Annotated in this window: 50 protein-coding genes (1 of these 50 only partly in view); 29 read left to right on the top strand and 21 right to left on the bottom strand. The window is 72.7% G+C overall.

The features are described 5' to 3' along the window. From GCL84_RS01385 to GCL84_RS01365, 5 genes are all read right to left on the bottom strand, one after another. A protein-coding gene (locus GCL84_RS01385; RefSeq protein ID WP_156753471.1) for a cysteine dioxygenase crosses the window boundary here: on the bottom strand, window positions 1-452 show its 5' portion. The gene continues 94 nt to the left of window position 1, outside the view; only the first 452 of its 546 coding nucleotides appear in the window; its start codon is at window positions 450-452; the stop codon falls past the left edge of the window. A gap of 225 nt (window positions 453-677) precedes the next feature. Continuing rightward, window positions 678-1931: a glycosyltransferase family 4 protein gene (locus tag GCL84_RS01380; protein WP_156753470.1), complete on the bottom strand. Its 1254-nt coding sequence runs from the start codon at window positions 1929-1931 to the stop codon at window positions 678-680. Window positions 1932-1965: 34 nt separating this feature from the next. After that, complete coding sequence (locus GCL84_RS01375; protein ID WP_156753469.1) at window positions 1966-3483, bottom strand: 1,4-alpha-glucan branching protein domain-containing protein; 1518 nt, start codon at window positions 3481-3483, stop codon at window positions 1966-1968. Continuing rightward, the gene (locus GCL84_RS01370) at window positions 3480-4238 is read right to left on the bottom strand and encodes a class I SAM-dependent methyltransferase (RefSeq protein WP_156753468.1); all 759 of its coding nucleotides are present in this window, start codon (window positions 4236-4238) and stop codon (window positions 3480-3482) included. The genes GCL84_RS01375 and GCL84_RS01370 overlap by 4 nt, the downstream gene beginning before the upstream one ends. A 46-nt stretch (window positions 4239-4284) precedes the next feature. Further along, window positions 4285-5121, bottom strand: coding sequence for an SAM-dependent methyltransferase (locus GCL84_RS01365; protein WP_156753467.1), 837 nt, complete (start codon window positions 5119-5121; stop codon window positions 4285-4287). Between the two features lie 126 nt (window positions 5122-5247). On the opposite strand from GCL84_RS01365, the gene GCL84_RS01360 reads away from it, so the two are divergent. Further along, entirely contained in the window at window positions 5248-6105 is an 858-nt protein-coding gene (locus tag GCL84_RS01360) for a helix-turn-helix domain-containing protein (RefSeq protein ID WP_197522941.1), read from the top strand. A gap of 189 nt (window positions 6106-6294) precedes the next feature. Further along, window positions 6295-6888: a DUF397 domain-containing protein gene (locus tag GCL84_RS30525; RefSeq protein WP_268891315.1), complete on the top strand. Its 594-nt coding sequence runs from the start codon at window positions 6295-6297 to the stop codon at window positions 6886-6888. 45 nt (window positions 6889-6933) lie between these two features. Here the strand turns inward: GCL84_RS30525 and GCL84_RS01345 are convergent, their stop codons facing one another. Then, window positions 6934-7770, bottom strand: a complete 837-nt coding sequence (locus GCL84_RS01345; RefSeq protein ID WP_156753465.1) for a DegV family protein — start codon at window positions 7768-7770, stop codon at window positions 6934-6936. Window positions 7771-8017: 247 nt separating this feature from the next. Between GCL84_RS01345 and GCL84_RS01340 the strand changes: the two genes are divergently transcribed. From GCL84_RS01340 to GCL84_RS01280, 13 genes are all read left to right on the top strand, one after another. After that, complete coding sequence (locus GCL84_RS01340) at window positions 8018-8803, top strand: electron transfer flavoprotein subunit beta/FixA family protein (RefSeq protein ID WP_156753464.1); 786 nt, start codon at window positions 8018-8020, stop codon at window positions 8801-8803. A 29-nt stretch (window positions 8804-8832) separates the two neighbouring features. After that, complete coding sequence (locus GCL84_RS01335) at window positions 8833-9801, top strand: electron transfer flavoprotein subunit alpha/FixB family protein (protein ID WP_156753463.1); 969 nt, start codon at window positions 8833-8835, stop codon at window positions 9799-9801. A gap of 147 nt (window positions 9802-9948) precedes the next feature. Next, window positions 9949-10704, top strand: a complete 756-nt coding sequence (locus tag GCL84_RS01330) for a GNAT family N-acetyltransferase (protein WP_156753462.1) — start codon at window positions 9949-9951, stop codon at window positions 10702-10704. Further along, entirely contained in the window at window positions 10701-11564 is an 864-nt protein-coding gene (locus GCL84_RS01325) for a lysophospholipid acyltransferase family protein (protein WP_156753461.1), read from the top strand. Before GCL84_RS01330 ends, GCL84_RS01325 begins: the two co-directional genes overlap by 4 nt. A gap of 67 nt (window positions 11565-11631) precedes the next feature. Next, on the top strand, window positions 11632-12987 hold the full coding sequence (locus GCL84_RS01320; RefSeq protein WP_235925913.1) for an MFS transporter: 1356 nt from the start codon (window positions 11632-11634) through the stop codon (window positions 12985-12987). 48 nt (window positions 12988-13035) lie between these two features. Continuing rightward, window positions 13036-14259, top strand: a complete 1224-nt coding sequence (locus tag GCL84_RS01315; protein WP_156753460.1) for a cysteine desulfurase family protein — start codon at window positions 13036-13038, stop codon at window positions 14257-14259. 1 nt (window position 14260) lies between these two features. Then, a complete protein-coding gene (gene mnmA, locus GCL84_RS01310; RefSeq protein ID WP_156753459.1) occupies window positions 14261-15349 on the top strand; it encodes a tRNA 2-thiouridine(34) synthase MnmA in 1089 nt (362 codons plus the stop codon). Between the two features lie 353 nt (window positions 15350-15702). Continuing rightward, complete coding sequence (locus tag GCL84_RS01305) at window positions 15703-17379, top strand: S8 family peptidase (protein WP_156753458.1); 1677 nt, start codon at window positions 15703-15705, stop codon at window positions 17377-17379. A gap of 672 nt (window positions 17380-18051) precedes the next feature. Further along, a complete protein-coding gene (locus GCL84_RS30520; RefSeq protein ID WP_156753457.1) occupies window positions 18052-20658 on the top strand; it encodes a CHAT domain-containing protein in 2607 nt (868 codons plus the stop codon). A 123-nt stretch (window positions 20659-20781) separates the two neighbouring features. Continuing rightward, window positions 20782-22569, top strand: coding sequence for an AMP-dependent synthetase/ligase (locus GCL84_RS01295; RefSeq protein WP_156753456.1), 1788 nt, complete (start codon window positions 20782-20784; stop codon window positions 22567-22569). 231 nt (window positions 22570-22800) lie between these two features. Beyond that, window positions 22801-23781 carry an efflux RND transporter periplasmic adaptor subunit gene (locus GCL84_RS01290; RefSeq protein WP_197522940.1) on the top strand — a complete coding sequence of 327 codons (981 nt, stop codon included), beginning with the start codon at window positions 22801-22803 and terminating at the stop codon, window positions 23779-23781. 3 nt (window positions 23782-23784) lie between these two features. Next, window positions 23785-24483 (top strand): ABC transporter ATP-binding protein, encoded by a 699-nt coding sequence (locus GCL84_RS01285; protein ID WP_156753455.1) that lies wholly within the window; start codon window positions 23785-23787, stop codon window positions 24481-24483. Then, a complete protein-coding gene (locus GCL84_RS01280; protein ID WP_156753454.1) occupies window positions 24483-25802 on the top strand; it encodes an ABC transporter permease in 1320 nt (439 codons plus the stop codon). The genes GCL84_RS01285 and GCL84_RS01280 overlap by 1 nt, the downstream gene beginning before the upstream one ends. 117 nt (window positions 25803-25919) lie before the next feature. On the opposite strand, the gene GCL84_RS01275 is transcribed toward GCL84_RS01280, so the two are convergent. From GCL84_RS01275 to GCL84_RS01260, 4 genes are all read right to left on the bottom strand, one after another. Further along, window positions 25920-27134, bottom strand: a complete 1215-nt coding sequence (locus GCL84_RS01275) for an ABC transporter permease (RefSeq protein WP_156753453.1) — start codon at window positions 27132-27134, stop codon at window positions 25920-25922. Between the two features lie 3 nt (window positions 27135-27137). Further along, window positions 27138-27437, bottom strand: coding sequence for an ATP-binding cassette domain-containing protein (locus GCL84_RS30515; RefSeq protein WP_156753452.1), 300 nt, complete (start codon window positions 27435-27437; stop codon window positions 27138-27140). Further along, window positions 27404-27697, bottom strand: a complete 294-nt coding sequence (locus tag GCL84_RS30895; protein WP_407924348.1) for an ATP-binding cassette domain-containing protein — start codon at window positions 27695-27697, stop codon at window positions 27404-27406. The genes GCL84_RS30515 and GCL84_RS30895 overlap by 34 nt, the downstream gene beginning before the upstream one ends. 139 nt (window positions 27698-27836) lie before the next feature. Then, entirely contained in the window at window positions 27837-28871 is a 1035-nt protein-coding gene (locus GCL84_RS01260) for a uroporphyrinogen decarboxylase/cobalamine-independent methonine synthase family protein (protein ID WP_156753450.1), read from the bottom strand. 81 nt (window positions 28872-28952) lie between these two features. On the opposite strand from GCL84_RS01260, the gene GCL84_RS01255 reads away from it, so the two are divergent. Further along, window positions 28953-29831, top strand: a complete 879-nt coding sequence (locus tag GCL84_RS01255; protein WP_156753449.1) for a pyridoxal-phosphate dependent enzyme — start codon at window positions 28953-28955, stop codon at window positions 29829-29831. A gap of 978 nt (window positions 29832-30809) precedes the next feature. On the opposite strand, the gene GCL84_RS01250 is transcribed toward GCL84_RS01255, so the two are convergent. From GCL84_RS01250 to GCL84_RS01240, 3 genes are read right to left on the bottom strand one after another with little or no spacing between them, the layout of a single operon-like run. After that, window positions 30810-31556 carry a succinate dehydrogenase/fumarate reductase iron-sulfur subunit gene (locus GCL84_RS01250; RefSeq protein ID WP_156753448.1) on the bottom strand — a complete coding sequence of 249 codons (747 nt, stop codon included), beginning with the start codon at window positions 31554-31556 and terminating at the stop codon, window positions 30810-30812. After that, complete coding sequence (locus GCL84_RS01245) at window positions 31553-33478, bottom strand: fumarate reductase/succinate dehydrogenase flavoprotein subunit (protein ID WP_156753447.1); 1926 nt, start codon at window positions 33476-33478, stop codon at window positions 31553-31555. Before GCL84_RS01245 ends, GCL84_RS01250 begins: the two co-directional genes overlap by 4 nt. Window positions 33479-33482: 4 nt before the next feature. After that, window positions 33483-34199, bottom strand: a complete 717-nt coding sequence (locus GCL84_RS01240; RefSeq protein ID WP_156753446.1) for a succinate dehydrogenase cytochrome b subunit — start codon at window positions 34197-34199, stop codon at window positions 33483-33485. 81 nt (window positions 34200-34280) lie between these two features. On the opposite strand from GCL84_RS01240, the gene GCL84_RS01235 reads away from it, so the two are divergent. The 3 genes from GCL84_RS01235 to ligA are packed head-to-tail and all read left to right on the top strand — an operon-like array spanning window position 34281 to window position 38072. Beyond that, window positions 34281-35237 (top strand): LysR family transcriptional regulator, encoded by a 957-nt coding sequence (locus tag GCL84_RS01235; RefSeq protein ID WP_156753445.1) that lies wholly within the window; start codon window positions 34281-34283, stop codon window positions 35235-35237. After that, window positions 35234-35878 carry a hypothetical protein gene (locus GCL84_RS01230; protein WP_156753444.1) on the top strand — a complete coding sequence of 215 codons (645 nt, stop codon included), beginning with the start codon at window positions 35234-35236 and terminating at the stop codon, window positions 35876-35878. Before GCL84_RS01235 ends, GCL84_RS01230 begins: the two co-directional genes overlap by 4 nt. A gap of 40 nt (window positions 35879-35918) precedes the next feature. After that, window positions 35919-38072, top strand: a complete 2154-nt coding sequence (gene ligA / locus GCL84_RS01225; protein WP_156753443.1) for an NAD-dependent DNA ligase LigA — start codon at window positions 35919-35921, stop codon at window positions 38070-38072. Between the two features lie 158 nt (window positions 38073-38230). Here ligA and GCL84_RS01220 read toward each other — a convergent pair whose 3' ends face one another. Beyond that, complete coding sequence (locus tag GCL84_RS01220; protein ID WP_156753442.1) at window positions 38231-38884, bottom strand: ACT domain-containing protein; 654 nt, start codon at window positions 38882-38884, stop codon at window positions 38231-38233. A gap of 250 nt (window positions 38885-39134) precedes the next feature. On the opposite strand from GCL84_RS01220, the gene gatC reads away from it, so the two are divergent. The 4 genes from gatC to gatB are packed head-to-tail and all read left to right on the top strand — an operon-like array spanning window position 39135 to window position 42638. Further along, window positions 39135-39434, top strand: a complete 300-nt coding sequence (gene gatC, locus GCL84_RS01215; protein WP_156753441.1) for an Asp-tRNA(Asn)/Glu-tRNA(Gln) amidotransferase subunit GatC — start codon at window positions 39135-39137, stop codon at window positions 39432-39434. After that, window positions 39431-40942, top strand: coding sequence for an Asp-tRNA(Asn)/Glu-tRNA(Gln) amidotransferase subunit GatA (gatA, locus tag GCL84_RS01210; RefSeq protein ID WP_156753440.1), 1512 nt, complete (start codon window positions 39431-39433; stop codon window positions 40940-40942). The genes gatC and gatA overlap by 4 nt, the downstream gene beginning before the upstream one ends. Further along, window positions 40942-41136, top strand: a complete 195-nt coding sequence (locus GCL84_RS01205; protein ID WP_156753439.1) for a hypothetical protein — start codon at window positions 40942-40944, stop codon at window positions 41134-41136. The genes gatA and GCL84_RS01205 overlap by 1 nt, the downstream gene beginning before the upstream one ends. Beyond that, a complete protein-coding gene (gene gatB / locus GCL84_RS01200; RefSeq protein WP_156753438.1) occupies window positions 41133-42638 on the top strand; it encodes an Asp-tRNA(Asn)/Glu-tRNA(Gln) amidotransferase subunit GatB in 1506 nt (501 codons plus the stop codon). Before GCL84_RS01205 ends, gatB begins: the two co-directional genes overlap by 4 nt. A 254-nt stretch (window positions 42639-42892) precedes the next feature. Here gatB and GCL84_RS01195 read toward each other — a convergent pair whose 3' ends face one another. Both GCL84_RS01195 and GCL84_RS01190 read right to left on the bottom strand, forming a co-directional pair. Next, window positions 42893-44074 (bottom strand): PQQ-dependent sugar dehydrogenase, encoded by a 1182-nt coding sequence (locus GCL84_RS01195; RefSeq protein ID WP_235925912.1) that lies wholly within the window; start codon window positions 44072-44074, stop codon window positions 42893-42895. 20 nt (window positions 44075-44094) lie between these two features. Then, on the bottom strand, window positions 44095-45015 hold the full coding sequence (locus GCL84_RS01190; RefSeq protein ID WP_235925911.1) for an alpha/beta fold hydrolase: 921 nt from the start codon (window positions 45013-45015) through the stop codon (window positions 44095-44097). Between the two features lie 45 nt (window positions 45016-45060). On the opposite strand from GCL84_RS01190, the gene GCL84_RS01185 reads away from it, so the two are divergent. Then, window positions 45061-45972, top strand: a complete 912-nt coding sequence (locus tag GCL84_RS01185; RefSeq protein ID WP_407924347.1) for a 2-hydroxyacid dehydrogenase — start codon at window positions 45061-45063, stop codon at window positions 45970-45972. 97 nt (window positions 45973-46069) lie between these two features. Here GCL84_RS01185 and GCL84_RS01180 read toward each other — a convergent pair whose 3' ends face one another. After that, the gene (locus GCL84_RS01180; protein ID WP_156753434.1) at window positions 46070-46378 is read right to left on the bottom strand and encodes a hypothetical protein; all 309 of its coding nucleotides are present in this window, start codon (window positions 46376-46378) and stop codon (window positions 46070-46072) included. Between the two features lie 51 nt (window positions 46379-46429). Next, window positions 46430-47230, bottom strand: coding sequence for a hypothetical protein (locus tag GCL84_RS01175; RefSeq protein ID WP_156753433.1), 801 nt, complete (start codon window positions 47228-47230; stop codon window positions 46430-46432). Between the two features lie 182 nt (window positions 47231-47412). Here GCL84_RS01175 and GCL84_RS01170 point away from each other — a divergent pair, with 182 nt between their 5' ends. Further along, window positions 47413-48072, top strand: a complete 660-nt coding sequence (locus GCL84_RS01170) for a DoxX family protein (RefSeq protein ID WP_235925910.1) — start codon at window positions 47413-47415, stop codon at window positions 48070-48072. 73 nt (window positions 48073-48145) lie between these two features. On the opposite strand, the gene ilvD is transcribed toward GCL84_RS01170, so the two are convergent. Beyond that, complete coding sequence (ilvD, locus tag GCL84_RS01165) at window positions 48146-49990, bottom strand: dihydroxy-acid dehydratase (RefSeq protein ID WP_156753432.1); 1845 nt, start codon at window positions 49988-49990, stop codon at window positions 48146-48148. Window positions 49991-50098: 108 nt separating this feature from the next. Then, a complete protein-coding gene (locus GCL84_RS01160) occupies window positions 50099-50593 on the bottom strand; it encodes a PH domain-containing protein (protein ID WP_156753431.1) in 495 nt (164 codons plus the stop codon). 299 nt (window positions 50594-50892) lie between these two features. Between GCL84_RS01160 and GCL84_RS01155 the strand changes: the two genes are divergently transcribed. Genes GCL84_RS01155 through ilvC form a run of 3 tightly spaced genes read left to right on the top strand, consistent with a single transcriptional unit; the run spans window position 50893 to window position 54289 of the window. Further along, on the top strand, window positions 50893-52719 hold the full coding sequence (locus GCL84_RS01155) for an acetolactate synthase large subunit (RefSeq protein ID WP_156753430.1): 1827 nt from the start codon (window positions 50893-50895) through the stop codon (window positions 52717-52719). Between the two features lie 6 nt (window positions 52720-52725). Beyond that, window positions 52726-53232, top strand: a complete 507-nt coding sequence (ilvN, locus tag GCL84_RS01150) for an acetolactate synthase small subunit (protein ID WP_156753429.1) — start codon at window positions 52726-52728, stop codon at window positions 53230-53232. Window positions 53233-53275: 43 nt separating this feature from the next. Then, on the top strand, window positions 53276-54289 hold the full coding sequence (gene ilvC / locus GCL84_RS01145; protein WP_156753428.1) for a ketol-acid reductoisomerase: 1014 nt from the start codon (window positions 53276-53278) through the stop codon (window positions 54287-54289). 152 nt (window positions 54290-54441) lie between these two features. On the opposite strand, the gene GCL84_RS01140 is transcribed toward ilvC, so the two are convergent. After that, window positions 54442-55164 (bottom strand): hypothetical protein, encoded by a 723-nt coding sequence (locus GCL84_RS01140; protein ID WP_156753427.1) that lies wholly within the window; start codon window positions 55162-55164, stop codon window positions 54442-54444. A 77-nt stretch (window positions 55165-55241) separates the two neighbouring features. Here GCL84_RS01140 and GCL84_RS01135 point away from each other — a divergent pair, with 77 nt between their 5' ends. Next, complete coding sequence (locus GCL84_RS01135) at window positions 55242-55517, top strand: DUF397 domain-containing protein (protein WP_156753426.1); 276 nt, start codon at window positions 55242-55244, stop codon at window positions 55515-55517. The last annotated feature ends 1267 nt before the right edge of the window (window positions 55518-56784 follow it).

Genomic DNA, 56784 nt, shown 5'->3' with positions numbered 1-56784 from the left:
GAGTAGGCGTGCACGCTGGCGGCGGGGGTGGTGCCGAGGTTCTGGACCTGGTGGGCGCGGCCCTGGCCGAAGCCGAGGGCGGCACCCGTCTTGTGCAGGCGGTGGCGGATGGGGCCCTGCGGGTAGCGGTAGGTCTCGGCCAGTTCGCCGAGCAGCACGGTGAACGAGCCCGACGCGCCGCCGTGGTCGTGTGGCCTGGTCCGCTGGCCGGGGAGCCAGGTCAGCAGCCACAGCTCCACCTCGTCGGTGAGCGCCAAGCGGGCCCACCAGCGCTTCGGTTCGGTGAACTCGGCCGCCTCCGTCAGCGGGGCGCGCAGCCGGGCGGCCACCGTCGAGGTGAGGGTGCGCAGGTCGGCGGGTGTCCACAGGGGGCTGCGGTCGCTGATCAGGTCGTGCAGCAGCGGGGTGTCGAGAGCGGGGTGGATCTCGTGGGTCCTGGCGGGGGTGGTCATGGGGTGTGGCGCTCCTGGGGTGTCCGTCGATGGCGGTCGGACACGGCACGCCCACTCGGCAGCGGTGGGCCTACCGTGTGGCGCTACAGCCGCACGAGGCCACCAGCAGCAGGTCGACTGCGCGGTCACTCCAGGAGAACAACATCGACCCGGTCATGGTGGCGATGGTGGCACGCCCGGGGGGAGACCCACCAGGCGTTCCACGGTCTGGTACCAGGACGCGTACTAGGCCGTGAACGCGTTGCCGGAGGCGATCTTGGGTCGGGGGAGCTCCTCGTGCGTCCCCGGTGCGGTCCTGGCGTAGACGGCCGCGGTCTGCTCGGCGATCAGGCCCCAGTCGAAGTCCTTGGGCAGGCGGGACTTGGCCTGGCGGGCGCGGCGCTTGGCCGCGGCCGGGTCGTCGAGGACGCGGCGGGCGGCCGTGACGATGGCGTCGACGTCGCCGGGGGGGAACGACAGGCCGGTGCGGTCCTGGACGACGACCTCGCCGAGTCCGCCCGCGGTGGAGGCCACCAGCGGCGCGCCCGCCGCCGCGGCCTCCAGGGCGACGATCCCGAACGGCTCGTACCGGCTGGGCAGCACCACCGCGTCGGCGGCGGCCAGGGTGGCGACCAGCTCCCGGTCGGACAGGTGGCCCGCGAACTCCACCGCCCGGCGGACCCGCAGCTTGCGCGCCAGCTCCAGCAGCGCCGCGGCCTGCGAGCCCTTGCCCGCGACCACCAGGCGCGTCCCCGGGTGCGTGCGCCGGATGAGGGGCAGCGCGGCGATCAGGTCGTGCACGCCCTTCTCCCACTCCAGGCGCCCGAAGAACAGCAGCAGCGGCGCCCCGTCGGGGCTGTGCAGCTCCCGCGCGGCGCGCACGGCCGCGGGGGAGACCCGCCAGCCCCGGGGCTCGATCCCGTTGTGGATCACCGAGATCCCCGCCGGGTCGACCTCGAACAGGTGGGCCACCTCGGCCCGCATGGCCGACGAGCAGGTGATCAGGGCGTCGGCGCGGTTGGCCAACCACCACTCGACCGAGTGAACCTGCTGGTTGAGCGGCTGGGAAAGCCACCCGCTGTGCCTGCCTGCCTCTGTCGCGTGAATGGTCGCGACCAGCGGCACGCCCGCAAAGGAAGCGAGCGCGATGGCCGGGTGGGTCACCAGCCAATCGTGGGCGTGCACGACGTCCGGCTTCCAGTCGTGCAGCATCGCCAGGCCTGCGCGGACCATCGCGTGGCCCATCGCCAGCGTCCAGGCGACGAGGTCCTGCTCGAAGACCAGGTGCGTGGGGTCCTCGGCGACGCGGACGACCCGCACCCCCGAGTCGAGCACGTCGGTGGTCGGGTGGGTGCCCGCGTCCGTGCCCGCCTCGTGCCTGCACAGCACCACGACCTCGTGGCCCTGCGCGGCGAGGTGCACCGCCAGCGCGTGCACGTGTCTGCCCAGGCCGCCGACGACCACCGGCGGGTACTCCCAGGACAGCATCAGCACGCGCATCTCGACGGTTACCTCCCCTTCGGGTCTGCCAACACTACTCGCCAGTAGCAAGGGGACGGGCGTCGAGTCCGCCGAACAGGCCGTCCTCGCGGCGCAGCTCGGCCGCCCGCTCGACGGCGCGCCGCCGTGCCCCGGAACGCAGCAGCGAGGCCAGTTCCGCGTAGCGGTCGCCGTGCACCTTGGCCCGGCGGCGGGCGTAGTCGGCGGCCGAGTCCTTGGTGACCATGAAGGCCCAGTCGCTCGACAGCGCAAGCATGGCCTCCCTGACCGCCTGGTCGAACACCGGGTCCCTGGTCTCCGGGCGCCAGCCGCGCACCAGGTCCAGCAGGTCCCGCTGCAATTCGGCCCCCGCGTGCACCAGGTCGGACACCTGCTCGCCGTCCCACACCCGCCAGTCCTTGCCCGATCCCCACGACGAGGCGGGCAGGTCCACCCGGCCGCCGGTGTACCCGGCCGCCAGCGCCCCGCCGAGCGTGGTCACGTCGACACCGCGTTCGGGCAGCAGCCGCAGCACGCGCTCGAGCCACGCGGGACCCTCGTGCCACCAGTGGCCATAGAGCTCTGTGTCATACGCGGCCACTACGAGCCCCGGACGACCGTGCTTGTCCTTGAGGTCACGCAGCCGCTCAACGACGGTGTCGACGAAGTCAACCGCATGGCGCTCAACGGCTTCAGCCGCAAGAGCCGCTTCGTAGGGCTTCTTGTCCTGCGGTGCCACCTGACGACCCGTCACCCGCGAGGGCTTGAGACCAGAGGGGTGGTCGTACGTGTGGAAGTCCCGGTAGGCGGCGTCACCCGGGTAGCCCGCCTTCGGGGACCAGACGCGGTAGGTGACCTCCAGGTCGCGCCCGAAGCAGTAGACGTCCGAGTCGCCCACGGTCCGGGCGAAAGCGGTGTCGCCGTGCAGCGCGGGGCCGTCGACGAGGAAGCGCTGAACGCCCGCCGCCGCGTAGCCGGTCTCCATCCCGGGCGCGTACCCGCATTCCGGCGCCCAGATCCCCGCCGGGCGGGTGCCGGTCCTGGCCTGGGTGTCGTCCAGGCCCGCGCGCAGGAAGAACTCGCGCAGCGCCGGGTCGAGCAGCGGCTGGAACGGGTGCGCCAGCGGGCCGCCGATCAGCTCGACGACCTGGTCGTCGACCAGCGGGCGCAGCACCGGGGAGAACCCGTGCCGCCAGCGCGCCTCGAACTCGGCCAACGCCCGGTTCGACGCCCGGAACTCGCTCGCGGCGACCTCGCGCAGCAGCGGGTCGCGGTGCTGCCAGCGGGTCGCGGCGTGCTGGGCGCGCAGGTTCCAGTCGCCCAGCCAGTCGTGCGCGGCGCGCAGCGCGTACGGGTCGTCGAGCTGGGCGGCCAGCACCGGCGTCACCCCGAGGGTGAGCACGTCGCGGCGGCCCTCCTCGGCGAACCGGTGCAGCATGTCGACCAGCGGGAGGTAGGAGTGCGCCCACGCCTGGTAGAGCCATTCCTCGCCGACCGGCCACGTGCCGTGGTGCGGCAGCCAGGGCAGGTGGCTGTGCAGGACGAGGGCGAACCCCCCGGTCGTGTCGCTCATGCCCGCGCGACCGCGACGAGGTCGAGGGAGGCGTCCACGTCCACGTCGGTGATCTCGAAATCAGCCGACTCCACCGACGCCACGGCCGCCAACAGCTCCTCCGGCCACTCCTCGCCGGAGACGGCCACCTCCAACTGCGCGTCGATGAACGACCCCCCGAACCGCTCGTCCAGCTCTCTGAGGCGCGGCCCGTGCCCCAGCCCGCCCAGGAACTCCACCGCGAACCCGGCGTCGCGCAGCAGCCCGCCCAACTCGTCCCCGGCCAGCTCCCGGGTGTGGAACGGGTTCAACGGCGTGTCCCGCCCCGGCGAGAACGTGATCCGGTTCGGCGTCGTCACGATGAGCACCCCACCCGGCCGCAGCACCCGGTGGCACTCGGCCAGGAACCCCTCCTGGTCCCACAGGTGCTCGATCACCTGCAGGTTCGCCACCACGTCCACGGCCCCGTCCTTGACCGGCAGCGCCGCCAGGTTCCCCCGCACCGCCCCGATCGCGGGGTACGCCCTGGCGACGTGCGCGGCGGTGATCTGGTCGTAGTCCAGCCCGATGACCCGCTTGGCGCCGGTGCGCGCCAGCAGGTCGGCGCCGTAACCCTCGCCGCAGCCCGCTTCCAGGACGATCGCGTCCTCGCAGTGGTGCGCGAGATCCAGGTACGCAGCCTCGTGCCGCCTGAACCAGTAGTTCTCACGCACGATCCCGGGGACGGTGCGCTCCCCGGTGAGCGGCAGCGGGTCGACGGTTCCAGGCTGTTCCATGGGCACGCCGGAAGACGGTAGTCGATGCGCTACTCGTCAGTAAGGGTCAGGGCTTGCGGGCCACGGCTCCCGCGACGCAGTGCTGGCTGTCGGCCAGGGGCTTGAGGCGGGGGCCGTCGGGCCACCAGTCGGCGGCGAGGACCAGGCCGGGGTCGATGAGGTCGAGGCCGGGGAGCATGTCGGCGATCTCGGCGCGGGTGCGGAAGCGGCCGGTGCTCATGTCGGCGAGGAGGATCTTCTCGATCTTCTTGGCGACCGGGGCGTAGCGGTCGTCCTCGGGGTCGAGGAAGTGGCTCAGGCCGACGATCGAGCCGGGGGCCAGGGCGTCGATGTAGGTCCGCATGATGTCGCGGGGGGCGCGGTCGCCGCCGTAGTGGTGGAAGGTCGCCATCTGGAACAGGGCGATGGGCTGGGAGAAGTCCAGGTGCTTGCGCACGACCTCGTCGGCGAGCACCTGCTCCGGCTCGAAGATGTCCTGGGCGGTGAAGTGGGTGCGGTCGTTCTCCTCGAGCAGCGCGCGGCCGTGCGCGATGACCACCGGGTCCTTGTCGATGTAGACGACGGTCGTGTCCGGGTTGACCCGTTGCGCCACCTGGTGGGTGTTCTCCGCGGTCGGCAGGCCCGAGCCCAGGTCGAGGAACTGGCGCACGCCGGTCTGCTGGGCGATGAACCGGGTGACCCGGATGAGGAAGTCGCGGCTGTCGAAGGCGATGTGCGCGGCCTCGGGCGCCGCGAGGTTGATCTTCCGCTGCATCTCGCGGTCGACCTCGTAGTTGTCCTTGCCGTTGAGGAAGGCGTCGTAGACGCGGGCGATGCTGGGCTTGGTGGTGTCGATGAAGGTCGGCAGCACCGTGCCGACGTTGCGGGGACCGTCGGAAGACATGGGTTCCTCACGGGGGTTCGTGTGGCGGGGACCAGTTCCGGGTGAAGAGGTACCCTCACTCTAAGGGCGTGCGTAGTACTCCTACTACGGCGGGCAGTGACCAATCCGGGCTCGGAAGGGGCAGGCGTGACCGAGGCGGGCGGTGGACCGACGGCCCGGCGCATCGTGCTGGGTTCCCAGCTCCGCAGGCTCCGCGAGCGCGCCGAGATCAGCCGCGTGGACGCCGGCTACCACATCCGCGGGTCGGAGTCGAAGATCAGCCGGATGGAGCTGGGCCGGGTCGGCTTCAAAGAGCGCGACATCGTCGACCTGCTCACCCTCTACGACGTGGTCGACCCGACCGAGCGCGAGCAGTTCCTCGACCTGGTCCGCCGCGCCAGCGAGCCGGGCTGGTGGCACCGCTACAGCGACCTGATGCCCGCCTGGTTCCAGGACTTCGTCGGCCTGGAGGAGGCCGCGGCCCGCATCCAGACCTTCGAGCTGCAGTTCGTCCCGGGCCTGCTGCAGACCGAGGACTACGCCCGCGCCGTGGTCAGCCAGGGCAGGCCCGACCTGGCCGACGCCGAGGCCGAGCGCCGCGTCGCGCTGCGCATGTCCCGGCAGAAGGTGCTGCACAGCCTCACCGCGCCCAAGCTGTGGGCGGTGGTCGACGAGTCGGTGCTGCACCGCCCGATCGGCGGCCCCGGCGTGCTGGGCGCCCAGATCGACCACCTGCTGGAGATGACCCGGCTGCCGAACGTGACGCTGCAGGTCGTGCCGTTCGCGCTGAGCGGGTACGCCGCCGAGGGCTCGTTCTCCATCCTGCGCTTCACCGAGGCGGAGCTGCCCGACCTGGTCTACATCGAGCACCTCGTCGGCGCCGTCTACCTCGACCGTCGCGACGAGGTCGAGCGCTACAGCCGCGCGGTCGACCGGTTGACCGTCGACGCCGAGACCCCGAGTCGGACCCGTGAGTTCCTGATCAAGCTCCGCGCCGAGATCTGAACTGATTTCTCGTCCACCCGCTGACATGGGGTGACTGCGCGCGGTTCGGGAAATACCCGCCTCGGTTACTCCGCCCGGGGGATGCGATGCACTAACACTTTCGTATGCACGTGCAGCTGCACCGGCGACGATCATGTTAACGTCGGCTTCGGCAAATGCACGTGCATATGCGAGAGGGGTCGGGGAACCATGACGGAGGTCCGGACCGGTATCGCGGCCGATCGACTCGTCGGGGTCCGATGGCGGAAGTCCTCGCGCAGCGGCGCCATCGGCAATTGCGTCGAACTCGCACCGCTCGCCGGCCAAGTCGCCATCCGGGACAGCAAGTCCCCCGGCGGCCCCGCTCTCGTGCTCCCCGCGAGCAGCCTGACCGCCCTGCTGCGCGCCACCCGCGCCGGGGGCCTGCGCAAGCAGACCACTGAGGACTACCTGCGCGCCCTCGTCGCTAGCGGCTACGAGTTCCTCCACCCCCGCGACACCGAGGGCAACATCACCGCCGTGGTCGGCGTCCGCGCCCACCACGACGTCGTCGACGTCATCCGGCTGCACGCCGAGGACGAGGCCATCGCCACCCGGGTCCCGGTGGACACCGAGGACGTCATGAACCCCACCACCGTCCTGTGGACCCGCACCGGCTGGGCCGTGGACGTCCTCCACGCCCTGTCGGGCCTCCCGGAGGACCACACCCCGGGCGTCACCGCGCGCGCGCTGTCGAGCGCGGGCCGCGGCTGCTGGGTCTCGACCGCCGCCGGCCGCGCCAAGTGGCTGTCCGCCTCGGCCTGAGCCCACTCGAACCCCGAAGGCCGCTGTGTCCCGCGCGTCGTCCGCTCAGGTGGGGGAGACGGTGACCGAGAGGGTGCCGGGTCCGGTGTGGACGGCGATGGCCGAGCTGGCCTCGGTCACCAGGTGCTCGCGCACGTGCGGGATGCGGGCCCTGAGCTCGCCCATGACGGACTCGGCCTCGGTCAGGGCGCCGACGTGCTCGACGGCGATGTCCACCACGCGGTCCCCGGCGTTGGCGACCGTGGTGTCGACCAGCTTGCGCAGCGCCCGGCCGGAGCCGAAGGCCCGGTCCAGGGGGGCGACCTGACCGTCCCGCATGGTCAGCAGGGGCTTGAGCGACAGGGCGGAGCCCACCAGGTGCGCCGCTGCTCCGATGCGGCCGCCGCGGCGGAGGTGGTCGAGGGTGTGCACGTGGACGAAGGTGGCGCTGCCCGCCAGCCGCCGCTTGACGGCCTCGACCACGCGGTGCGGGCTGCCCCCCGCCCCGGCGACGCGGGCGGCGCCGGTCACGGCGTAGCCCAGCGCCATGCCCATCAGGCGCGAGTCGATGACGTGGACGGGGGCGCGAAGCTGCGCGGCGGCCTGCCTGGCGTGCTCGACGGTCCGCGACTGCAGGGCGGAGATGTGGATGGACACCACCGCGTCGGCGCCGTCGTCGAAGGCGGCGCGGTAGGTCCAGTAGAGGGCGGCGGGGTCCGGCGGCTCGGTGGAGACCCCGCGGTCGGCGCGCATGGCCGCGACCACGGCCGTGGGGGGTACGCTGAGCTCGTCGGCCAGGTGGTCGCCGAGGCGGATGCGGATGGGGACCACACGGATGCCCCACTGGCGGGCGGTGTCAGGCGGCAGGGATGCGGTGGAATCCGTGATCACGGCGACCCTCATCGTCCGACCATAGCCCTTCTTTAGCCCTGGTCGCGCGGTCTTCGGTGAGCACCGTCACGTCGGCTGTGGGCAGTCGTGGTTGCGCGTTCGCTACTGGTGGGTAACATTGCGGTGGAACTAGGCCACCGAGCCGCCAGGCCGCAGGGCTCGGCAAGGCAGCCGAACCGCACATATTCATCTTACGGTGCGCTGTCCGCCCTGATCGGCGGCCCACGGTGCTTCGTCGCAGGGAGGTCGAACAAGACCAATGCCAAACATCGTCGTCCTGGTCAAGCAGGTGCCTGACACCTACTCGGAGCGCAAGCTCTCCGACTCCGACCACACGCTGGACCGTGACTCCGCCGACGCGGTGCTCGACGAGATCAACGAGCGCGCCGTCGAGGAGGCGCTGCTGATCAAGGAAGCGCAGGGCGGTGAGGTCACCGTCCTGTCCGTCGGCCCCGACCGCGCGACGGAGGCCATCCGCAAGGCGCTGTCGATGGGCGCGGACAAGGCGCTGCACGTCTCCGACGCCGCGCTGCACGGTTCCTGCGTCATCCAGACGTCCAAGGTCATCGCCGCCGCCATCGGCAAGGTCGACTCGGTCGACCTGGTCATCGCGGGCAACGAGGCCACCGACGGCCGTTCCGGCGCCGTCCCGGCGATCCTGGCCGAGCTGCTGGGCTACCCGCAGCTCACCCACGCCCGCAAGGTCGAGATCGACGGCTCCACCATCAAGGTGACCCGCGAGACCGACGAGGGCCTCACCCACCTCGAGGCCGGCCTCCCGGCCGTGGTCAGCGTCGGCGAGAAGATCAACGAGCCGCGCTACCCGTCCTTCAAGGGCATCATGGCCGCCAAGAAGAAGCCCGTCGAGACCCTCTCGGTCGCCGACCTGGGCATCGACGCGGGCGAGGTGGGCCTGGGCTCGGCCACCTCCAAGGTCGTCGAGGTCGCGCCGAAGCCCCCGCGCTCGGCGGGCCAGCGGGTCGAGGACGAGGGCGACGGCGGCAGCAAGATCGCCGAGTACCTCGTCGGCCAGAAGCTCATCTGAGAACAGCAGCGAAGGAGGGAATGACAACCATGTCCGAGGTCCTGGTACTCGTCGAGCACCTGAACGGCGAGATCAAGAAGGTCACCTTCGAGCTGCTGACCGCGGCCCGCGAGCTGGGGGCGCCGTCCGCGGTCGTCGTCGGCTCCGCTGGCACGGCCGCCAAGCTCAAGGAGTCGCTGGCCCAGTACGGCGCGGAGAAGGTGTACGTCGCCGAGTCCGACGACGCCACCGGCTTCCTGGTGACCCCGAAGGTCGACGTGCTGGCCACCCTGGTCGGCGCGAAGTCCCCGGCCGCCGTCCTGGTCGCCGCGTCCGCCGACGGCAAGGAGATCGCGGGCCGCCTGGCCGCCCGCACCGGCTCCGGCCTGCTGGTCGACGCCATCGGCCTGGAGGGCTCCGGCTCCGACGTGACCGCGGTGCAGTCGATCTTCGGTGGCGCGTTCACCGTCAAGTCGCAGTCCACCAAGGGCACCCCGATCGTGTCCGTCCGCCCCGGTGGCGTGGAGGCCGTCGAGGCCTCCGGCGCCGCCGCGGAGGAGACCGTGGAGGTCACCGCGACCGACGCGGCGAAGGCCACGAAGATCACCGGCGCCGAGCCCATCGTCGGCGGCGACCGCCCCGAGCTGACCGAGGCGGCCGTCGTCGTCTCCGGCGGCCGCGGCGTCGGCTCGGCGGAGAAGTTCGACGTCGTGGAGAAGCTGGCCGACGCGTTCGGCGCGGCTGTCGGCGCCTCCCGCGCCGCGGTCGACTCCGGCTACTACCCGGCCCAGTTCCAGGTCGGCCAGACCGGCAAGACGGTCTCCCCGCAGCTCTACGTCGCGCTGGGCATCTCCGGCGCGATCCAGCACCGCGCGGGGATGCAGACCTCGAAGACCATCATCGCGGTCAACAAGGACGCCGAGGCGCCGATCTTCGAGATCGCCGACTACGGCGTGGTGGGCGACCTGTTCGCGGTCGCCCCGCAGCTCACCGACGAGGTCGCCAAGCGCAAGGGCTGAGCCCGAACGCCCGGCCCGGAGGGCGGCCCCCGTCAACGGGGGGCCGCCCTCCGGCGTTCCCGACGTGCCGACCGTTAACTGAAGGTGCACCGACCGGTCACGCGATGACACCCGCGCAGGTCGCCTCACCGGCGTGACCCTTGAGCCATGACGCGGACCCAGGTGCTGCTCAGCACGCCGAAGCCGGGAACCGACACCCCCCAGTACTCGCTGCTCGTCGCACACGACGGAGCCGAAGTCGAGGCCGCGCAGCGACTGCGCCACCAGGTCTTCGCGGGCGAGATGGGCGCCACCCTGCACACCCCCGTCGCCGGGCTCGACATCGACGCCTTCGACGAGCTGTGCGACCACCTCGTGGTCCGCCACGACCCGTCCGGCGAGATCGTCGGCACCTACCGGATGCTGCCGCCCGGCCGCGCCGACGGCCTCTACTCCGACACCGAGTTCGACCTGTCGGCGCTGGCGGGCCTGCGGCCCTCCCTGGTCGAGACCGGCCGCTCCTGCGTGCACCCCGACCACCGCTCCGGCGCCGTGGTCAGCCTGGTGTGGGCCGGGATCGCCCGCTACATGTTCCTGTCCGGGCACTCCCACCTCGCCGGGTGCGCCTCGGTCCCGCTCGCCGACGGCGGCGACCTCGCCTCGGGCGTGTGGGACACCGTGCGCGCCAAGCACTACGCCCCCGACGAGCTGCGGGTGCGCCCGCTGGTCCCGTGGGAGCCCACCCCGTCGCCCGCCCGCGCGGTCGTCCCGCCGCTGCTGCGCGGCTACCTGCGCCTGGGCGCCAAGGTCTGCGGCCCGCCCGCGCACGACCGGGACTTCGCCGTCGCCGACTTCTTCGTCCTGCTCGGCCTGGCCGACATCGACGAGCGCTACCTGCGGTTCTTCCTGGGGGAGGGGCGATGAGCCACGCCTGGATGCCGACCTCGCCGTGCGGGCCCCGCTGCCTGACCGGCGGCGAGCCCACCGTCGGCGCGCCGCGCGCCCTGCTGCGCACGGCGGGGGCCGTCGCGGTCGTGCTGGTGTGCCTGGTCGCGGTGCCGGTGCTGCCGTTCATCGGCCGGGACCGCTTCGCCCGCCTGGTGTTCCGCTCCCTGCTCGGCGCCTTCGGCGTGCGGCTGTCGGTCACCGGCGGGCAGGCCCTGCGCGCCGCCCGGGGCCGCGGCGCGCTCGTCGCCACCAACCACGTGTCCTGGCTGGACATCGCCGCGGTCAACGCCATCCGCCCGATGCGCGCCCTGGCCAAGCGCGACATCCGCGCCTGGCCCGTCCTCGGCCGCATCGTCGCCGCCGCGGGCACGGTGTTCGTCGACCGGGAGAACCTGCGGTCCCTGCCGGGCACCATGGCCGCCCTCGCCGACACCCTGCGCGAGGGCGCCCACGTCTACGCCTGCCCCGAGGGCACCACCTGGTGCGGCCAGGGCGTCGGCCGCTTCCGCCCCGCCATGTTCCAAGCCGCGCTCGACGGCGGTGTCCCGGTGCGCCCGGTGGCCCTGCGCTTCCGGATGGCCGACGGCAGGGAGACCACGGCGCCCGCGTTCATCGGCGAGGAGACCATCCTCGAGTCGGTGCGCCGGGTGGCCCGGCTGCGGGGGCTGGTCCTCGAGGTGCTGGTGCTCGACGAGATCGCGCCCGGGCGCGCGGCCGACCGGCGGGAGCTGGCGGAGCTGACCGAGGCGGCGATCAACTCGGCGCTGGGCCGGGTGGTCGTGGTCCCCGCGCAGCGCAGGCGGAAGGTCTCGCGGCGCACCGCCCAGGCCGCGTAGGCCAGTTCGCCGCACAGCCGGGAAAAGGACTAGACCTCTACCCGGGTAGAGGTTGCAGGATGATCAGGTGACCACTGGGACCGAACACGCCGAGACCACCGCATCCCCGTGGGACCGCGAACACCGGCGCACCACCGCCGCGATCGTCCTGCTGATCACCATTGGCGCCTTCGAGGCGCTCGGGGTCAACACGGCGATGCCGACGCTGCTGGCCGACCTCGACGCGACGCACCTCTACTCGTGGCCGTTCACCGTCTTCCTCTCGGCGACGCTGGTCTCCACCGTCGTCGGCGGGCGGGTGGCCGACCGGCTGGGGCCCGCCGCCGTCCTGTGGGTGGCGCCCGCGGTGTTCGTGGCCGGGCTGGTGGTGGCGGGGACCGCGGGCGACGTCACGCAACTGCTGGTCGGGCGGGCGCTGCAGGGGGCGGGGATCGGCGCCGAGATCACCGCCGTCTACGTGCTGATCGCCTCGGTGTTCCCCGAGCGGGCCCGGCCCGCCGCGTTCGCGGTGATGTCGTTGGCGTGGGTGGTCCCCTCGATCGTCGGCCCGGCGGCGTCCGGGCTGGTCGCCGAGCACCTCGGGTGGCGGTGGGTGTTCCTCGGGCTGGCGCCGCTGGCCGTGCTCGGCGCGGTGCTGCTGGTGCCCGCGCTGCGCGGACTGCCCCCGCACGCCGACACCGGGCCGGGCAGGCGGTGGCTCGTCCCGGCCGCGGTCGCCGCGGCCGTCGCCGTGCCGGTGACGAGCTGGGCGCTCGGGCGCACCGCGCTGTTGTGGCTGGGGGCGATCGGGCTGGTGGTGCTGGTGGTGGCGCTGCGGGTGCTGTTGCCGAAGGGGACGCTGCTCGCCGCCCGCGGGCTGCCCAGGGTGGTGCTGGCGCGGGGGTTGTTCGCGGCCGTCTTCTTCAGCGTCGAGGCGTTCGTCCCGTTGACCCTGACCGCCGTGCACGGGTACCCGCCCGCGCTGGCCGGGCTGCCGCTGACCCTCGGCGCGCTGGGCTGGGCCGCGGGGTCGCAGTGGCAGGGGCGGCACCCGGACACGCCGCGCACCAGCATCATCCGGTGGGGGTTCGCGCTGCTCGCGGTGGGGATGCTGCTGGTGGCGCCCGCCGCGCTGCCCGGCGGGCCGGGGTGGCTGGTCGTGGTGGCGTGGCTGTTCGCCGGGGCCGGGATGGGGCTGGCGTACCCGTCGGTCAACACCACCGCGCTGGCCGCCAGCGCGCCGAACGAGCGCGGTTTCACCTCGTCGGCGCTGCAGGTCGTGGACACCGTGGGCTCCGCGGCGGCGATCGCCCTGGGCGGGCTGCTGCTCACCTCGATCGCCTCGGCCGCCGAGCCGACCGCCGCCGTGCTGGCCCTCCTGCTGGGCTCGGTGGTCGTCGCGCTGGCGGGCGTGGTCCTGTTCCGCGACCGCGCCGCGGTGTGAGGTGGCTCGTTCCGCCGCCGCCGAATCGCGGTCTACCCTGGAGGCGCGATGACCTACCTCGACCACGCAGCGACGACGCCGATCCTCCCCGAGGCGGCGGTCGCTCTGACCTCGGCGCTGACCGGACTGGGCAACGCCTCCTCGCTGCACTCCTCCGGCAGGCGCGCCCGGCGCGCCGTCGAGGAGGCGCGCGAGACCATCGCGGGCGCGCTCGGCGCCCGACCGTCCGAGGTGCTGTTCACCTCCGGCGGCACCGAGAGCGACAACCTCGCCGTCAAGGGGATCTACTGGGCGCGGCGGGCGCAGGACCCGCGGCGGAACCGGCTGCTGGTGTCGTCGGTCGAGCACCACGCCGTGCTCGACACCGCCGAGTGGCTGGCCGAGCACGAGGGCGCCGAGGTCTGCCTCCTGGAGGTCGACGCGTTCGGCCGGGTGCACGCCGACACGCTGCGCGCGGCCATCGCCGAGGCCCCCGACCGGGTCGCCCTGGTCAGCGTGATGTGGGCGAACAACGAGGTCGGCACGGTCAACCCGGTCCGCGAGCTGGCCGAGGTCTGCGCCGCCCACGGCGTGCCGCTGCACACCGACGCCGTGCAGGCCGTCGGGGCGCTGCCGGTGGAATTCGCCGCATCCGGCGCCGCGGCCCTGTCGGTCAGCGCGCACAAGCTCGGCGGCCCCTACGGCGTCGGGGTGCTGCTGCTGGCCCGCGACGTGGCGTGCACGCCCGTGGCGCACGGCGGCGGGCAGGAGCGCGACGTGCGGTCCGGCACGCTGGCGGTGCCCTCGATCGTGGCGATGGCCGCCGCGGTGGCGGTCGCCGTCGACCAGCGCGTCGAGCGCTCGGCCCGGCTGGCCGCGCTGCGCGACGAGCTCGTCGCCGAGGTGCGGGCCGCGGTGCCCGACGCCGTGCTCAACGGCGACCCCGGCGGCTCCACCATGGACGGCGGACCGTCCCGGCTGCCCGGCAACGCGCACTTCAGCTTCGCGGGCTGCGAGGGCGACAGCCTGCTCATGCTGCTCGACGCCAGGGGCGTCGAGTGCTCTACCGGCTCGGCCTGCACCGCCGGGGTGGCCCGGCCCAGCCACGTGCTGCTGGCGATGGGCGCCGAGGCCCCGGTCGCCCGCGGGTCGCTGCGCTTCTCCCTGGGTCACACGTCCACGGTCGCCGACGTGCGGGCGCTGGCCTCGGCCATCGGCCCGGTCGTCGAGCGGGCCAGGAACGCGGGGCTGGCGGGCTTGCGCCGCCGGGCCGCCAAGTCGCTGGAGGTGTGAGGTGCGCGTGCTGGCCGCGATGAGCGGTGGGGTCGACTCGGCGGTGGCCGCCGCCAGGGCCGTCGAGGCGGGCCACGAGGTGACCGGGGTGCACCTGGCGCTGTCGGCCAAGCCGGGCACGCTGCGCACCGGCTCGCGCGGCTGCTGCACCGTCGAGGACGCCCACGACGCCCGGCGGGTGGCCGACCTGCTGGGCATCCCGTTCTACGTCTGGGACTTCGCCGAGCGGTTCACCGAGGACGTCGTCGAGGACTTCGTCGCCGAGTACGCCGCGGGCCGCACCCCCAACCCGTGCCTCAAGTGCAACGAGCGCATCAAGTTCGAGGCCCTGCTGGACAAGGCCATCGCCCTCGGCTTCGACGCGGTGTGCACCGGCCACTACGCCCGACTGGCCCAGGTGGACGGCCGCCCGGAGCTGCGCCGCGCCGTCGACCTGGACAAGGACCAGTCCTACGTCCTGGCCTCGCTGACCCCCGACCAGCTCGCGCACGCCCTGTTCCCCCTCGGCGACTCGGTGAAGTCGGCCGTCCGCGCCGAGGCCCAGACCCGCGGCCTGGCCGTCGCCGAGAAGCCCGACAGCTACGACATCTGCTTCATCCCCGACGGCGACACCCGCGGCTTCCTCACCGCCAAGCTCGGCGACCGCCCCGGCCACCTCGTCGACGACACCACCGGCACCGTCCTGGGCGTCCACGCGGGCGTCCACGGCTTCACCGTCGGCCAGCGCCACGGCCTCGGCATCGACGCCCCCGCCCCCGACGGCCGCCCCCGCTACGTCCTGTCCCTGGAACCCGTCTCCGGCACCGTCCGCGTCGGCCCCCGCGACCGCCTGGCCGTTCGCGAGATCACCGCCAACCGCCCCGTCTGGCCCTCGGGCGTCCCCCTGTCCTCCGGCGTCCAGTGCGTCGCCCAGGTCCGCGCCCACGGCGGGACCGCCCCTGCGGTGGCGGACGTGGTGGGCGGCAACCTGGTCGTGCGCCCCGAGGGCGAACTGACCGGCGTGGCCCCAGGCCAAGCGGTGGTCCTCTACCGCCCCGATCCGGCGGGCGACGTCGTGCTCGGCTCCGGGATGATCTCCGCGACCGCCTAGCGCGACACCAGATCCCGCCACACGCCGGGTGACCCCGTTCGGAGCAACGCCGGGAGATGCCCGACTTCGCCGCGTGACGGCGTTTTGCGGCCACGCGGACGGCGCTGTGGACGAAACCGCACGTCGGGCCGCACTGGTCTGTCCGAGTGAGGGGGTGACGGCGCGGTTCACGTTCAGTCATCCCCCTGATGGCCGAATCACAGCGCTCGTCACCCGTTACGCAGGCAGTTGTCGGATCGACGTATCTGGCGACGTGGGCCCTGCTCTACTACGGATGAGCAGGACCAGAGCGAACGGTGCCGGAACCGGGCACCGGTTGTGACCGACAACCCATGCGACCGGGGTGGCAGGACATGACGACTGTGGGGCTGAACGACAACGAGATCGCCGAGTCCGCGAGCGGCGAGGTGACCGGGCTGTCACAGGTGGTGGGCCTCGCGCCCGCTGTCCTCGTGCGCCACAGAGCCCGCTACCTCGACCCGGCGCGCGCGTTGCCCGGACGCGACCACCGCAGGCCGGACCCGACCGCCTACCGCTGCGACACCCTCATGGTGCCGCTGCGGGTGGCCCGCGACCCGGAGCTGATCAGGCGGTTCAACCAGGCGGTCGCCCCGCTCGGCGCGGAACTGGTCGTCCGCCTGCCCACGACGCCGAGGTGGGCCGGGGCCGAGGCCGGGTTCGACCCCGGCTTCGGCGTGCCCGTGCTGGTGCGCTGCCACGAGGACTCGCTGGCCGACGAGAGCCCGGACCCGTGGGCGGTCCTGGTCAAGCTGCGGCGCAAGTTCACCGACGAGGAGTTGGCGGGGATCGGGTTGGAGCACATCTCGCACGCGGCGGCTGTCCAGCTCGAGGGCGCGCCCTTCGGCAGCGGTGTCCCCTTCGGCTCGGGGGTGCCGTTCGGCTCCGGCGTCCCGTTCGGGTCCGGGGTGGGGGGCGGGGTCGCGCTGGCGACCGGCGCGCGCAACCCGGTCCGGGTCTTCCTGCCCCGGCCGCACCGCGTCACCGACCCGGCCGACCTGGCCTGCGGGCGGCGGCCGGTGGTGGCGGTGCTGGACACCGGCATCGGCGAGCACCCGTGGCTGCCCGTCGGCGAGGTCGCCGACGACCCGGTGGTCGAGGTCTCGACCGAGTTCCAGGAACTGCTGGGCGACCTGGAGCGCACCATGACCGACGCCAACGGCGGGACGATGCCGCCGCTGTGCTCGCCAGCCGAGGAGCGCGACGTCCTGCAGCAACTGCTCGGGGTCACCGACTCGCACTCCGGGCACGGCACGTTCGTCGCGGGCCTGGTGCACCAGAACTGCCCGGACGCGCGCATCCTGTCGCTGCGCGTGCTGCACACCGACGGCATCACCACCGACGCCTCCGTCCTGCTGGCGCTGGAGTGGCTGCGCAAGCGGGTGCAGGACGCGCTGGACAACGACATCCCCGAGCGGTTGGTCGACGTGGTGTCGCTGTCGCTGGGCTTCTACCCGGAGCAGACCGACCAGCAGACCGGGCTGCTGCTGACCGAGGCCGTCCGCAAGCTGACCGACCTGGGCGTGCTCGTCGTCGCGGCGGCGGGCAACGACGCCACCACCCGCCCGTTCGTCCCCGCGGCGCTGGCGCTCAACCACGACGGCTCCAACACGGCCAACCCCCTGCTGGTCGCCGTCGGCGCCCTCAACGCCTCCGGCCGCACCGTCGCCGCCTTCTCCAACGAGGGCGACTGGGTGACCCGCTGGGCCCCCGGCAACGCCGTGGTCTCGACCGTCCCCCTCTGGCAGGGCCCCGAGGGAGCCGCCCTCACCACCCCCGGCGACGGCAACCCCAGGATGCCCCGCTCGGCCCCCGACCCCGACGACCTCACCACCGGCTTCGCCGTCTGGGCGGGCACCTCCTTCGCCACCCCCGTCGTCGCGGGCATGATCGCCGACAACCTCGCCCGCCGCCCCGACGCCCCCTGCCCCGGCGACCGCTGCTCCCGCGCCAGTGGCGCCCTCTGCGCCACGGACGACCAGCTACGCGGCCTGGGCTGGCTCACCGACTGAGACGGGCTGTGGTTCCCTGGCGCGCTCGCGGGTGTGCAGCCGGTCCCGCGGGCGGGCCGGGGACTGTTTCGAGTTGTCGACAGGCATGATCGGCTTCGGGTTGGGCTGGGGGCCGCCCGAGTGGTCGATGCCGCTCACTTAGTGTTTTGCCTGGTTGGGCGGGTGTGGTGGGGCGGCAGCGCCCGGGTCTGGTGTCGCACTGTTTCGGGGTGTTGGGGTGGTCGTGAACACGGTCGGTTCGGATGGGTCCCGCGGCTTGTTGTGAAGTGTTTGCGAGCGGTTTTCTCGGATTGATTCGGTGTCGGCTTTGTTCGTGCCGCTGAGATCCCTGGTGGTGCGTGGCCGGGATTCCTGGTCTTCGTTTGCCCGCAGGGCCGTTTCCTGGGCATGACTTGGCGGGCTGTTTCGGAGTTGTCCACAGGCATGATCGACTTTGGGGTATGGATCGGGTGAGGCCGGTAGAATGGGCTGAGGGCCGCCCCCGGTGGTGTGGTGGGGTTTGGTGTCGCGCGAGGGGGCGGGGTTCGGCATCGCGCGGGTCAGTGGGGTCGGGTGTGGTTCAGGCCGGTGGGGTCGGCGGGGTGGTCGGTGCGGGTTGTCGGGGGTTGAGGGGCTGGGGTCCGGTTCGAGGGGCTGATCAGGTCCGGGGCGGGGGCAGTAGGGTCTGGTGCCATGGCCGGTGGCTCGCAGTCCCACGCGCGCGGGCGAGTGCTGCGCCGGGCGTCGGGGCTGCGGGAGCGGGCCAGCAAGGCCGTCTACGACTACGAGTTCGCCAAGTCGCGGGCGTTGGTGGATCAGGCGCTGGCGGTGCTCGATGGGGCTGAGGAGCCGGGGCACCAGGAGTTGATCCCGGTGCGGGTGCACGTGTTGATCACCGCCTCCTACGCCGACATCGAGGCGGGGGAGATCGAGCGGGGGCTGGGCAGGCTCGACAGCGCCGATGGGCTCGTGGGGGAGATCGCGGACGCTGTCGTGCGCAAGCGGATGCGGTTGTTGTCGCAGGAGCAGCGGGGGTTCCTGCTGATCCGGGTGGGCAGGCCGGAGGAGGGCGTGCGGGCGCTGGGGCCGATCGCCGAGGAGTTGGAGGCTGATCTCGCCGAGGGGGTGGGGGATCCGGGGCTGTTGGCGATCACCTACCTCAACAGCAGCCTCGGGCACATCCTGCGCGCCCGGCCGGACGACGCGATCGCCGAGGCCCGGCGGTGCATCGAGGTGGCCGAGCGGCACGAGGCCGATCCGACGATCGCCATCAAGGCCAGGCACAACCTGGGCTACGTCGCGTTCATGGCGGGCGACATGCCCACCGCGCTGTCGGCCTACGAGGAGTCCGCGCGCATCTGCCGGGACCGCGCCCCCACGCTGCTGCCCGTGATCCGCATCGACCAGGCGCGCGCGCTGCTGGCCGCCGGGCTCGCCGACGAGGCCGCGCGGGGGCTCGACGAGGCGTTGCCGGAATTGCGCAAGCAGCGCGGTGGGCAGGACGTCGCCGAGGCCGAGGTGACCCGGGCCGCCGCCGCGCTCCTGTTGGGGGACCAGGGTTTCGCGCGCAAGCGGGCGTTGGCCGCGCACACCGCCTTCACCCGGCGGGGCAACGGGCGGTGGGCCACGATCGCCCGCCTGTCCGCCGTGCGCGCCCAGGTCGACGCCGCGGTCAAGCACGGGACGGGGGTGCCGCGCGGCTTGGTCGGGCGGGCGGTGCGGCTCGCCGAGGACCTGCGCGGGCTGCGGCTCGACGACGAGCAGGCGCTCGCGCTGCTGCTGGCGACCCGGTTGCAGGTGCGGCGCGGGAACCTCGGCGCGGCAAGGGAACTGCTCGCCCAGGTGCCGCGCTTCCGCGCCACCACGCCGATCGACCACCGGATGCTGCTGCGGCTGTGCCGGGCCGAGCTGGCCGTGCGCTCCGGCGACCCCGGGGCCGCGCTGCGCCAGGCCCGCGCCGGGCTCGACGAGCTGGGCCGGGCCCGCGACCGGATGGGCGGCATCGAGCTGGTCTGCGGCACGGCCGTGCACGGGCAGGAGCTCGGCGAGCTGGCCGTGCGCCAGGTGCTGCGCGGGCGGCGGCCCGACCCGCGCGCCCTGTTCGGCTGGCTGGAGCGCACCCGCGCCCAGGTCTACCGCTACGAGCCGCTGCCGGTGACCATGCCGCCGGAGGTCGCGGAGAAGGCCGCCGAGGCGCGCAACGTCCGCCGGGCCGCGCAGTCGTTGCGGCTCACCGGCCGCTCCACCGCGCACCTGGACAAGCAGACCACCGCGCTGGAGCGCGAGATCGCCCGGCACGGCTGGGCCTCCGGCGAGCTGGGCGACGCCCGGCCGGTCGCCGACGCCGCCGCCGTCGCCGCGGCGCTGGGGGACCGGGCGCTGGTGTCGCTGGTCGCCTCCGACGGCGACCTGGTCGCCGTGGTCGTCACCGCGGCGCGCAGCCGGATGCTGCGGCTGGGGTCGTTCGCCGCGGCGGTGGAGCTGGCCAAGCGGCTGCACGCCGACGTGGACGCGCTCGCGCCGGACACGCTGCCGCCGCCGATCACCGAGGTGGTCAAGGGCTCGGCGGCGCGCACCGCGGGCAAGCTCGACGAGCAGGTCGTGCGGCCGCTGCTGGACGTCGTCGGGGAGCGCGAGCTGGTCGTGGTGCCGACCGGCGGGCTCTACGCGGTGCCGTGGGGGAGCCTGCCCTCGCTGCTCGGGCGGCCGGTGGTCGTCGCCCCGTCGGCGACCGCGTGGCTGACCGCCGAGCTGGCGGGCCCCCGGCCGGGGCGCACCCTGCTGGCCCGCGGGCCGGGGCTGACCGGGCGGGTGGCCGAGGGGCAGCCGCTGCTCGAGACCTACCCCGGGGCGCTGGTGCTCGACGAGGACCAGGCCACCGTCGCCGAGGTGCTCGCCGCCCTCGACGGCGCGGAGCTGGCGCACCTGGCCGCGCACGGAGCGCACGAGGCCACCAACGCCCTGTTCTCCCGCCTGGAGCTGGCCGACGGGCCGCTGTTCGCCTACGAGCTGGCCCGGCTGCGCCAACCGCCCCGGCAGGTCGTGCTGGCCGCCTGCGAGCTGGCGATGAACCACATCCGCCCCGGCGACGAGGCGCTGGGCTACGCGGGGGCGCTGCTGGCGGGCGGCGTGCGCACGGTCATCGCCGCCGCGACCAGGGTCGGCGACACCGCCGCGGCGACGGCGATGGTCGACTACCACCGGCGGATCGCCGCCGGGGCCGCCCCCGCCCGCGCGCTCGCCGCGGCGGTGGCCCAAGATCCCTACCGGCGGCCGTTCATCTGCCTCGGGGCGGGCTGAACCGGCGGTTCGCCGAGAGGAACCGGGCAAAACGGGTGTGGACAGCCGGTCCCACCGGTCCTTACGATCAGCGCCCTGTGTCTCAGGACACACCCCGCCCGTCGACAACCGAGAGGCAGTGCGATGAGCAGCCACCTCACCCTCTGCGAGGCCTTCCAGTCCACGGCCGAGCGCAACCCGTACCTGGTGGCCCTGCGCACCCCCGGGGACGCGGTGTCCATCACCTGGCGCGAGTACGACCGGCGGGTGCGCCGGATCGCCGCCGGGCTCGCCGCGCTGGGCGTCGGCCGGGGCGACACGGTCGGCCTGATGCTGACCAACCGCCCGGAGTTCCACCTGGTCGACGCCGCCGCGCTGCACCTGGGCGCGGTGCCGTTCTCGGTCTACAACACCAGCCCCGCCGAGCAGTTGGCGTACGTGTTCGCCAACGCGGGCAACACCTTCGTCGTCACCGAGCAGGGCTTCGTCCCCACGCTGCGCGAGTCCGGCGAGCAGCTCCGGCTGATCTGCCTCGACCCGGGCGTGGCGGGGACGCTGTCGCTGGCCGAGGTCGAGGAGGGCGGCGCGCCGGACTTCGACTTCGACGCCGCCTGGCGCGCGGTCGAACCGGGCGACCTGGCCACGATCATCTACACCTCGGGCACCACCGGCCCGCCCAAGGGCGTCGAGCTGTCCCACGCCAACGTGCTGGCGGTCAGCGCGGCGGTCGAGGACGCCTACGACTTCAAGCCGGGCGACCGGGCGCTGTCGTTCCTGCCCTCGGCGCACATCGCCGACCGGGTCGTCTCGCACTACGCCTCGCTCATGTTCGGCGTCGTGGTGACGACGGTGGCGGACCCCAAGCTGGTCGCCGCCGCCCTGCCCGACGCGCGCCCGCAGATCTTCTTCGCCGTCCCGCGCGTGTGGCAGAAGTTCAAGCTGGCCATCGACACCGCGCTGGCGGCCGAGCCGAGCGCGGCCAAGCGCAAGATCGCGGCGTGGGCGGTCGGCGTCGGCGCCCGGCACAACGCGCTGCTGCGCGAGGGCAAGCCCATCCCCGGCGCGCTGGCCCTGCGGCACCGCCTGGCCGACAAGCTGGTCCTGGCCAAGCTGCGCGAGAAGCTCGGCCTGGACGAGACGAAGCTGTGCGCGTCCGGCGCGGCCGCGATCCCGCTGGAGACCCTGGAGTACTTCTGGGGCCTGGGCATCAAGATCTACGAGATCTGGGGCATGTCCGAGACCGCGGGCCTGGGCACCTCCACCCGCGAGGGCCACCTGCGGCTGGGCAGCGTCGGCCGGGCCGTGCACGGCACCGAGGTCGTCCTCGCCGAGGACGGCGAACTGCTCATCCGCGGCGGCTCGGTCATGACCGGCTACCGCAACGACCCCACCCGCACCGCCGAGACGGTCGACGCCGAGGGCTGGGTGCACACCGGCGACATCGGCACCATCGACGACGACGGGTTCGTCAGCATCGTCGACCGCAAGAAGGAGCTGATCATCAGCTCCTCCGGCAAGAACATGTCGCCGACCAACATCGAGAACTCGATCAAGGCCGCCAGCTCCGTCATCGGCCAGGTCGTGGCGATCGGCGACGACAAGCCCTACGTGAGCGCGCTCATCGTGCTCGACGCCGACGCGGCCGCCGCGCTGGCGGCCGAGCACGGCACCGCCGACTCGCCCGCGGCGGTCGTCGCCCACGACGGCGTCCGCGACCTGGTGGCCGCGGCGGTCCGCGCGGGCAACGCGAAGCTCTCGCGCATCGAGCAGGTCAAGCGCTTCCGCATCCTGTCCGCGGTCTGGGAGCCGGGCGGCGACGAGCTGACCCCGACCCTCAAGCTGCGCCGCAAGCCCATCGCGGAGAAGTACGCGCACGACATCGACGACCTCTACGCGCCGTCCCCGACCCGCGAGACGATCGACCTCGGCTGACCCGTCCGTCCACCGTGCCCGTCCTCGTCCGCGAGGGCGGGCACGGTGCTGTCCGAGCCCCGACGGACGGATTCGGTGACCAATTCCCGCGCACGGGCAACCTCGGGTGATCACCGGACGTCTTCGCAAGTGAACTGGGGTGGTAGGGCCTGGATAAGACTATCCCCTCGGTGTATACACTCTGTTCCTACCGGGTGTGCCGCCCGGACCGCTATCCCTTGGGGGGACCCAGTGACCCGACGACCACTCATCCCGCTCGTCGCCACCGCCGTGCTCGTCGCGGGCTGCTCGGCGGGCGCCGCGGAGCAGCCCGTCCCCAGCCTCGAGCAGCGCGGGACGACGCTGACGACCGCGGAGCTGGCCAGGCAGGACCTGTCCAACAAGGTGAGCCTGACCGGCAAGGTCGTCGTCAACCCGGTCTTCGGCCTGGTCGCGCCCGTCGACGGCGAGATGCGCTACCTCGAGGTCAAGGACAGCAAGGGCACGCCGACCAAGCCCACGCGGGCCGGGACGGTGTGGCTCAAGGGCAAGCCCACCCCGGTCGACGTCCCGGCCGGGGCCACCTTCGCGGGCAGGCTGGTCGACGACCGGGCCACGGTGACCGCGGGGATGCCGGTGGTGTCGGCGAAGCACGGCGGCTACGGGCTCGTCGCCGACATCGACGGCGCGCAGGCCTACACGCTCTCCGACGGGCTGGCGACGGTGAAGGCGCAGATCGCCAACGGCCCGGGGCCGTTCGACTGCGCGGTGCTCGGGACCATCGCCGCGCTGCCGCCGGGGTCCATCCCCGAGCCGCCCGCGCCCCCCGCCGCCCCGCCCGCGCCGCCCGGGGACATGCCCCCGGTCCCGCCCGTCGCGGGCATCGAGCGGCCCAAGGACACCCGCTCGCCGTCCGAGGCCACCGGTATGCGCCTGGTGTGCACGCCGCCCGCCGACGTGAAGCTGATCAACGGGGCCACCGCGACCCTCGAGGTCGTCACCGCGCGGGCCACCGGCGTGCTCGTCGCCCCGGTCGAGGCCGTGGCGGGCAAGCAGGGCGCGGGCAAGGTCGACGTGCTCGGCCCCGACGGCTCCCGGCAGACCCGCGACGTGGTCCTCGGGATCACCGACGGCAAGGTCGTGGAGATCAGGTCCGGCCTGACCGGGACCGAGAAGCTCGCGGTGCCGGGTCCCAGCCTGCCCGCGCCGCAGCAGCCGGGCCCGGTGGGCTGAGGCATGACCGCCCTCATCGAGCTCTCCGGCCTGAGCAAGACCCTGACCGGGCAGGGCGAGCCCCGGCCGATCCTGTCCGGTGTGGACCTGACGGTGAACGCGGGCGACAGCGTGGCCATCCTGGGCCGCTCCGGCTCCGGCAAGAGCACGCTGCTCAGCGTCATCGGCCTGTTCGACCGCGCGGACAGCGGCCAGTACCTGCTGGGCGGCGCTGACATCACCCGCGTCCCCGAGCGCCGCGCCGCCCGGCTGCGCAGCGCCGAGTTCGGGTTCGTCTTCCAGCGGTTCTTCCTGCTCAAGCACCTCACCGCCGCGCAGAACGTCGCGATGGCCCTGGTCAACGGGCAGGGCTGGGAGTCGCGGCGCACCCGCCGGGCCAAGGTCATGGCCGCGCTGGACCGCGTCGGCATCGCCCACCTGGCCAAGCAGCGCCCGCCGCGGATGTCCGGCGGCGAGCAGCAGCGGGTCGCGATCGCGCGGGCCCTGGTGCGCGAGCCCAAGGTCCTGCTCGCCGACGAGCCGACCGGCGCGCTCGACACCGAGACCGGCGCGCTGGTCATCGACGCGCTGCACTCGGCCACCGACCGCGGCTGCGGGCTCATCCTGGTCACCCACGACCACGCGCACGCCAACCGGATGCACCGCGTCGTGCGGCTGACCGAGGGCGTGCTGCGCGCCGAGCCGCGGGGGGTGGCGGTCTGATGGCGCTCTCCGGTCGCTTCCGCTCCGCGCTGGTCATCGGCGGGCAGAGCATCCGCGCCCGCAAGCTGCGCACCCTGCTGTCGATGATCAGCCTGTTCCTCGGCGTGCTCGCGGTGGTCGCGGTGCAGGCCGGGTCCGAGATCGCCAACCGCGCGCTGCTCGCGGACATCGAACTGCAGCAGGGCAAGGACGGCAGCCTCCGGGCCGGGCTGCCGCCCGGCCCGGACACCGTGGCGATCACCACGGACCTGCTCGCCGACCACCCCGGGATCGTCGGCGCCACTGAGACCAGCGCGGTCATCGGTGAGCCGGGCACGACACCGATCAACCCGGGCGCGCAGCCGTTCAAGCACGCCAGCCGCGACCAGGGCGGCTACGCCGTCCGGTGCGACGCCAACGGCATGTGCACGCAGGTGATGGACGACTCGCCCGCCCCACCCGGCGAGGCCATCGAGGTCCGGCTGGTCGGCGTGACCGGCGACATCCGCCAGTTCCGCCCCTTCCCGCTCAAGTCCGGCGAGTGGCTGTCCTTCGACGGCGAGCCCTCGCTGTCCCCGCGCCTGGTGCTCAACCAGGAAGCCGCCGACGGCTTCGCCGCCCACCCCGTCCCCGCCCAGATGCGCGTCCCCGGCGCCAGCGCCGACACCACCCCCCGCATCACCGGCGTCATCGACGACGGCGGCTACGCCCCCACCGCCTACATCCGCGCCGACGAGCTGTTCACCTGGCTCAACCCCGCCGACGCGGGCAGCGACCCCCGCACGGGCCAGGGCACCATGATGCAGCTCTACCTGTGGCCGTCCGACCAACCCGCCTTGCAGACCCTCACCGCCCGGCTGTCGGGCGCGGGGGTCGACGTCACGCACATCTACACCTCACCGGTCGACTCCCGTGACCGCATCGGCAGCCAACTGGACGTGATGCGGTGGATCTTCCTGGGCATGGCCGCCCTGGTCCTGCTGATCGGGGTCGCGGGAATCCTGAACGTCGGTCTCGCCACCGTCGGCGAACGGGTCGAGGAGTTCGCGCTGCGGCGGGCGGTGGGGACGCCGAGGGTACTGCTGGCGGGCATCGTGCTCGCCGAGACGCTGATCATCGGCTTGCTCACCGCGGCGGCGGCGGTCGGTGCCGGGGCTGCGGCGTTGGAAGTGGCTTCGACGCTGTTCGGTCCGTCTGAGCCGCTCTTGGCCGATGTCTCGTTCCCCTGGCAGGCCGGGGTCGCTGGTGTGGTCGCCGGGGTGGCCGCGGGGATTCTCGGTGGGCTGTTGCCCGCCATCCGGGCGGCTGGGATTCCCATCGCCACGGTGATGCGGGCGTGAGCCTGTTCGAGGGAAGAGGTCGTTGAGTCTTTCCGCCCAGCGCCACCACCGCGGCTGCGACAGTGCCAGGGGCAGCCGCGGTGGTGGCGCTGGGTCTTGCATGTGGTCTTGAGCAGGTCACCGGTGGCTTTGCAGAATCGACATGGCTGATCGGCGGACTGCACGCCAAATGGGAATCCACGTGCTCACGGCGACGGCGATGAGCGCACCGGGGATGAGGACGGTGATGTAACTGGCTGTCGGAAGCGCCAACGTGCGGTACGAGACGCCGTCGGGGATGTCGGTGGCCGCCGCCCTGCCGACCAGCAGGGCCACCGCGAAGCACCCGAGGACTCCCAACACACACCCCAGGAGTGCGGCCAGCAGGCTTTCGCCCGCGAACGCCGCCGCGATCGTCGCCCGTCGATACCCCAGGCTCTTGAGGATTCCGATCTCGCGGTAACGGCCCGCCATCAGCGCGCGGACCATCGAGAAGACCAGGACGAGTCCGACGATCGAGCCAAGCCAACGCATCGCCTTCGCGACTCCGGCAAAGCTGTCGAGGGATCGGGGCAGGCTGCCGTCGAGTTGGACTCCCGCGCTGGCCAGATACTGTTTCGCCTGGATAGCAGCGAGGACGTCGGAGGTGTCGACACCGGTGTCGGCCAGGACGCTGACGCGGGTGAAGCCCCCGCGGGGGACGCCGGATTCGACCGCGCCACCGGTGCCGTCCAACCACTGGTCGGTGACCTCTGGTGGTGCGTAGACGGGGTTGCGGCCGTCGAGTTGCCAGTGCTCGTCGACGAGCCCGACCACTGTGACGGTCTCGGTCTGGGACCGGGTCTCGCCCGGCGCGACGGAGACGTTGCGGACCAGCGGCATCGTCGTGCCGAGCCGATCGCTGGTGCTCACGCCGTCAACCACCGCGGGAATCGCGACCTCGACCCCGGTGGGCGTGCCATCGGGAAGCCTGCCGTCACGAAGTGGCGGCTCGACCACGGACGAGACTGGCACGACGGTGACGGGAACCGCGTTGGCGCTGTCGGTCAGGACGAGGTCTCCGCTGAGGAAGTAGTGCCCGCTGACGCCCTCGACGCCCTTGATCGAGACGAGGTCCCGCAAGGCCGCCGTGTGCAGTTCGCCGGACCCACCCCCGGTGAAACTGGGCTCAACGGTGATGAGGCGCTCCCCCACCCCGTTGCCGATGCTGTCGCGAACGACCCCGGAGAAATTGTCGGACACCACCAGTCCCGCGCCGCCCACGCTGAGGACGAGACCGACGAGAACCGTGAGGAAGACATAGCGCCGCCACATCCCTCGAAACCCGACCAGTGCGAGCTTGACGATGCTCATGGGTCAGCCGACCTCCCCACCGAGGCCCGTGGCGTCGATCCTGACTCGCCTGGTCGCCCAGTTCGCGACGTGGTCGTCGTGGGTCGCGACCACGACACACGCGCCGCCAGCGGCGCCGGATTCGATGAGACCGAGAACGACGTCCCGGTTCTCCCGGTCCAAACTGGCCGTCGGCTCGTCAGCGAGCACCAAGGCGGGCCGTTTTGCCAACGCGCGCACCGCGGCCACACGCTGCTGCTCCCCGAGCGACAGGGATCGCGGATACGCGCTCATCGCCGCACCCAGTCCCACCGAGGCGAGCATCTCCGCCGCGTGCGGCAGCGCGCCTCGCCCCGAACCCAGCTCGATGTTCGGAAGACAATCCCGATCCGCTCCCGCAGCAGCGCAGAACGCTGACCAGCCGACAACGACGAGACATCGCTACCGAACAAGCGCAGCGAGCCGCAGTCAAAGTCCGTGATCATCGCCAGAACGGACAACAACGTGGTCTTTCCCGAACCGGACCGACCGGTCAAGGCCAGGATCTCCCCTTCGGGGAGAGACAGGTCGAGGCCCTGGATCACCGTGCGCGCGCCCCAGCGTTTCGTGAGTCCATGAGCCTGTACCGGTAGCTGGTTCACCAACCTCGACGCCCCCCCGTCGCTCGGAGTCCGGGAATCTGCCGTAGCGGACCCCGGCCACACACAATCACCCCCGCGAGCCTCACCAGGAGTCCGGCGGCTCCAAGAACGCCTTCCCCAGATCCCGAGCAAGGGCCATCGCCTGACGAGCCCACCCCTGAGATGCCCCAGCCATCCCACAGGTAGGCGTGGCGACCGCGCGCGTGGCCAAGAAGGTCCGATCGAACCCGAGCCTGTCCACCAGCCGCAACGCGGGCGTGGCCACCTGGCGGAGCGTGACCGGAACACCCGGGTCCGTGCTGGGGACCAGCCCCAGGAACATCGTCAACCCCGCGTCCCACGCCTCCCCGAACTGGTCGGTCAAAGCAGCCGGGATGCCCTCGAGCAGGGTCGCGTCCAGCGCGAGCGCGTCGGCGCCCGCCGCGCGGAGGAGGTCGATCGGCGGGTGGGGGGCGCAGCAGTGCGCGATCACCGGCTGGCCGGAGGCCCGGCGGGCGGCTGAGACGAACCGCTCCAGCACCTCCGTGGCCTCCGGGGCGGGGACCGGGGGGACCATGCCGTAGCCGGAGGCGGTGGGCAGCGACCCGGCGAGCACGGCGGGCAGGCCGGGTTCGTCGACCTGGACGACCACCGGGGCGCCGGTCCGCCTGGTGATCTCGGCCACGTGGCGGGTCAGGCCCTCGGCGAGGGAGTCGCCGAACTCGCGCAGCGCGCCGCGGTCGGTCAGGACGCGGTGGCCCCGGGGGAGTTCGATGCCCGCGCCCAGGGTCCAGGGGCCCGCCACCTGGACCTTGACCGCGTTGGGGCGCCCGGCCCGCTCCACGGCCTCGTCGAACGCGTCGACGTCCCGGCGCAGCAGGTCGTGGGCCCGCCGGTGGTCGCCGCCGGGGTGGGCCGTCACCCGGTACCCGGACGGCACGACCTCGACGGCCAGGTCGACCAGCAGCGCCGCCGCCCGGCCGATCATGTCCGCGCCCAGGCCCCGGCCGGGCAGTTCGGGCAGGTGCGGCAGCGCGGGGAGTTCGCCCAGCACCACGGCGGCGGCTTCACGGGGGTCGGCGCCCGGCAGCGAGCCGACTCCGGTCGCGGCTCCGGGGGCCCAGGGTGCGGTGGTCACCCGTGCAGTGTGGTCGATGGCACGGGTGCCGGGGTGGAGGGGGCGGGCTTATCTTGGGGTGAGTCTGACGGAGGGTTGGTCGTGGATCAGGAAGACGTTGCCCGGGCGGCTGAGCGGATCGCTCCCTATGCCCGCTGGACCCCTCTCGTGCGGGTGGCGGTGGAGGGGCGGGACGTGCTCCTCAAGCTCGACCACATGCAGCTCAGTGGGTCGTTCAAGCTGCGCGGCGCGCTGAACGCGCTCTTGGGCGCGGACGAGCGCCCCACCGCCGTGGTCACCGCGTCCGGCGGCAACCACGGCGCCGCTGTCGCCACGGCCGCCCGGCTGCTGGGGATCCCCGCGACGGTCTACGTGCCGGAGTCGGTGCCCGCCGCGAAGGCGGCGACGATCGAGCGGCAGGGCGCGCGGCTGATCCGGCACGGCGCCTGCTACGCCGAGGCCGCTGCCGCCGCCATGGCCGTCGAGGACGCGGCGTACGTGCCCGCCTTCGACCACCCGCTCGTCGTCGCGGGCCAGGGCACCTGCGCCGCCGAGATCCTCGCCGAGGCCCCCGAGGTCGAGTCGGTCTTCGTCGCGGTGGGCGGCGGTGGGCTGGCGGCGGGCACGGCGCTCAACGGCCTGCCGGTGGTCGCCGTCGAGCCGACCCGGTGCCGCGCGCTGAACGCCGCCATCGAGGCCGGGCGCCCGGTCGAGACCGACGTCGACTCCATCACGGCCTCGGCACTGGGCGCGAGCAAGCTGGGCCAGGTGCCCTTCGACGTGCTCTCCGGCGCGAAGGTCGAGTCGGTCCTGATCGGGGACTCGGCGATCGTCGCCGCACGCGACCTGCTGTGGCAGGAGTTCCGGCTCGCGGTCGAGCTGGCCGCCGCCGCCCCGCTGGCCGCCTGGCTGCAACGCCGCGACCCCGGCCTGGCCGCCTTGATCATCTGTGGCGGCAACGCGGACTGGGTCCCCGCCTGAGCAGTCGGCCTCGGCGCCTGTGGCTCGACGGGAGCCTTTGGGCCGGAGCGCGTCTGGTGGCCTCAAGTTATCCACAAGCATGATCGACCTCGGGATGCCAGGCGGGTGAAGCCGGTAGAACGGGTATCGGGACGCCCCCAGTGGACAATGCCACTTACTTAGTGTTTTTCCTGGTTGGGCGGGTGTGGTGGTGGACGGTGTGGGGGTCCGGTCGGTGTCGACTTGCTTGGTCGTCTCGCGCACGGGGTTGGTGGGTGAGGCGACCGGATGGGCTCGGTTCTGCCGCCCCTGCTCGGGACCTCGTACTCGGGGACCCGAACCAGGGGTGTGGTCGACAGGCACGGTCGTGCGGTGTTCTCGCGTTCGGAACGCTTCCACGCCTCGATCTCCGCGGCCGCCATCACCACGCACGCCCCCACGCTGGGCTAAGTAAGCGGCATTGGGCCCCCGGTGGAGTTGTCCACAGGCATGATCGACTTCAGCGTGCCGAACGGGTGAAGCCGGTAGAATGGGCTGAGGGCCGCCCCCGGTGGTGTGGTGGGGTTTGGTGTCGCGCGGGGTGGGCTGGTGGAAAGGCGATTGGGTCCTGGTCGGGGCTAGGCGTGGTTGATGGGGGGCTTGCGTTGGTGGAGTTCGTGCTGCGTCCATGAACGGTGGCCGGTTTGGTGACGCGTCGGTCGGGGGTTGGGGAATGTGATCGTGGTGGCGTCCGGCTGGGTGGATGGCAGATCCGGTTCGAGGTGCGGCGGTTGACAGGTTACGAGGGCCGGCGCTTGCGGCGGATCGCGCGAGGAGGAACAGGCTCAGCGGTGCGGCTGCGACAGCTCCTGACGCCATGATCCGACGTGCTCGGTGTGGGCGAATCCGGTCAAGGCGCACGCGGTCCGCGCCTGTCGATTCCGGTCTACCTCCGCTGGCGCGACGCCAACGCCGGTGAGGGACTGCTCGACCCGCGTCCCACTCTGCCGCCGGGGCAGGTCAGCGGGAGCGCAGCAGGCCGCCCAGGACGTCGCGGTTCATGCGGGAGATGGTTTCCAGCGGGATGCCCTTGGGGCACACCGCCGTGCACTCGCCGGTCTGGGTGCAGCCGCCGAAGCCCAGGTCGTCCTGGGCCTGTGCCATGTCCCGTGCGCGGCTGGTCCGTTCCGGCTGGCCCTGGGGCAGGAGGCCGAGGTGGGTCACCTTGGCGGCGGTGAACAGGGAGGCGGACCCGTTGGGGCAGGCGGCCACGCAGGCGCCGCAGCCGATGCAGGCGGCGGACTCGAAGGCCTCGTCGGCGTCCGGCTTGGGGACCGGGACGGCGTGGGCCTCGGGGGCCGAGCCGGTGGGGGCGCTGATGTAGCCGCCCGCCTCGACGATGCGGTCCAGGGCGGAGCGGTCGACCACCAGGTCGCGCACGACCGGGAACGGGTGGGCGCGCCACGGCTCGACGACGACCGGGTGCGCGGGGTCGAAGGAGCGCATGTGGAGCTGGCAGGTGGTCGTGGCGCGCTGCGGGCCGTGCGCCACGCCGTCGATCATCAGGCCGCACATGCCGCAGATGCCCTCGCGGCAGTCGTGGTCGAAGGCGACCGGCTCCTCGCCGTCGAGCACGAGGCGCTCGTTGAGCAGGTCCAGGGCCTCCAGGAAGGACATGTCCGGGGTGATGCCGTCGACCTCGTAGTCGACCAGGCGGCCCTCGGCGGCCGGGCCGTCCTGTCGCCAGACGCGCAGGGTGTAGTTCACCGGTAGCTCCTCACGGTGGGTTTGACGGTCTCGAAGACCAGGTCCTCGCGGTGCAGCACCGGCCCCGCGGGGGTGTGCTCCCAGGCGGCGACGTAGGAGAACGCGTCGTCGTCGCGGCGGGCGTCGCCCTCGGCGGTCTGGCTCTCGACGCGGAAGTGGCCGCCGCAGGACTCGGTGCGGTGCAGGGCGTCCACGCACATCAGCTCGGCCAGCTCCAGGAAGTCCGCGACCCGCCCGGCCTTCTCCAGCTCCTGGTTGAGCCGGTCGCCGCTGCCGGTCACCTTGACCCGCCGCCAGAACTCCGACCGCAGCTCCGGGATGCGCGCGAGCGCCGTGCGCAGGCCCTCGTCGCCGCGCTCCATGCCGCACAGGTCCCACATGAGCTTGCCCAGCTCCCGGTGGAACGACTCCGCCGTGCGGTCCCCGTCGACCGCGAGCAGCGCGGCGACCACCGCCCGCACGCTGTCCTCGGCCTCGTCGACCGACTCCGCGGACACCTCGCCGAACGGGCCGTCGGCGAGGTAGTCGCCGATGACCGCCGGGAGCACGAAGTAGCCGTCGGCCAGGCCCTGCATCAGCGCGCTGGCGCCGAGCCGGTTGGCGCCGTGGTCGGAGAAGTTGGCCTCCCCGATGACGAACAGGCCGGGGATGGTGCTGCGCAGGTCGTAGTCCACCCACAGCCCGCCCATCGTGTAGTGCACGGCGGGGTAGATGCGCATCGGCACCGCGTAGGGGTCCTCGTCGGTGATGCGCTGGTACATCTCGAAGAGGTTCCCGTACTTGGCCTCGACCGCGGCGCGCCCCAACCGCGTGATGGCGTCGGCGAAGTCCAGGTAGACCCCCAGACCCCCGGGCCCCACACCGCGCCCCGCGTCGCAGACAGCCTTCGCGGCCCTGGACGCGATGTCGCGCGGGACGAGGTTGCCGAAGCCCGGGTAGAGGCGTTCGAGGTAGTAGTCCCGCTCGTCCTCCGGGATGTCGCCGGGGGCGCGGGGGTCGCCTGCCTGCTGCGGCACCCACACGCGCCCGTCGTTGCGCAGGGACTCGCTCATCAGGGTCAGCTTCGACTGGTGGTCGCCGCTGACCGGGATGCACGTCGGGTGGATCTGGGTGAAGCACGGGTTGGCCAGGTACGCGCCGCGCTTGTGGGCGCGCCAGATGGCGGTGGTGTTGCAGCCCTTGGCGTTGGTGGAGAGGTGGAAGACGTTGCCGTAGCCGCCTGTCGCGAGCACCACCGCGTCCGCGAGGTGGCTGGAGATCTCACCGGTGACCAGGTCCCGGACGACGACTCCGCGCGCGCGTCCGCCGTCCACGATGAGGTCCAGCATCTCCGTGCGCGGGTGGGATCTCACCGTTCCCGCGTGGATCTGGCGGGCCAACGCCTGGTAGGCGCCCAAGAGGAGCTGCTGCCCGGTCTGCCCCCGCGCGTAGAAGGTGCGGGAGACCTGCGCGCCGCCGAATGACCGGGTGTCGAGCAACCCGCCGTACTCGCGCGCGAACGGGACGCCTTGGGCCACGCACTGGTCGATGATCTGGGTGCTCACCTCCGCCAGCCGGTGGACGTTGGATTCGCGCGAGCGGAAGTCGCCGCCCTTGACGGTGTCGTGGAAGAGCCGGTGCACGCTGTCCCCGTCGCCCCGGTAGTTCTTGGCGGCGTTGATGCCGCCCTGGGCGGCGATGCTGTGCGCGCGGCGGGGGCTGTCCTGGTAGCAGAACGAGGTGACCTGGTAGCCCAGCTCGCCCAGCGTCGCGGCGGCGGAACCGCCCGCGAGGCCGGTGCCGACGACGATGACCTTGAGCTTGCGCCGGTTCGCCGGGTTGACCAGTCGCGCGTCGAACCGCCTGCGCTCCCAGCGGGTCTCCAGCGGACCGTCGGGGGCACGCGTGTCAGTGATCGGCGCGCCTTCGCGGTAGTGGGACACGGTCTTACCTCACGATTCCGAAGAGGACGGCGAAGGGCACGGACAGGAAACCGGCGGTGATGGCCACGGACACCCCGAGCGCGGTGGCCTTGACCGCTTTCGCGCGGGCGGCGCTGGCCACGCCGAGGCTGCGCAAGCCGCTGTAGATGCCGTGCCGCAGGTGGAAGCCGAGTGCGACCACGGCGACGGTGTAGGCGAGGACCACGTACCAGCGCTGGAAGTCCGCCACGATGTTCGAGTGGACCTCCCCCTGCACCCCGTGCGGGTTGAGCACCCCCGCGGTCAGGTCCAGCAGGTGGTAGACGACGAACAGGGCGATGATCACGCCACCCCAGCGCATCGTCCGCGCCGCGTAGCTGCCCTGCACCTTCGGCCTGCGCTCGTACCCCGCCGGCCGTGCCCGCCTGGCTCTCCTGGCGAGCTGGATCGCCGCCGTCATGTGCGCGGCGACCGCCACCAGCAGCGCGGTCCGCACGATCCACAGCAGCCCGCCGTGGGGGAGGATCGGCTGGCCGAACTCGCGCAGGAAGGCGCTGTAGCCGTCGATCGACTCCTGACCCGCGAACGCCTTGAGGTTCCCCACCATGTGAGCGACGACATAGAGCAGCAGGACCGCCCCCGAGACGGCCATGACCGCCTTCTTGCCCACCGTGGACGACCACAGCCTGCCCACCGTCGTCCGGCTCTCCGGCGGCCTGGCCGGAACGCTCTTGAGTGCCATGCCGCCAGCTTCGCGGCCCGCTCACGAGACGTCCAATATATGAATCAGCTCGTCTCGATAGGTTCAGGCTATCCTCGCGTGGTGACGCTCCAGCAGCTCGTCTACTTCCTCGCCGTCGCCGAGACCCGGCACTTCACCCGCGCGGCGGAGCGGGCCAGGGTCGCGCAGCCGTCGCTGAGCAAGCAGATCCACGGCTTGGAGAGCGAGTTGGGCGCGCCGTTGTTCACCCGCGCCCGGGGCAACATCGCGCTGACCCCGGCCGGTGAGGCGCTGCTGCCGGTGGCCAAGCGCATCCTGTCTGATGTGGACACGGCCCGCCAGGAGGTGGCGGAGCTGGTGGGGTTGCGGCGCGGGCGGATCCGGCTGGGCGCGACACCGTCGCTGTGCGTCGGTGTGCTCGCCGACGCGCTGCGGATGTTCCACGACCGGTACCCGGGGATCGAGCTGGTGGTGGAGGAAGGGGGCTCCCGGGACCTGACGGCGGCGCTGCTGGGCGGGGACCTCGACCTCGCGCTGGTCATCGTCCCGCCGCAGGGGGTCGATCCCGCGCTGACGAGCACCCCCGTGCTCGGGGAGCACCTCGTCGTCGCGTCCTCGCCGGACCTGGACCTGCCGGAGTCCTTCCCGCTGGCGGTGCTGCGGGACTACCCGATGGTGATGTTCCGCCGCGGCTACGACCTGCGCGAGACGACCCTGCAAGCCTGCCGCGCCGCCGGGTTCGAGCCGCGGTTCGCCGTCGAGGGCGGGGAGATGGACGCCGTGCTGCGGTTCGTGGAGGCGGGGCTGGGCGTCGCCCTCGTCCCCAGCCTCGTGCTGCCGGGGCGGCGAGGATTGCGGGCGACGTCGTTGCGGGCCCCTGGGATCCGCAGGAAGGTGGCGCTGGCCCACCGCACGGACGTCCCGCCCACCGCCGCCGCCCGCGCGTTCCGATCCGTGCTGTTCGAGCACCTCGACGCCTGGGTCGCCGCCGACGCCGTCCCCGTAGGTGTCGAACTGACCCCGGAAACGCCTGCGGTGCGGGCACAATCGTGGACATGAGCTGGTTCCGGAAGAAGAAGGCGACCCCCGTCCCGCCCGCCGCCCCAGACCCGCGCGAGGCGGCCGCCGCGTTCTGGACCGCCTGGTTCGAGCTGCTGCCCACGATCTCCGCCGCGCTGGGCGACAACGAGCCGCACCGCGTGGAGAACCAGCTCTGCGAACTCGTCGCCGCCGTGCACCCGGACCTGCACTTCTCCCTCGAGCGGGGCTGGCGCTCGATCTACGCGCTGGTCGTCTCCGGCCAGGAGGACCCGGCGCTGCGGCCGGTCACCGACGCCTGGAAAGCCGCCGCGCCGCCGGACGACGCGATCTGGGAGTACCACGACTCCGTCCCGCCCGTGCCTGATCCCGATGGGGTGACGGTCAACCTCGGCCCGCACCGGGTTGCCCTCGCCGACATCCGCGTGCACGCCCAGGTCGACGCGGAGGCGGGCGTCGTCGACGTCGCCGTGCACCACCCGGTGCTCGCCCGGCTCGACCCGTCGGCCAGGGCGGCGATGACCTTCCTGCCCCTCGACGCCACGCTGGGCGAGCGCGTCGCGGGCGAGCGGCTGCGCAGGGTGGAGGCCGCCGAGGTCGAGCCGGACGGCAGCATCGGCCTGCGTGAACTGCGCGAACTCGTTGAGGGGATGGACGGCTAGAGCGCCGGGGAATGTCGGTGGGAGTCGATACGCTCACTTCGTGACCACCGCTGACCAGGACCTGCCGCGGGAGAACCCGGGTGGAGCCGCCGCCGAGGGCGTCGAGGACGTGCCCGCCGACGTGCGCGAGCACCACGCGGCCCTGTCCGAGGAACTCCTCGGGCACCAGTTCGCCTACTACGTGCGCGACTCGCCGACCGTCTCCGACGGCGAGTTCGACGCGCTGCTGCGCGAGCTGGCGGCCGTCGAGGCCGAGCACCCCGGCCTGGTCACCCCCGACTCGCCCACCCAGCGCGTCGGCGGCACGTTCTCCACCGAGTTCGCCGCCGTCGACCACCTCGAGCGCATGATGAGCCTGGACAACGCCTTCGACGTCGACGAGCTCGGCTCCTGGGTCGACCGGGTCGAGCGCGAGGCGGGCACGGGCGCGCACTACCTGTGCGAGCTCAAGATCGACGGGCTGGCCATCAACCTGCTCTACCGCGACGGCCGCCTGGTCACGGCGCTGACCAGGGGCGACGGTCGCACCGGCGAGGACGTCACGCTGAACGTGCGCACCCTGCGCGACGTGCCGGAGCGGCTCACCGGCACCGACGAGTTCCCGGTGCCGGAGCTGGTCGAGGTCCGCGGCGAGGTGTTCCTCCGGGTGGAGGACTTCACCGAGCTCAACGCCAAGCTCGTCGAGGCGGGCAAGCCGCCGTTCGCCAACCCGCGCAACACCGCCGCCGGGTCGCTGCGGCAGAAGGACCCCAAGGTCACCGCGTCCCGGCCGCTGCGGATGATCTGCCACGGCCTGGGCAGGCGCGCTGGGTTCGAGCCCGCCACCCAGTCCGAGTCCTACCGCGCGCTGGCGGCGTGGGGGCTGCCGGTCTCCCAGCACACCGTGGTCCTCGACGACCCCGGCGGACTCGCCGAGCACATCCGCTACTGGGGCGAGCACCGCCACGACGCCGAGCACGAGATCGACGGCGTGGTGGTCAAGGTCGACGAGGTGTCGCTGCAACGGCGGCTCGGGTCGACGTCGCGGGCGCCGCGGTGGGCGATCGCGTTCAAGTACCCGCCGGAGGAGGCCACCACCACGCTGCTCGACATCCGGGTCAACGTCGGGCGCACCGGCCGGGTCACCCCGTACGCGGTGATGACCCCGGTCAAGGTCGCGGGCTCCACAGTGGAGATGGCCACCCTGCACAACGCCTCCGAGGTGGCGCGCAAGGGCGTGCTCATCGGCGACCGGGTGGTCATCCGCAAGGCGGGCGACGTCATCCCCGAGGTGCTCGGCCCGGTCGTCGACGCCCGCCCCGACGACGCGCGCGCCTTCGTCATGCCCACCGAGTGCCCCGAGTGCGGCACCGAGCTGCGCCACCAGAAGGAGGGCGACGTCGACATCCGCTGCCCGAACGCCCGGTCCTGCCCCGCGCAGCTCCGCGAGCGCATCTTCCACCTGGCCGGGCGCGGCGCCTTCGACATCGAGGTGCTCGGCTGGGAGGCCGCCGCCGCGCTGCTGTCCTCCGGGGTGGTCACCGACGAGGGCGACGTGTTCTCCCTCGACGAGCAGGCCCTGTCGCGGGTCGAGCTGTTCCGGACCAAGGCGGGCGAGCTGTCGGCCAACGGCCGCAAGCTGGCGGCCAACCTCGACGCGGCCAAGGACCGTCCGCTGTGGAAGGTCCTGGTGGCCCTGTCGATCCGGCACGTCGGCCCCACCGCGGCCCGCGCCCTGGCCCGCGAGTTCGGCTCGGTCGACGCCATCGCCGAGGCCACCGAGCAGCAACTGGCCGACGCCGAGGGCTGCGGGCCGATCATCGCGGCCTCGGTCCGCGACTGGTTCGCCGTCGACTGGCACCGCGAGGTCGTGCAGAAGTGGCGGGCTGCTGGGGTCCGGCTGGCCGAGGAGACCGACGACGCCCTGCCGCGCACCCTGGAGGGCCTGTCGATCGTGGTGACCGGCAGCCTGGACGGCTTCTCCCGCGACGAGGCCAAGGAGGCCATCATCGCCCGCGGCGGCAAGGCGTCCGGCTCGGTGTCCAAGAAGACCGCGTACGTCGTCGTCGGCGAAGCCCCCGGCACCAAGCACGACAAGGCGGTCTCGCTCAAGGTCCCGGTCTTGGACGAGGACGGCTTCCGCGTCCTGCTCGCCCAGGGACCCGAGGCCGCTACGGCGGTGGCCACTGTTGGTGATGGGTCCGCTGAGGGGTGAGTGGAGGTGTCAGGCGGGGGCTAGTTGAGCCTTCGGCGGGGGATGGCGCTGGGAGACCTGGGTGGGGGCCAGGGTCCGAGGTCTGCCCTGGCCCTTCTCCTGAAGCGGCGTGCCCGCCCCGACGAGCCGCCAGGACAACGAACCCGGCTCATCAAGACTCAATCCGGCAGCACCACAGCCACGATCCCCGCCAGGTGCGCCAACCGAGCCACCTCAGCCGCCCGGAACATCGGACCCCCGGGCCGCCCCACCAGCAACACCCGGTCCGGCTTCCCCAGCGGCGTGGCCGCCAGCTCCGTCCCCAGCTCCCGCCACGTCGCAGGCACCCACCCCTCCTCCCCGTCGAGCACCGTGGCCCGGGCCAACGGCATCCACGGCAGGTCGAGCCGCTGAATGGTCGGTGCCGCCGTCGAGGCCGCTAACCGGGTGCACTCGGCGCCCTCGGCGCCGACCACCAAGGCCCAGCCCGCGCGGACGATCTTGGGGACGCCCTCGGTGAAGACCTCCAGGCCGTGCTTGGGGTCGGCCGCGACCTCCTCCACCAGCTCCAGCTCCCGGTGGGTGTCGAGCACGCCCGCGTACGGGCGCACGGCGTCCACCTCGACGCCCTCCACGGACTCGGCGGCGGTGATCAGGACGTCGGGGAGCCTGCCGCCGGGCAGCTCCACCACCAGGTCGTCGATGGCGGTGCCGCCGACCCGTTCGACGACGTCGACACTGAGGATGTCGGCGCCGATGGCGCCCAGGGCGGTCGCGACCGCACCCAGGGCGCCTGGGCTGTCCGGGAGCTGGACCCGGATCAGGAACGACAAGGCGAACGCCTCCCGCTACCAAGCTCGGTGCGCGGAACCCTGCCGCCCACGCCCTACGCCGACCGCCGATTGTCGCAGACCACGTAGCCCGCGGCCGGTCGGTGCCCGGCCGCCCGGGGGTCACGGCTTCGCCACCCGGTCTAGCACCCCGGGGCCCTGGTAACAAGCCCGTTCGGGCGGGCTCGGGCCCGGGAATAGACTCGCGTGGTCAGTCTAGGACCGAACGCAGACAACCCCGGGGGTTCGTCGAGTGCCCAGCATCTCCCGCGACGAGGTAGCGCACCTCGCCACACTGGCCCGGTTGGCCGTCACCGAAGAGGAGCTTGACCTGTTCGCCGGGCAGCTCGAGAGGATCGTGCAGGCGGTCGCGAAGGTCAGCCAGGTGGCCGACCAGGACATCCCGCCGATGTCGCACGCGGTCGGGCTGACGAACGTGTTCCGGCGCGACCTGGTCAGCCCCGGCCTGGTCCAGCAGCAGGCGCTCGCCGCGGCCCCTGCCGCGGAGGAGGGCCGCTTCCGCGTGCCCCGCATCCTGGGGGAGGAAGCGTGACCGACCTGATCCGCCTCACCGCGGCCGAGCTGGCCGCCAAGATCCACTCGGGCGAGGTGTCCTCGGTCGAGGCCACCCAGGCCCACCTGGACCGCATCGCCGCGGTCGACCCGGCGGTGCACGCCTTCCTGTACGTCGACGCCGAGCGCGCGCTGCAGGCGGCCAAGGCCGTCGACGAGGAGGTGGCCGCGGGCCGCGCCCCCGTCTCGCCGCTGGCGGGCGTGCCGGTCGCGGTCAAGGACGTCCTGGCCACCCAGGGCTCGCCGACGACCTGCGGCTCCAAGCTGCTCGAGGGCTGGATCCCGCCGTACGACGCGACGGTGACCCGCAAGCTGCTCGAGGCCGGGACCGTCATTCTCGGCAAGACGAACATGGACGAGTTCGCCATGGGCTCGTCCACCGAGAACTCCGCCTACGGGCCCACCCGCAACCCGTGGGACCTCGACCGCATCCCCGGCGGCTCCGGCGGCGGGTCCGCCGCGGCGCTGGCCGCGTTCGAGGCGCCGCTGGCCATCGGCACCGACACCGGCGGCTCCATCCGCCAGCCCGGCGCGATGACCGGCACCGTCGGCGTCAAGCCCACCTACGGCACCGTGTCCCGCTACGGCCTGGTCGCCTACGCCTCGTCGTTCGACCAGGCGGGCCCGTGCGCGCGCACCGTGCTGGACGCGGCGCTGCTGCACGAGGTCATCGCGGGCCACGACCCGATGGACGCCACCTCCGTGGACACCCCCGTGGCGCCCGTGGTCGCCGCCGCCCGGGAGGGCGCCAGGGGCGACCTGTCCGGGGTCCGGGTCGGCGTGGTGCGCGAGCTGGTCGGCGAGGGCCACCAGCCGGGCGTGCTGGCCTCCTTCGAGGCGGCCGTGCGGCAGTTGCGCGACCTGGGCGCGGAGGTCGTGGAGGTCTCCTGCCCCAGCTTCGACCTGGCGCTGGCCGCCTACTACCTGATCGCGCCGAGCGAGGCCTCGTCCAACCTGGCCCGGTTCGACGCGATGCGCTACGGCCTGCGCGTCGGCGACGACGGCGCGCACAGCGCCGAGGAGGTCATGTCGCTGACCCGTGAGGCCGGGTTCGGCCCGGAGGTCAAGCGGCGCATCATCGTCGGCACCTACGCGCTGTCCGCGGGCTACTACGACGCCTACTACGGCTCGGCGCAGAAGGTCCGCACCCTGGTCAGCCGCGACTTCGACGCCGCGTTCGGCCAGGCCGACGTCCTGGTCAGCCCCACCAGCCCGGTCACCGCCTTCCGCATCGGCGAGAAGGTCGACGACCCGGTGGCGATGTACCAGGTCGACCTGTGCACCATCCCGTCGAACATGGCGGGCAACGCCGCCATCAGCGTCCCCAGTGGACTCAGCGACGGGCTGCCGGTCGGCCTGCAGATCTTCTCCCCGGCCTTGCAGGACCACCGCGGCTACAAGGTCGCGGCGGCCTACGAGGCCGCCCGCGACGCCGCGCAGGGCGGCTCGCTCATCCACCGTGTTCCCGAACTGGAGGTCTCGCACTGATGGGTAGCTCGAAGAAGAACAAGGGCGTTTTCGGTCTGCTCGGCGCGGCGGCCTCGGCCACCAGCGCCATCAGCGGTCTGCGCACCGCCAGGGCGGACAACGACAAGCTCGCCCTGGTCAACGCCCTCGGCAGCGCGCTCGTCGCGCTGACCGCCATCCTGATCGCGGTGCGCTCGCTGCGGGGGGACAAGTGACCGCTGTGGCGGAGCTGGTCGACTTCGACGAGGTCGTCGCCACCTACGACCCGGTGCTGGGCCTGGAGGTCCACGTCGAGCTGTCGACCAACACCAAGATGTTCTGCGGCTGCCCCACCACCTTCGGCGGGGAGCCCAACACCCAGGTGTGCCCGGTGTGCCTCGGCCTGCCGGGCGCGCTGCCCGCGGTCAACGGCACGGCGGTGGAGTCGGCGATCCGGATTGGCCTGGCGCTCAACTGCGAGATCGCCGAGTGGTGCCGGTTCGCGCGGAAGAACTACTTCTACCCGGACATGCCCAAGAACTTCCAGACCTCGCAGTACGACGAGCCGATCGCCTTCAACGGCTGGCTCGACGTGACCCTCGACGACGGCGAGGTCGTGCGCGTGGAGATCGAGCGCGCGCACATGGAGGAGGACACCGGCAAGTCCCTGCACGTGGGCGGCGCCACCGGGCGCATCCACGGCGCGAGCCACTCGCTGCTGGACTTCAACCGGGCGGGCGTGCCGCTGGTCGAGATCGTCACCAGGACGATCGAGGGCACCGGCGCGCGCGCCCCCGAGGTCGCCCGCGCCTACGTGCGCACCCTGCGCGAGCTGCTCAAGGCGCTGGACGTCTCCGACGTGCGGATGGACCAGGGCTCACTGCGCTGCGACGCCAACGTCTCGCTGATGCCCAAGGGCGCCACCGAGTTCGGCACCCGCACCGAGACCAAGAACGTCAACTCGCTGCGCAGCGTCGAGCGCGCCGTCCGCCACGAGATGTCCCGGCAGGCGGGCGTGCTGGCCACCGGCGGCTCGATCCGCCAGGAGACCCGCCACTTCGAGGAGGTCTCCGGCACGACCCGCCCGGGGCGGGCGAAGGAGACCTCGGAGGACTACCGGTACTTCCCGGAGCCCGACCTGGTCCCCATCGCCCCGTCGCGGGAGTGGGTCGAGGAGCTGCGCGGCACCCTGCCGGAGCCCCCGGAGGAGCGGCGCAAGCGGGTGCAGGCCGATTGGGGGCTGTCCGACCTGGAGTTGCGCGACCTGGACAACGCGGGCGCCATCGACCTGGTGGCGGCGACCGTGGCTGCTGGGGCTCCGTCGGGGGAGGCTCGTTCCTGGTGGGTGTCGTACCTGTCCCAGGCTGCGAACAGCCGGGGGGTGGAGCTGGGTGACCTGCCGATCTCGCCTGCTCAGGTGGCTTCTGTCATCGGGCTGGTCGCTGCGGGGACCCTGACCAACAAGCTCGCCCGGTCCGTGGTCGACGGGGTGCTCGAGGGTGAGGGCGACCCGGAGCAGGTCATCGAGTCTCGGGGTCTGAAGGTGGTGTCGGATGATTCGGCGCTGCTCGTGGCTGTGGATGAGGCTCTCGCAGGCCAGCCCGACGTGGCGGCGAAGATCCGTGACGGGAAGGTTGCCGCTGCCGGCGCCATCGTGGGTGCGGTGATGAAGGCGACCAAGGGGCAGGCGGATGCCAAGCGGGTTCGCGAGTTGATCCTGGAACGCGTCAACGCTTGAGGGTGCTGGGGCCGGTTCCCTGTGGGTTGGGGGGCCGGCCCTTGTGCTGTGCGGGGGTGCTGGATCGGGTGGTTCTGTGTGGCCGGGGACCCCTACGGCGATCATGTGCGTGAGGGTCAAAAGTGAGGGGAAGGGCACCCTCACGCCCTTCCGAGGCTTGCACATGATCGCCTCCCCCAACCACGCAGAACCACCCGATCCAGCCTTTGGCGGGGATGGCGCTGGGAGACTCGGGTGGGTGATCGGGGGACTGGCTAGTCCACGCCGCCGCCGCCCTGGTTGGGCTCGACGACGATGAGGAGGGCTCGGTCGTCGCTGGAGGCGGGGGTTGCGCCTGGGGTTTTGTTGACTGTGCCGCCCACTGCCAGTTGGGGGCTCAGGATGTCCATGCCGTCGATGCGGCCGAAGCCCTCTTCCGGGTCGTCCATGCTGATGGAGGGGGTGCCGGAGAAGCTGCCGTCCTCCGCCTGGGGGATGTTCTGCAGGTGGCCCGCTGTGGACATGGAGATCCAGAGGGCTTGGCCGGTCGCCACGCAGCCCGCGGCGCCGGGGCGGTCGGGCCACTTCCAGGCGGGGACGGCCAGGGGTTTGCCTGCTTCGACCCTGTAGATGACGTCGGCGGCGGGGGTGCGGTCGGTGACCCAGGTCTGGCGGCCGTCCAGGGAGGCGCACAGGCCTGCGGGGGACACCAGGCCGGTGGCGAGGACGCGGCTGGCGGGGTCGGCGTTGTCGGCTGCGGGGAGGCCGTCGCCGTTGATGCGGAGGACCTTGCCGCTGAGGGAGCCGGGGTCGTTGGCGGCGGCGGGGTCGCCCGCGGTGCCGGTGGCCACGAGCAGGGCGCCGCGGTGGTCGGCGGCGAGGGCGCCCCGGTTGCCGGTGGCGCCGCGGGGGATGCCCGCCAGGACCGGCTTGGGCGTGTCGCCGGGGGCGATGCGCACCACGCGGTTGTCGGTGGGGGTGGTGATGTAGGCGTAGACCAACTGGTCCTCGGCGTAGTTGGGCGACAGGGCCAGGCCGGTCAGGCCGCCGTCGCCGGTGCTGTCGACCGGGATGGTGGCGTACACGGCGGGCTCGGCGCCCTTGCGGACCAGCAGCACCCGGCCGGTGGCGCGCTCGCCGACGAACGCGGCGGGCGCGGCGCCGTCGCCGGGCAGCGCGGCCACCGCCACCAGCGAGTCCAGGCACGTGCCCAGGACGGCGGGGTGGAAGTCCTTGCAGCCGTCCGGGGGCGGGACCGAGGTGCTCGGGGCGGTGTCGCCGCCACCGCCCGGGCCGAGGCCGCGCGGGTCGTCGGGGGCGGGGGGCTCCTGCGGGGTGAGCGACGGCGCCGCGGACCAGTCGGCCGCGGCGGGCTGGTCGTCGATGGTGGCGCACGAGGACAGCAGCAGGGCCGCCGCCGCGAGCGGGGCCGCGAGCACGCGGTTCCCGCGCGGCATACCGGACATGGTCACCGACCCTAGGCCCGCGGTCGTGAACCTCCGGTGAGCGAGGCCCCGCGCGCCCGCTCCACCGCCTCGACCCGGCGCACCAGCGCCCGCAGCTCCTCGACGATCACCTCGGGCGCCTCCAGCGGCATGAAGTGGCTCGTGGGCACCACCCGGGTGCGCGCGTGCGGCAGGCCGGACACCGACTCCACCAGTTGCTTGGGGTCGGCCAGGACGTCGTACTTGCCCGCCAGCGCCGTCACCGGCACGCCCACGCCGGTCAGCTCGCGCCGCGGCACGTCGGCCAGCGCCAGGGCGAGGGTGGCGTACCACCCCGAGTCGTGCCCGAGGAAGCGGCGCACGGCCTTGGCCACCTCGTCGGCGTCGGTCCCGCCGGGCAGCATGAACCCGCTGTGCTGCATCAGCGTCGCCGTCACCCGGTTCACCGGCACCCGGTGCAGTACGGCGTCGACCACCGGGCTGAACGCCCGCACCGTGCGCGCGGTCAGCACCCCCAGCCGCCGCCCCACCGCCCGGGGCGCCCCAGCCACGCCGAGCATCGCGCCGAACAGGTCGCCGGGCACCCCCGCGGCCAGCAGCAGCCCGGACACCCGGTCGGGGTGCAGCGCGGCCAGCTCCGCGGCGACCATCACCCCCATCGACCAGCCCATGACCACGCACCGCTCGACCCCGGCCGCGTCGAGCACGGCGACGGCGTCGGCGACGTGGTCGGCCAGGGCGACGCGGCTCTCGTCGACCGGGCGCGGGGAGCCCAGGGTGCCGCGGTGGTACCAGCTCAGCACCCGCACACCGGACTCCGGCAGCAGCAGCGCGGGCCAGGCCTCGGGCATCGTGCCCAGCCCGGGGCAGAGCAGCACGACCGGCCCCTCGGCATCGGTGTGCCAGCCCAAGACCTGTGTGCCGTCTGCGGACTCGACGGGGTGTTCGCGCACGGTGGCCAAGTGTGCCGCATCCGGCGCGCACATAGTGTGTGTGCTGTGACAATCACCGTTCTGGTGCCCGACGACCACGGGCTGGCCGCGCTCGAGCCGCTGCCGGGGGTGCGGGCGGTCCGCTACGACTCGCTCGAGACCCCGCCACCGGAGGCGGACAGCGCCGAGGTGCTCGTGCCGGGATTCCTCGGCGCGGCCCAGGCCGCCCACCTGTCCGCCATGCCCCGGCTGCGGCTCGTGCAACTGCTCACGGCGGGCGCCGAGACGTGGATCGGCGAGCTGCCCGGGGACGTGCTGCTGTCCACCTGCCGGGGCGCGCACGGCGGCAGCTCGGCCGAGTGGGCCGTGGGGGCGCTGCTGGCGGTCTACCGGGAGTTCGTCGGCTACGCCGGGGACCAGCGCGCGGGCCGGTGGGCCCCGCACGTCACCGACACGCTGCAGGGCAAGCGGGTGCTCGTCGTCGGGGCGGGCGACCTCGGCCGCCAGCTCGAACGGCGGCTGACCGCCTTCGACGCCCACACCACGCTGGTGGCCACCACGGCCAGGCCGGGCGTGCGCGCGCTGTCCGAGCTGCCCGCCCTGCTGCCCGAGCACGACGCCGTGGTGCTGGTGGTGCCGCACACCCGCGCCACCCGGGGCATGGTCGACGCCGAATTCCTCGCCCGGATGCCCGACGGGGCGGTGCTGGTCAACCTCGCCCGCGGCCCGGTCGTCGACACCGGGGCGCTGCTGGCCGAGCTGACCTCGGGCCGGCTGCGGGCCGCGCTCGACGTGACCGACCCCGAGCCGCTGCCCGCCGGGCACCCGCTGTGGTCGGCGCCGGGCCTGCTGCTCACCCCGCACGTGGCGGGCAGCGCGCTCGGGCACCACGAGCGGGCCTGGGCGGTGGCGGCGGGGGAGATCGCGCGATTCGCCGCGGGCGAGCAGCCGCTGAACCTCGTCCGGGGCGATTACTGACGACCTCGCGCATGGTTGGCGCTCGGGCGCGTCGATCAAGCGACGAAGCTCATTCGGCATTCCCGAAACGCGGCGGGAATGCCGAATGGTGATCATGTCATCGATTGGTCGGAATGGGGCCATCGGTGGTTGTCGTCGTACTGTCAGCGACGAGCAGCCCCAAGTCTATGGCGAGCGCGCCGACGAACGAAAGTGTACCGATGATGGCCAGGATCAGCCATACCACGTTCTTGCTCCGACGATAGCCGAATACTGAACAGACGACGGAGACCAGGGCGACCAATGGTGCGGCCAATGGGTAAGAAAAGGTCAGAACTACCGAAAACAAGACCCCCAGGATGCCGCCGAGAATGGCGAACGTCGAGCCGGTGATACTGCTTTGAGCGTCACTCTCGGCGGTATTCATGGTCTCAGCATCCCACATTTTGACGGCGGGGCGACGTTCAGACCGCGGTGGCTAGCGCCTGCCTGCGCGAGTCGGGTCGATGCGACCAAGAGCCTGTTGTGGATCAAGGTTGGTCGGTCGCTCGTGGCGCGGCGGGACCGACTCCGATTCTCGCCGCGCCACCGGTGTGCCGGTGTAGCGCAGGGCGAAGCCGCCACCGGCTCGTTCGGTGCGCACCGACAGCACCGCCGCGGCCAGCATGAGCAGCACGCCGACGTTCTCGGCCAGCTCCTCGGCGTGGTAGGTCAGCACGTAGCGGGGCCCGGTCTCGCCGTCGGCCAGCAGCAGGCCCTGCACGAGTTCCATGCCCAGGGCGGCGGTGAGCAGCAGGGCGAGCCCGGCCACCAGGCACCGGCGGGCCGGACCGCGCAGCCGCGCGGCCAGCAGCAGCATGGCCCCGGCGACGGCCAGACCCGCCAGGGCGCCGGGCACCACCCAGTAGAACGGGAACGAGTCGAACTCGACGAACCGCCTGCCCACGGTGTCCAGGCGCTCGTGCAGCGAGGTGTGGTCGTCCAGCGACAGCAGGGCCAGCACCCCGGCGGCCGCCCACCACGTCCACGCGCCCGGGCGGCCGTCGGCGCGGGCGAGCACCCCCACCCCGGCGAACGCGAGCGCGGTGCCGACCAGCAGCGCTGTGCTCCACCACGTCGGCAGGTTCGACTCCTCCAGCACGTCGAGGTAGAGCCGGATCTCGCCGCGCCCGGTGGTGAGCGGGTGGTCGGTCAGGGCGGGCACGGCCATGCTCGCCAGGCTGAGCAGGGCGGAGAAGCCGAGCAGGAGCGCGATGGCACGGGTGTGCGGGACGGTCATGCCTGCGACGATGCTGTCCGAGTGTGAAGACCGGCCGCTTCCTGGATGAGGGAATCCTCATCCAGGAAGCGGCGTTGGGCACCTGGCGGTGGTCACGCCATCGGAAGACGAGGAATCATCGGGGTGGGGGTAATCGGGTCATTGGTCGGCGGTGGGCTCCGGCATCGTTTAGTGTCCGCCAGGTGAGCACCGATGATTTCCACCGCTCCTCGGACGCGGCCAAGACCGCCGGGAACGGCTACGACACGGTGGCCTACGACACGGGCCCGACGACCGCCTTCGCCGCCCCCGGGGCGGGCGAGGGCCACGACGACGGCGGCTCGTACGCCGACCCAGCGCCCCGGCGGACGCCGCACCAGTGGAACGCGGGCCTGGACCTGGGGCTGCTCGTCCTGCGGGTCACCGTCGGCGCGCTGTTCGTCGCGCACGGGCTGCAGAAGGTCTTCGGCCTGCTCGGCGGCCCCGGCATCAGCGGGTTCGCCGACGCGCTCGGCGGGTACGGCTTCACCCGGCCGACCCTGCTGGCCTGGGTCACCGGCATCACCGAGCTGGGCGCGGGCGCGCTGCTGGTCGTGGGCCTGTTCACCCCGGCCGCGGCCGCGGGCGTGCTCGGGGTGATGGCCAACGCCATCTACGTGAACATCGACTTCGGCGCGTTCGCGGGCGGTGTGGAGAAGGAGGTGGTCTTCGCGGCGGCCGCGTTCGCGCTGCTGTTCACCGGGGCGGGCCGCATCTCCATCGACAAGAACACCCCGTGGTGCCGCAAACCACTGCCCTTCGGCTTCGTGTTCTTGCTCATCGCCGCGGGCCTTTCCGTGGTGACACTCCTGGTGTTGCGCTGAATGGTGTCGCGCTGAACCCCACGGACACGGCGAAGGGGCCGCACCGACATCGGTGCGGCCCCTTCGCCGTTCGTCACTTGCTCGGGTCGCGCACGGCCCCGGTGGAGGCGTCGGTGGCCATCCGGGCGTAGGCCTGCAGCGCCTTGGTCACCGGGCGGTCGCGGTCGACGGGCTGCCACGGGTGCTCGCTGGCGTCCATCTTGGCCCGCCGCTCGGCCAGCACGCTCGCCTCGACCAGCAGTTCCAGCTCCCGGGTGTGCACGTTGATCCGGATGCGGTCGCCGTTGTGCACCAGGCCGATGGCGCCGCCGCCCGCCGCCTCCGGGGAGACGTGGCCGATCGACAGGCCCGAGGAGCCGCCGGAGAAGCGGCCGTCGGTGATCAGCGCGCACTTCTTGCCCAGGCCGGTGCCCTTGAGGTAGGCGGTCGGGTGCAGCATCTCCTGCATGCCCGGCCCGCCCGCGGGGCCCTCGTAGCGCACCACGAGCACGTCGCCGGGCTGGATGACCTTGTTGAGGATGACGCTGACCGCCTCCTCCTGGCTCTCCACCACCCGCGCCGGGCCCTCGAAGGTGAACAGCTCCTCGTCGATGCCCGCGGACTTGATCACCGCGCCGCGCTCGGCCAGGTTGCCGTGCAGGACCGCGAGCCCGCCGTCGGCGGTGTGCGCGTGCTCGACGTCGTGGATGCAGCCGTTGGCGGCGTCGGTGTCCAGCGACGACCAGCGGTTGTTGGTGGAGAACGCCTCGGTGGTCCGCACGCCGCCGGGGGCGGCGTGGAACAGCTCGACGGCCTTCTCCGACGGGTTCGCCGAGCGGATGTCCCACTCGGTGAGCCACTGCTCCAGCGTCGGGGTGTGCACGGAGGTGACGTCGGTGTGCAGCAGCCCGCCGCGCCACAGCTCGCCCAGGATGGCGGGGATGCCACCGGCCCGGTGCACGTCCTCCATGTGGTAGTCGGAGTTCGGCGAGACCTTCGACAGGCACGGCACCCGGCGCGAGATCGCGTCGATGTCGGCCAGGGTGAAGTCGACCTCGCCCTCCTGCGCGGCGGCGAGGATGTGCAGCACGGTGTTCGTCGACCCGCCCATGGCCATGTCCAGCGCCATCGCGTTCTCGAACGCCTTGCGGTTGGCGATGGTGCGCGGCAGCGCGGTCTCGTCGTCCTGCTCGTACCAGCGCTTGCACAGCTCGACCACGGTCGACCCGGCCTGCTCGAACAGCGCCCGGCGGGCGGCGTGGGTGGCCAGGGTCGAGCCGTTGCCCGGCAGCGCCAGGCCCAGCGCCTCGGTGAGGCAGTTCATCGAGTTCGCGGTGAACATGCCCGAGCAGGACCCGCAGGTGGGGCAGGCGGAGATCTCGACCGACCGCAGGCCCGCCTCGTCGACCTCGGCGTTGGCCGAGGCGGAGATGGTCGTGATCAGGTCGGACGAGGGGTGCGCGACGTCGCCGACGACGACCGCCTTGCCCGCCTCCATCGGCCCGCCGGAGACGAACACGACCGGGATGTTGAGCCGCAGCGCGGCGTTGAGCATCCCCGGGGTGATCTTGTCGCAGTTGGAGATGCACACCAGGGCGTCCGCCTGGTGGGCGTTGGCCATGTACTCCACCGCGTCGGCGATGACCTCGCGCGAGGGCAGCGAGTAGAGCATGCCGCTGTGGCCCATCGCGATGCCGTCGTCCACGGCGATGGTGTGGAACTCGCGCGGCACACCGCCCGCCGCGCGCACGCCCTCGGCCACGATGTCGCCGAGGTCGCGCAGGTGCACGTGACCTGGGACGAACTGGGTGTAGGAGTTGGCGATGGCCACGATGGGCTTGCCGAAGTCGCTGTCGGTCATGCCCGTGGCACGCCACAGGGACCTTGCTCCGGCGGCGTTGCGGCCGTGGGTGGTGGTGCGGGAGCGCAGCGCTGGCACGGCTCCTCCAGGATCTTTTCGATGACTCGGTGACGGCTCGGGAGGACGGCGTCCGGGGGGTGTGGTGGTTCGCCCGGGAGTCGTCCGGCGGGGAGCGGTGCCCCCAGGCTACTCCGGCTTGGCCGCCGGGTCGCCCGACTCGGCCCCGACCTGCGGTTCCCCGGCGGTTTCCGACTCCGCAGCCGGGGTCACCGGCCGCTCCCCGCCCTCGGTCGGGTCCGGGACCAGGCCCCGGCTGATGACCGACAGCGCGGGCACGTGCCTGGTGCGCACGTGCGGGAGGGCGACCTCGGGCCGGGGGTCGGAGTCGGCGGCGAGCACGGCGAGCACCGTGCCCTTGCCGGTCAGCCGCAGCCCGGCCAGCTCCGACCAGGCGATCCGCCGCGACCCGCGCAGGCCGCGGACGGTGAGCCCGTCGGCGTCGGCCACGGTCCGCACCCAGATCACCCAGACGATGATGGCCAGCGGGACCAGGTAGACCAGCCACAGGAACGGCGCGCCGAACGCGACCGGTGTGGCGCAGATCGCCAGCAGCAGCGCGGCGAGCACCGCCACGCCGGGGACGCGGAACACGAGACGGGTCGGGACCTGCTGATCAGCCACCCCAAGATGGTGCACCCGTGGCCCCCGCCACTCGCCCCCGGGTCCCACGGACGGGTCCAAGATCCGGGATGGGCGTCCCGCAGAGTTGACGCTCCACTGCGAACGAACTACCGTCGCCCTCGTGCCCGCCCAGCTCACCCTCGTACTTCCGCCGCGCGTTCGCTGCTGACGGAAGACCAGCCCGCACCGAACGCGCGACCCTCGTGCGACCCATCGTGGTCGGCGGGGGTTTTTTCGTGCCCTGAGCCAGAAGCCACCCGCGTCCGACACCAGCGACCGACGACCCACGAGGCAGCCCGATGACCAGCGCAACACCCCGGCCGACGGCCGCGGCGAACCCCGCCACCGCGCACGCCCCCCGCCCCAAGCCCACCCCGCCCACCGGCACGCCGGTGCGGGTGACCGGCGCGCAGTCGCTCGTCCGCTCGCTCGAGGCGGTCGGGGCGGAGGTCGTCTTCGGCATCCCCGGCGGCACCATCCTCCCCGCCTACGACCCGCTGCTGGACTCGACCAAGGTCCGCCACGTCCTGGTCCGCCACGAGCAGGGCGCGGGCCACGCGGCCACCGGCTACGCCCAGGCCACCGGCAAGGTCGGCGTGTGCATGGCCACCTCGGGCCCCGGCGCGACGAACCTGGTCACCCCGCTGGCCGACGCCAACATGGACTCGGTCCCGGTCGTGGCCATCACCGGCCAGCAGAGCCGGGCGCTGATCGGCACCGACGCCTTCCAGGAAGCCGACATCTGCGGCATCACGATGCCGGTCACCAAGCACAACTTCCTGGTCACCGACCCGATCGACATCCCGCGCACGATCGCCGAGGCGTTCCACCTGGCCAAGACCGGCCGCCCCGGCCCGGTCCTGGTCGACATCCCCAAGGACGTGCTGCAGGAGACCACCTCCTTCACCTGGCCGCCGGAGCTGCGCCTGCCCGGGTACCGCCCGACCACGCGCCCGCACGGCAAGCAGGTCCGCGAGGCCGCCAAGCTCATCCGCGCCGCCAAGCGCCCGGTGCTCTACGTCGGCGGCGGCGTGATCAAGGCGGACGCGTCGGCGGAGCTGCTGGCGCTGGCCGAGCTGACCGGCATCCCGGTCGTCACCACGCTGATGGCGCGCGGGGCGTTCCCCGACTCGCACAAGCAGAACCTGGGCATGCCCGGCATGCACGGCACCGTCCCCGCGGTCGGCGCCATGCAGCGCTCGGACCTGCTGATCGCCCTCGGCGCCCGCTTCGACGACCGGGTCACCGGCACGCTGAGCAGCTTCGCCCCGGACGCGCAGGTCGTGCACGCCGACATCGACCCGGCCGAGATCTCCAAGAACCGCCGCGCCGACGTGCCGATCGTGGGCGACTGCAAGGAGATCATCACCGAGCTGATCGCCGCCGTGCAGGCCGAGGCCGAGCCCGCCGCGGACCTGGCGCCCTGGTGGGCCACCCTCGACGAGTGGCGCCGGACCTTCCCGCTGGGCTACGAGTGGCCCGACGACGGCACCCTGTCGCCGCAGTACGTCATCGAGCGCATCGGCGCCATCGCGGGCCCGGAGGCGGTCTACACCGCCGGGGTCGGCCAGCACCAGATGTGGGCGGCCCAGCACGTCCGCTACGAGAACCCGCGCACCTGGCTCAACTCCGGCGGCCTGGGCACCATGGGCTACGCCGTCCCCGCCGCGATGGGCGCCAAGTTCGGCCGCCCGGAGGCGGTGGTGTGGGCCATCGACGGCGACGGCTGCTTCCAGATGACCAACCAGGAGCTGGCCACCTGCGCGATCGAGGGCGCGCCGATCAAGGTCGCGGTCATCAACAACGGCAACCTGGGCATGGTCCGCCAGTGGCAGAACCTGTTCTACTCGGAGCGCTACTCCCAGACCGACCTCGGCACGCACAAGCACCGCATCCCGGACTTCACGCTGCTGGCCGAGGCGCTGGGCTGCGCGGGCCTGCGCTGCGAGACCAAGGAGGACGTCGACTCGGTCATCCAGCGCGCGATGGAGATCAACGACCGCCCGGTCGTCATCGACTTCGTCGTCGGCGCGGACGCCCAGGTGTGGCCGATGGTCGCGGCCGGGACCGGCAATTCCGAGATCATGGCCGCCCGCGGCATCCGCCCGCTCTTCGACGAGGTGTAAGAGATCATGACCACCCACACCCTGAGCGTCCTGGTCGAGAACAAGCCCGGCGTCCTCGCCCGCGTCGCAGGCCTGTTCTCCCGGCGCGGCTTCAACATCGAGTCGCTGGCCGTCGGCCTGACCGAGAACCCGGAGATCTCGCGCATGACGATCGTCGTCGCGGTCGACGAGCTGCCGCTGGAGCAGGTGACCAAGCAGCTCAACAAGCTCGTCAACGTCATCAAGATCGTGGAGCTGGAGCAGCCCGCGGCCGTGCAGCGCGAGCTGCTGCTGGTCAAGGTCCGCGCCGACGCCACCGTGCGCAGCCAGGTCCTCGAGACCGTGCAGCTCTTCCGCGCCAAGGTCGTCGACGTCTCCCCGGAGGCGCTGACCATCGAGGCCACCGGCAACCGGGACAAGATCGAGGCGCTGCTGCGCATGCTCGAGCCCTACGGTGTCCGCGAGATGGTGCAGTCGGGCATGGTCGCCATCGGCCGTGGCCCGCGCAGCATCACCGCGACCGCCGTCCGCTAACCGCTTTTCCACGTAGTTCCACCGAAGGGAAGTACAGAGCACCATGTCCGTCGAGATCTTCTACGACTCCGACGCCGACCTGAGCATCATCCAGGGTCGCAAGGTCGCCGTCATCGGCTACGGCAGCCAGGGCCACGCGCACGCGCTGAGCCTGCGCGACTCCGGTGTGGACGTCCGGATCGGCCTGCCCGAGGGCTCCAAGTCCAAGGCCAAGGCCGAGGAGCAGGGCCTGCGCGTGCTCACCCCGGCCGAGGCCTCCGCCGAGGCCGACCTGATCATGATCCTGGCGCCGGACACCAAGCAGCGCTTCATCTACGCCGACGACATCGAGCCGAACCTCAAAGACGGCGACGCCATCTTCTTCGGCCACGGTTTCAACATCCGGTACGACCTGATCAAGCCCCCGGCCAACGTGGACGTGGCCATGGTCGCGCCGAAGGGCCCCGGCCACCTCGTGCGCCGCCAGTTCGTCGACGGCAAGGGCGTCCCGGCGCTCATCGCCGTGCACCAGGACGCCACCGGCGGCGCGCAGGCGCTGGCGCTGTCCTACGCGGCCGCCATCGGTGGCGCGCGCGCGGGCGTCATCAAGACGACCTTCACCGAGGAGACCGAGACCGACCTGTTCGGCGAGCAGGCCGTGCTCTGCGGCGGCGCGTCCGCCCTGGTGCAGACCGGTTTCGAGGTGCTGACCGAGGCGGGCTACGCCCCGGAGATCGCCTACTTCGAGGTGCTGCACGAGCTCAAGCTCATCGTCGACCTGATGTACGAGGGCGGCATCGCCCGCCAGCGCTACTCCATCTCCGACACCGCCGAGTACGGCGACCTCACCCGCGGGCCGCGCGTCATCACGCCCGCGGTGAAGGCGGAGATGAAGAAGATCCTGGGCGAGATCCAGGACGGCACCTTCGCGCGGGAGTGGGTGGCTGAGGACGAGAACGGGCGAGCCAACTACCGCAAGTTGCAGGAGCAGGGAGAGGCGCACCCGATCGAGGAGACCGGGAAGAAGCTGCGTGGGCTGATGTCGTGGGTCGACCGGCCGCTGACTGACACCGCGTGAGTTCTTGACTGGTGAGGCCCCGCGACGGGTGGTTGTCGCGGGGCCTTGCTTGTGGCTGAGTGGGGCCTGTCCCGTGGGGCCACGGAGCTACGGGCGGCCAGGATTGGGTCGAGGCAGGTCTTGTGGGTGGGGTGTGGTTGGCGGGGCGGGGCTCAGAAGTCCGGGGTGACGCGCAGGGTGATCAGGGCTTCGGGGGCCAGTTCCGGTTGGAACGAGTAGCCGGGGAAGCCGCCCCAGGCGATGGACTCGCGGAGGTACTCCACGAGGGTGATGCCCGGTTTGCCCGCCACGCCGAGCAGCACGGCGTCCGCGCTCAGCGACGGCAGCTCGATGTCGTGGGTGCCGCCGGGGACGTTGGCCTTGTGCAGCTCGTCGGGGGCCAGGGGGAACCGGCCCAGGCCCGCGTCGCCGCCCATCTCCTCGTCGAGGACGTAGGCGACCTGGTAGGAGCTGGGCAGGCACAGCGGGTCGGGGAAGTCCGGGCCCGGCGGTGCGCTCGTCGGCACCGGCTCCTGGTGGTAGGTGAGGAACAGCAGGTCGCAGTCGCCCGCGAACCACACCTCGCCCACCCGGCGCAGGCAGGCCTCCACCGACAGCGGCAGCCCGCCGATCCGCTCCACCAGCGTGTCGACCACGTCGTTGTCGTCCTCGGTGGGCGGCTGGTGCGGCGGCACGAGCCGGTCGGAGGAGACCCACCCCAGCTCCGGCAGCGCCGCGGCCACCCGCGACACGTGCTGGGCCACGCGATCCATCGTCTCCTCGGCCACCGCGGCCGCGTCCTCGAGCAGTTCGTCCGGCACGGGCCCGAGGCGGTGCAGTTCCCCCCACACCGCCACGTGCTCCCCGCGGAGGTACCGGCTGTAGTAGGAGGTCACCCGCGTACGCTACTGAGCGCGACCGGGCGGGCGCGGCAGCGACACGACCCGCCCCAGACCCCAGTGGAGAAGGCCCGATGGACAGCGCCCCCATCTACGACGACAAGGCCGAGGTCCGCGGCCGCTTGGACCTCAGCACCGCGGACTGGCAGCGCGCCGCCGACCCGGACGCCGACCCCGACGGCGAGTACGTCGAGATCGCCTTCGTCCCGCACACCGACGGCAACACCTACATCGCCATGCGCAACAGCAAGCACACCGGCCCGGACGACACCGTGCTGGTGTTCACCGAGTCCGAGTGGGACGCTTTCGTCGCCGGGGCGAAGGCAGGGGAGTTCGACGAGCCCTGGTGAGCCGGGGGCTCGCTCGAGCGCAGACGTGGGGGGAACGAGGTGCCCGACCAACGCCCGGTGTGGGTGACGCCGGAGGAACTAGCGGCGCGGGGTGACAACGCCGGGAGGGACGCGGCGGGCGCGGACCCGTGGACCCTGCCGGAGGAGGTCCCGCCGGTGGGCGGGCGCGCTGGGGCGCTGCCCGCCGACTTCGGGGGGAGTGGGGGACACTCGGGGAACCTGGTGCTCCCTGTCGCGCCCGGCGAGCAGTCGCGGCCCGCTCCCGGTGGCGACGACCCGGCGTGGCCGAGCCCCGGTGGGGTGCGGCCTGGCGGTGATGCGGGCCAGCCCGGTCCCGGTCCGACCCGCACCGCCGCCGACCCACCGCCGTCCGCTCCTGGTCCACCGCGGCCCGCTTCGAGGTCAGCACAGTCCGACCCAGGTCTAATGCGGTCTGCTCTTGGTCCAGCGCAGTCCGCTTCAGGCGTGGCGCAGTCCGCTCCGGGGTCAGCGCAGCCCGCTCTGGGACAATCTGATCCAGGTCTGGTGCGGTCTGTCCCTGGTCCAGCGCAGTCCGCCCCGGACCTGGCCTGGTCTGTTCCTGGTCCAGCGCAATCTGTTCCGAGCCCAGCGCAGCCTGCTCCGGGCCAGGGTCAGCCCGCTCCGAGCGCAGCGGGGCCTGCCCTCGACCCAGCGCGTCTCACCCCGGGCCCGACGCGACCCACTCCCGTCTCGCCCCAGGCTGCTCCCGGTCCGACCCAGTCCGGCCCCGCGCAGCCCACACGGCCGGCAGACCCCGCTTGGACGCGAGAGGACCCCGCCGAGGCCCAACGGCAAGCCCCGCACCAGCCCCAACCAGCCGCCCCCAACCAGCCCCCGCCGCGTCCAGGCGCAAACCCAGGCCCGCACCCAACACCACCGCAGCAACACCAGTGGCCAAACGGCGACTCCACCCGATCACGCACCGGTGCCCACCAGCCGCAGCCACCCCAACGCCCCGACAACGCCCCCTTGCGCTCCCCGAATGCCCCCAACCGATCGCAGCCACAGCAGACGACCGGCGACCCCACCCGCCTGCCGACCGGCCCCGCCCCGGCGCAGCCACACAGCCACAGTGGCCCGAACCACCCACAACCCGCCCCGAACCAGCGCACCGACGGCGGCCACGGTTCGCCACGGACCGGTTCCCGCCCTGAGCAGCATGGCGACGGCGGTTCTGCCCGCCCTTTGGGGGGCTCTGCCCCGCTTGTGATCCAGCCTGCCGATGGGGGCCATGGCCAGTCGCGGC

It is taken from the genome of Actinokineospora pegani (assembly GCF_009745975.1).
GTDB lineage: Bacteria > Actinomycetota > Actinomycetes > Mycobacteriales > Pseudonocardiaceae > Actinokineospora > Actinokineospora pegani.
The sequence above is the reverse complement of the archived record's forward strand: the minus strand, read 5'-3'. Positions and strand labels throughout refer to the sequence as shown.

What these genes read in the sequence shown, in the direction of transcription:
- GCL84_RS01380 (WP_156753470.1), bottom strand. Translation starts at nt 1,931, where the DNA reads ATGCGCGTGCTGATGCTGTCCTGGGAGTACCCGCCGGTGGTCGTCGGC.
- GCL84_RS01375 (WP_156753469.1), bottom strand. Translation starts at nt 3,483, where the DNA reads ATGAGCGACACGACCGGGGGGTTCGCCCTCGTCCTGCACAGCCACCTG.
- GCL84_RS01370 (WP_156753468.1), bottom strand. Translation starts at nt 4,238, where the DNA reads ATGGAACAGCCTGGAACCGTCGACCCGCTGCCGCTCACCGGGGAGCGC.
- GCL84_RS01365 (WP_156753467.1), bottom strand. Translation starts at nt 5,121, where the DNA reads ATGTCTTCCGACGGTCCCCGCAACGTCGGCACGGTGCTGCCGACCTTC.
- GCL84_RS30525 (WP_268891315.1), top strand. Translation starts at nt 6,295, where the DNA reads ATGACGGAGGTCCGGACCGGTATCGCGGCCGATCGACTCGTCGGGGTC.
- GCL84_RS01345 (WP_156753465.1), bottom strand. Translation starts at nt 7,770, where the DNA reads ATGAGGGTCGCCGTGATCACGGATTCCACCGCATCCCTGCCGCCTGAC.
- GCL84_RS01340 (WP_156753464.1), top strand. Translation starts at nt 8,018, where the DNA reads ATGCCAAACATCGTCGTCCTGGTCAAGCAGGTGCCTGACACCTACTCG.
- GCL84_RS01335 (WP_156753463.1), top strand. Translation starts at nt 8,833, where the DNA reads ATGTCCGAGGTCCTGGTACTCGTCGAGCACCTGAACGGCGAGATCAAG.
- GCL84_RS01330 (WP_156753462.1), top strand. Translation starts at nt 9,949, where the DNA reads ATGACGCGGACCCAGGTGCTGCTCAGCACGCCGAAGCCGGGAACCGAC.
- GCL84_RS01325 (WP_156753461.1), top strand. Translation starts at nt 10,701, where the DNA reads ATGAGCCACGCCTGGATGCCGACCTCGCCGTGCGGGCCCCGCTGCCTG.
- GCL84_RS01315 (WP_156753460.1), top strand. Translation starts at nt 13,036, where the DNA reads ATGACCTACCTCGACCACGCAGCGACGACGCCGATCCTCCCCGAGGCG.
- GCL84_RS01305 (WP_156753458.1), top strand. Translation starts at nt 15,703, where the DNA reads ATGACGACTGTGGGGCTGAACGACAACGAGATCGCCGAGTCCGCGAGC.
- GCL84_RS30520 (WP_156753457.1), top strand. Translation starts at nt 18,052, where the DNA reads ATGGCCGGTGGCTCGCAGTCCCACGCGCGCGGGCGAGTGCTGCGCCGG.
- GCL84_RS01295 (WP_156753456.1), top strand. Translation starts at nt 20,782, where the DNA reads ATGAGCAGCCACCTCACCCTCTGCGAGGCCTTCCAGTCCACGGCCGAG.
- GCL84_RS01285 (WP_156753455.1), top strand. Translation starts at nt 23,785, where the DNA reads ATGACCGCCCTCATCGAGCTCTCCGGCCTGAGCAAGACCCTGACCGGG.
- GCL84_RS01280 (WP_156753454.1), top strand. Translation starts at nt 24,483, where the DNA reads ATGGCGCTCTCCGGTCGCTTCCGCTCCGCGCTGGTCATCGGCGGGCAG.
- GCL84_RS01275 (WP_156753453.1), bottom strand. Translation starts at nt 27,134, where the DNA reads ATGAGCATCGTCAAGCTCGCACTGGTCGGGTTTCGAGGGATGTGGCGG.
- GCL84_RS30515 (WP_156753452.1), bottom strand. Translation starts at nt 27,437, where the DNA reads ATGCTCGCCTCGGTGGGACTGGGTGCGGCGATGAGCGCGTATCCGCGA.
- GCL84_RS01240 (WP_156753446.1), bottom strand. Translation starts at nt 34,199, where the DNA reads ATGGCACTCAAGAGCGTTCCGGCCAGGCCGCCGGAGAGCCGGACGACG.
- GCL84_RS01230 (WP_156753444.1), top strand. Translation starts at nt 35,234, where the DNA reads ATGAGCTGGTTCCGGAAGAAGAAGGCGACCCCCGTCCCGCCCGCCGCC.
- GCL84_RS01205 (WP_156753439.1), top strand. Translation starts at nt 40,942, where the DNA reads ATGGGTAGCTCGAAGAAGAACAAGGGCGTTTTCGGTCTGCTCGGCGCG.
- GCL84_RS01195 (WP_235925912.1), bottom strand. Translation starts at nt 44,074, where the DNA reads ATGCCGCGCGGGAACCGCGTGCTCGCGGCCCCGCTCGCGGCGGCGGCC.
- GCL84_RS01180 (WP_156753434.1), bottom strand. Translation starts at nt 46,378, where the DNA reads ATGAATACCGCCGAGAGTGACGCTCAAAGCAGTATCACCGGCTCGACG.
- GCL84_RS01175 (WP_156753433.1), bottom strand. Translation starts at nt 47,230, where the DNA reads ATGACCGTCCCGCACACCCGTGCCATCGCGCTCCTGCTCGGCTTCTCC.
- GCL84_RS01155 (WP_156753430.1), top strand. Translation starts at nt 50,893, where the DNA reads ATGACCAGCGCAACACCCCGGCCGACGGCCGCGGCGAACCCCGCCACC.
- ilvN (WP_156753429.1), top strand. Translation starts at nt 52,726, where the DNA reads ATGACCACCCACACCCTGAGCGTCCTGGTCGAGAACAAGCCCGGCGTC.
- ilvC (WP_156753428.1), top strand. Translation starts at nt 53,276, where the DNA reads ATGTCCGTCGAGATCTTCTACGACTCCGACGCCGACCTGAGCATCATC.
- GCL84_RS01135 (WP_156753426.1), top strand. Translation starts at nt 55,242, where the DNA reads ATGGACAGCGCCCCCATCTACGACGACAAGGCCGAGGTCCGCGGCCGC.